The sequence below is a fragment of the Xanthobacter pollutisoli genome (assembly GCF_040044995.1).
In the GTDB taxonomy this organism is placed as follows: Bacteria; Pseudomonadota; Alphaproteobacteria; order Rhizobiales; family Xanthobacteraceae; genus Xanthobacter.
Genome location: NZ_JBDZDP010000001.1, coordinates 110038 through 167267 on the forward strand (window position 1 = coordinate 110038; position 57230 = coordinate 167267).

General features: G+C 67.5%; 49 protein-coding genes (1 of these 49 running past the window's edge). 30 read left to right on the forward strand and 19 right to left on the reverse strand.

What is annotated here, in order from left to right; all coding sequences use genetic code 11:
• Positions 1-151 precede the first annotated feature (151 nt).
• Positions 152-2197, forward strand: a complete 2046-nt coding sequence (locus tag ABLE93_RS00555) for an aq_1923 C-terminal domain (protein WP_348837129.1) — start codon at positions 152-154, stop codon at positions 2195-2197.
• A 36-nt stretch (positions 2198-2233) separates the two neighbouring features.
• Here the strand turns inward: ABLE93_RS00555 and ABLE93_RS00560 are convergent, their stop codons facing one another.
• Both ABLE93_RS00560 and aspS read right to left on the reverse strand, forming a co-directional pair.
• Positions 2234-2692 carry a DUF2059 domain-containing protein gene (locus ABLE93_RS00560; protein ID WP_348837131.1) on the reverse strand — a complete coding sequence of 153 codons (459 nt, stop codon included), beginning with the start codon at positions 2690-2692 and terminating at the stop codon, positions 2234-2236.
• Between the two features lie 116 nt (positions 2693-2808).
• On the reverse strand, positions 2809-4581 hold the full coding sequence (gene aspS, locus ABLE93_RS00565; protein ID WP_348837134.1) for an aspartate--tRNA ligase: 1773 nt from the start codon (positions 4579-4581) through the stop codon (positions 2809-2811).
• 332 nt (positions 4582-4913) lie between these two features.
• Between aspS and ABLE93_RS00570 the strand changes: the two genes are divergently transcribed.
• From ABLE93_RS00570 to rnd, 3 genes are all read left to right on the forward strand, one after another.
• Complete coding sequence (locus ABLE93_RS00570; RefSeq protein WP_348837135.1) at positions 4914-7193, forward strand: putative bifunctional diguanylate cyclase/phosphodiesterase; 2280 nt, start codon at positions 4914-4916, stop codon at positions 7191-7193.
• Between the two features lie 300 nt (positions 7194-7493).
• On the forward strand, positions 7494-9836 hold the full coding sequence (locus ABLE93_RS00575) for a putative bifunctional diguanylate cyclase/phosphodiesterase (RefSeq protein ID WP_348837137.1): 2343 nt from the start codon (positions 7494-7496) through the stop codon (positions 9834-9836).
• Between the two features lie 55 nt (positions 9837-9891).
• Positions 9892-11040, forward strand: a complete 1149-nt coding sequence (gene rnd / locus ABLE93_RS00580; RefSeq protein WP_348837138.1) for a ribonuclease D — start codon at positions 9892-9894, stop codon at positions 11038-11040.
• 45 nt (positions 11041-11085) lie between these two features.
• On the opposite strand, the gene gmk is transcribed toward rnd, so the two are convergent.
• The 5 genes from gmk to ABLE93_RS00605 all read right to left on the reverse strand — a co-directional run bounded on the left by gmk (position 11086) and on the right by ABLE93_RS00605 (position 15874).
• Positions 11086-11781, reverse strand: coding sequence for a guanylate kinase (gene gmk, locus ABLE93_RS00585; protein ID WP_510182953.1), 696 nt, complete (start codon positions 11779-11781; stop codon positions 11086-11088).
• 11 nt (positions 11782-11792) lie between these two features.
• Positions 11793-12725 carry a YicC/YloC family endoribonuclease gene (locus ABLE93_RS00590; protein ID WP_348837140.1) on the reverse strand — a complete coding sequence of 311 codons (933 nt, stop codon included), beginning with the start codon at positions 12723-12725 and terminating at the stop codon, positions 11793-11795.
• Positions 12726-12743: 18 nt separating this feature from the next.
• Positions 12744-14108, reverse strand: a complete 1365-nt coding sequence (gene mltG, locus ABLE93_RS00595) for an endolytic transglycosylase MltG (RefSeq protein ID WP_348837142.1) — start codon at positions 14106-14108, stop codon at positions 12744-12746.
• Between the two features lie 157 nt (positions 14109-14265).
• A complete protein-coding gene (fabF, locus tag ABLE93_RS00600; RefSeq protein WP_348837144.1) occupies positions 14266-15528 on the reverse strand; it encodes a beta-ketoacyl-ACP synthase II in 1263 nt (420 codons plus the stop codon).
• Positions 15529-15637: 109 nt separating this feature from the next.
• Positions 15638-15874: an acyl carrier protein gene (locus tag ABLE93_RS00605; protein WP_012115109.1), complete on the reverse strand. Its 237-nt coding sequence runs from the start codon at positions 15872-15874 to the stop codon at positions 15638-15640.
• Positions 15875-16482: 608 nt separating this feature from the next.
• Between ABLE93_RS00605 and murA the strand changes: the two genes are divergently transcribed.
• From murA to ABLE93_RS00640, 7 genes are all read left to right on the forward strand, one after another.
• Positions 16483-17772, forward strand: coding sequence for a UDP-N-acetylglucosamine 1-carboxyvinyltransferase (murA, locus tag ABLE93_RS00610; protein ID WP_348837147.1), 1290 nt, complete (start codon positions 16483-16485; stop codon positions 17770-17772).
• Between the two features lie 75 nt (positions 17773-17847).
• Positions 17848-18378, forward strand: a complete 531-nt coding sequence (locus ABLE93_RS00615; protein WP_348837148.1) for a CDP-alcohol phosphatidyltransferase family protein — start codon at positions 17848-17850, stop codon at positions 18376-18378.
• A 56-nt stretch (positions 18379-18434) separates the two neighbouring features.
• On the forward strand, positions 18435-19649 hold the full coding sequence (locus ABLE93_RS00620) for an AI-2E family transporter (RefSeq protein ID WP_348837149.1): 1215 nt from the start codon (positions 18435-18437) through the stop codon (positions 19647-19649).
• A gap of 3 nt (positions 19650-19652) precedes the next feature.
• Positions 19653-20354 carry an HdaA/DnaA family protein gene (locus ABLE93_RS00625; RefSeq protein ID WP_348837150.1) on the forward strand — a complete coding sequence of 234 codons (702 nt, stop codon included), beginning with the start codon at positions 19653-19655 and terminating at the stop codon, positions 20352-20354.
• Positions 20355-20480: 126 nt separating this feature from the next.
• Positions 20481-22655 carry an RNA degradosome polyphosphate kinase gene (locus ABLE93_RS00630; RefSeq protein WP_348838436.1) on the forward strand — a complete coding sequence of 725 codons (2175 nt, stop codon included), beginning with the start codon at positions 20481-20483 and terminating at the stop codon, positions 22653-22655.
• 13 nt (positions 22656-22668) lie between these two features.
• Positions 22669-24180 carry an exopolyphosphatase gene (gene ppx, locus ABLE93_RS00635; RefSeq protein ID WP_348838437.1) on the forward strand — a complete coding sequence of 504 codons (1512 nt, stop codon included), beginning with the start codon at positions 22669-22671 and terminating at the stop codon, positions 24178-24180.
• Positions 24181-24326: 146 nt separating this feature from the next.
• Positions 24327-24626 (forward strand): hypothetical protein, encoded by a 300-nt coding sequence (locus tag ABLE93_RS00640; RefSeq protein WP_348837151.1) that lies wholly within the window; start codon positions 24327-24329, stop codon positions 24624-24626.
• A gap of 32 nt (positions 24627-24658) precedes the next feature.
• Here the strand turns inward: ABLE93_RS00640 and ABLE93_RS00645 are convergent, their stop codons facing one another.
• From ABLE93_RS00645 to ABLE93_RS00655, 3 genes are all read right to left on the reverse strand, one after another.
• Entirely contained in the window at positions 24659-25456 is a 798-nt protein-coding gene (locus ABLE93_RS00645) for a sulfotransferase family protein (RefSeq protein ID WP_348837152.1), read from the reverse strand.
• 181 nt (positions 25457-25637) lie between these two features.
• Positions 25638-27170, reverse strand: coding sequence for an IMP dehydrogenase (gene guaB / locus ABLE93_RS00650; protein ID WP_348837153.1), 1533 nt, complete (start codon positions 27168-27170; stop codon positions 25638-25640).
• A gap of 184 nt (positions 27171-27354) precedes the next feature.
• Positions 27355-27798: a L,D-transpeptidase gene (locus tag ABLE93_RS00655; protein ID WP_348837155.1), complete on the reverse strand. Its 444-nt coding sequence runs from the start codon at positions 27796-27798 to the stop codon at positions 27355-27357.
• A 283-nt stretch (positions 27799-28081) separates the two neighbouring features.
• On the opposite strand from ABLE93_RS00655, the gene ABLE93_RS00660 reads away from it, so the two are divergent.
• The 4 genes from ABLE93_RS00660 to ABLE93_RS00675 all read left to right on the forward strand — a co-directional run bounded on the left by ABLE93_RS00660 (position 28082) and on the right by ABLE93_RS00675 (position 31660).
• The gene (locus tag ABLE93_RS00660; RefSeq protein WP_348837157.1) at positions 28082-28648 is read left to right on the forward strand and encodes an NnrU family protein; all 567 of its coding nucleotides are present in this window, start codon (positions 28082-28084) and stop codon (positions 28646-28648) included.
• 89 nt (positions 28649-28737) lie between these two features.
• Entirely contained in the window at positions 28738-29580 is an 843-nt protein-coding gene (gene panB, locus ABLE93_RS00665) for a 3-methyl-2-oxobutanoate hydroxymethyltransferase (protein ID WP_348837159.1), read from the forward strand.
• A gap of 56 nt (positions 29581-29636) precedes the next feature.
• Positions 29637-30413, forward strand: a complete 777-nt coding sequence (locus tag ABLE93_RS00670) for a penicillin-binding transpeptidase domain-containing protein (RefSeq protein ID WP_348837161.1) — start codon at positions 29637-29639, stop codon at positions 30411-30413.
• 101 nt (positions 30414-30514) lie between these two features.
• A complete protein-coding gene (locus ABLE93_RS00675) occupies positions 30515-31660 on the forward strand; it encodes a benzoate/H(+) symporter BenE family transporter (RefSeq protein WP_348837163.1) in 1146 nt (381 codons plus the stop codon).
• Positions 31661-31860: 200 nt separating this feature from the next.
• Here ABLE93_RS00675 and ABLE93_RS00680 read toward each other — a convergent pair whose 3' ends face one another.
• From ABLE93_RS00680 to ABLE93_RS00710, 7 genes are all read right to left on the reverse strand, one after another.
• Positions 31861-32850 carry a branched-chain amino acid ABC transporter permease gene (locus ABLE93_RS00680; protein ID WP_348837164.1) on the reverse strand — a complete coding sequence of 330 codons (990 nt, stop codon included), beginning with the start codon at positions 32848-32850 and terminating at the stop codon, positions 31861-31863.
• A gap of 10 nt (positions 32851-32860) precedes the next feature.
• Positions 32861-33742, reverse strand: coding sequence for a branched-chain amino acid ABC transporter permease (locus tag ABLE93_RS00685; RefSeq protein WP_348837166.1), 882 nt, complete (start codon positions 33740-33742; stop codon positions 32861-32863).
• Positions 33743-33807: 65 nt separating this feature from the next.
• Positions 33808-35013, reverse strand: coding sequence for an ABC transporter substrate-binding protein (locus tag ABLE93_RS00690; RefSeq protein WP_348837167.1), 1206 nt, complete (start codon positions 35011-35013; stop codon positions 33808-33810).
• 53 nt (positions 35014-35066) lie between these two features.
• Positions 35067-35780 carry an ABC transporter ATP-binding protein gene (locus ABLE93_RS00695; RefSeq protein ID WP_348837168.1) on the reverse strand — a complete coding sequence of 238 codons (714 nt, stop codon included), beginning with the start codon at positions 35778-35780 and terminating at the stop codon, positions 35067-35069.
• 1 nt (position 35781) lies between these two features.
• Positions 35782-36552: an ABC transporter ATP-binding protein gene (locus tag ABLE93_RS00700; RefSeq protein ID WP_348837170.1), complete on the reverse strand. Its 771-nt coding sequence runs from the start codon at positions 36550-36552 to the stop codon at positions 35782-35784.
• 255 nt (positions 36553-36807) lie between these two features.
• Entirely contained in the window at positions 36808-37182 is a 375-nt protein-coding gene (locus ABLE93_RS00705) for a hypothetical protein (RefSeq protein ID WP_348837172.1), read from the reverse strand.
• A gap of 186 nt (positions 37183-37368) precedes the next feature.
• Entirely contained in the window at positions 37369-37950 is a 582-nt protein-coding gene (locus ABLE93_RS00710) for a peroxidase-related enzyme (protein WP_510182954.1), read from the reverse strand.
• Between the two features lie 414 nt (positions 37951-38364).
• Between ABLE93_RS00710 and ABLE93_RS00715 the strand changes: the two genes are divergently transcribed.
• Positions 38365-43194 carry an NAD-glutamate dehydrogenase gene (locus ABLE93_RS00715; protein ID WP_348837173.1) on the forward strand — a complete coding sequence of 1610 codons (4830 nt, stop codon included), beginning with the start codon at positions 38365-38367 and terminating at the stop codon, positions 43192-43194.
• Between the two features lie 39 nt (positions 43195-43233).
• Here the strand turns inward: ABLE93_RS00715 and ABLE93_RS00720 are convergent, their stop codons facing one another.
• Complete coding sequence (locus tag ABLE93_RS00720) at positions 43234-45030, reverse strand: AI-2E family transporter (RefSeq protein WP_348837174.1); 1797 nt, start codon at positions 45028-45030, stop codon at positions 43234-43236.
• 142 nt (positions 45031-45172) lie between these two features.
• Here ABLE93_RS00720 and ABLE93_RS00725 point away from each other — a divergent pair, with 142 nt between their 5' ends.
• The 7 genes from ABLE93_RS00725 (at position 45173) to ABLE93_RS00755 (ending at position 50809) form a co-directional block, all read left to right on the forward strand.
• Positions 45173-45478 (forward strand): hypothetical protein, encoded by a 306-nt coding sequence (locus ABLE93_RS00725; protein ID WP_348837175.1) that lies wholly within the window; start codon positions 45173-45175, stop codon positions 45476-45478.
• 115 nt (positions 45479-45593) lie between these two features.
• Entirely contained in the window at positions 45594-46010 is a 417-nt protein-coding gene (locus ABLE93_RS00730; protein WP_348837177.1) for a winged helix-turn-helix transcriptional regulator, read from the forward strand.
• 119 nt (positions 46011-46129) lie between these two features.
• Complete coding sequence (locus ABLE93_RS00735) at positions 46130-47527, forward strand: MFS transporter (RefSeq protein WP_348837179.1); 1398 nt, start codon at positions 46130-46132, stop codon at positions 47525-47527.
• Positions 47528-47770: 243 nt separating this feature from the next.
• The gene (locus ABLE93_RS00740) at positions 47771-48007 is read left to right on the forward strand and encodes an RNA-binding protein (protein ID WP_348837181.1); all 237 of its coding nucleotides are present in this window, start codon (positions 47771-47773) and stop codon (positions 48005-48007) included.
• A 64-nt stretch (positions 48008-48071) separates the two neighbouring features.
• Complete coding sequence (locus tag ABLE93_RS00745) at positions 48072-48707, forward strand: hypothetical protein (RefSeq protein WP_348837183.1); 636 nt, start codon at positions 48072-48074, stop codon at positions 48705-48707.
• Entirely contained in the window at positions 48700-49887 is a 1188-nt protein-coding gene (locus ABLE93_RS00750) for a helix-turn-helix domain-containing protein (protein ID WP_348837185.1), read from the forward strand. The genes ABLE93_RS00745 and ABLE93_RS00750 overlap by 8 nt, the downstream gene beginning before the upstream one ends.
• Before the next feature lie 46 nt (positions 49888-49933).
• The gene (locus ABLE93_RS00755; protein WP_348838441.1) at positions 49934-50809 is read left to right on the forward strand and encodes an IS1 family transposase; all 876 of its coding nucleotides are present in this window, start codon (positions 49934-49936) and stop codon (positions 50807-50809) included.
• On the opposite strand, the gene ABLE93_RS00760 is transcribed toward ABLE93_RS00755, so the two are convergent.
• Positions 50806-51039 (reverse strand): hypothetical protein, encoded by a 234-nt coding sequence (locus ABLE93_RS00760; RefSeq protein WP_348837186.1) that lies wholly within the window; start codon positions 51037-51039, stop codon positions 50806-50808. The two genes, ABLE93_RS00755 and ABLE93_RS00760, sit on opposite strands and share 4 nt — an antisense overlap.
• On the opposite strand from ABLE93_RS00760, the gene ABLE93_RS00765 reads away from it, so the two are divergent.
• The 7 genes from ABLE93_RS00765 to ABLE93_RS00795 all read left to right on the forward strand — a co-directional run.
• A complete protein-coding gene (locus ABLE93_RS00765) occupies positions 51038-51772 on the forward strand; it encodes a hypothetical protein (protein ID WP_348837189.1) in 735 nt (244 codons plus the stop codon). The two genes, ABLE93_RS00760 and ABLE93_RS00765, sit on opposite strands and share 2 nt — an antisense overlap.
• A 77-nt stretch (positions 51773-51849) precedes the next feature.
• A complete protein-coding gene (locus ABLE93_RS00770; protein ID WP_348837190.1) occupies positions 51850-52020 on the forward strand; it encodes a hypothetical protein in 171 nt (56 codons plus the stop codon).
• 11 nt (positions 52021-52031) lie between these two features.
• Positions 52032-52199 (forward strand): cupin domain-containing protein, encoded by a 168-nt coding sequence (locus ABLE93_RS00775; protein WP_348837191.1) that lies wholly within the window; start codon positions 52032-52034, stop codon positions 52197-52199.
• Between the two features lie 74 nt (positions 52200-52273).
• Positions 52274-52507 carry a hypothetical protein gene (locus tag ABLE93_RS00780; RefSeq protein ID WP_348837192.1) on the forward strand — a complete coding sequence of 78 codons (234 nt, stop codon included), beginning with the start codon at positions 52274-52276 and terminating at the stop codon, positions 52505-52507.
• Between the two features lie 129 nt (positions 52508-52636).
• Positions 52637-55081 carry an ATP-dependent helicase gene (locus ABLE93_RS00785; RefSeq protein ID WP_348838443.1) on the forward strand — a complete coding sequence of 815 codons (2445 nt, stop codon included), beginning with the start codon at positions 52637-52639 and terminating at the stop codon, positions 55079-55081.
• A gap of 120 nt (positions 55082-55201) precedes the next feature.
• On the forward strand, positions 55202-56455 hold the full coding sequence (locus ABLE93_RS00790; protein WP_348837193.1) for a GGDEF domain-containing protein: 1254 nt from the start codon (positions 55202-55204) through the stop codon (positions 56453-56455).
• Positions 56456-56485: 30 nt separating this feature from the next.
• Positions 56486-57230: the 5' portion of a 50S ribosomal protein L11 methyltransferase gene (locus tag ABLE93_RS00795; protein WP_348837195.1), read on the forward strand. Its footprint extends 167 nt past the window's final position; 745 of the gene's 912 nt are visible here — the first part of the coding sequence; it begins with the start codon at positions 56486-56488; the stop codon falls past the right edge of the window.

Genomic DNA, 57230 nt, shown 5'->3' on the forward strand with positions numbered 1-57230 from the left:
CCCCCCTCATCAATACGGACCGCCGCGGAAAAGCGGCCGGCAACCTAGCCGCCGCGCATGCTTATGTCACGGTGGACCGCACAAATTGGGTTATGTTGCGTGCGCATGGCCGCCCTTCCGCAGGGGCGGGAATGAGACAGGGATGACAGGCATGACAGTCGGGTCAAAGACCTTGGCGCGGATCGCGGTGGCGGTAGGCCTCGTCGCGGTGCTCGCCGCGGCGGGCTGGTTCGGCTTTTCCGCATGGTCGCGGGCCAAGGTGCGCGCGGAAGTGGACCAGGCCTTCGCCAGCATGCGCGAGGCCGGCGCCAAGGCGGATTTCGCCGACGCCACGTTCGACGCAGTGGACCAGGCCGTGACCGTCACCGGCATTTCCATCACCTCCGCCGACGGCACGGCCAGCGTGAAGATCGCCCGGCTTTTGGCCCGCGGCGCCGAGGGCCCCCACGATCGGCGCGTCACCCTCGAGGCCCTCGATCTGGACGGGTTGGAGATCGCCCTCTCGGGCGATGCGGCCGCAGGCGGGACCATCACCTATTCCGTGCCCCAGGTGATGATCGACCGCTACAACGGCCCCATGACCCTGATCGCCACCGGCGAGGGGAAGGGTCCGTTCGGCGCGCTCAGGGTCGCGCTGCGGCAGCTCGGGGCGACCACCGCCGCCAAGGTGACCATTCCCGAGGCGAAGGGCCGCATCGCACCCGCCGGCGCGCCGGCCGTGGAGGTGAGCTACACCAACCTCGCCGCCGAGGGCGTGAATGCCGGCGCGGTGCGCAGCCTCATCATCGACCGCTCCACCTTCGTCACCACGACCCCGCCGCCCGAACCGACCGCCGCCCCTCCCGGCAGCCCGGCGCCGGCCCCCGCCAAGGTCACCGCCCGCCTCGACGGGCTGGTGGCGGCCCAGATCGACACCGCCCCTCTCCTCCTGATGACCCAACAGGACGGACCGACGGGCAAGGTGGCGGAGACCTATGGCCGCATCTACGGCAAGGTGGTCACCGGCCCCTATGTCGTCACGGTGGAAGGCGGCCCCACCCATGGCGCAGCCTCCCTCCTCATGGAGAATGTCGCCATCAAGCCCTCGGCCTTCGACCCGGCGCGCCTGCTGGAGATGAAGGCCCTCAGCATCAAGGGCCCGCACCTGACCTCGGCGGAGAGCCGCCGTGCCTTGGAGCTGTCCCGCGACCTCATCGGCGGCCTGTCGTTCGGCACCGTTGCCCTGATGCAGGCCTATACCAAGGACAAGGAGGAGAGCGGGCGCATCGGGACGCTGCGGCTGGAGAGCCTCGCCAACGGCGTTCTTGACGGCATGACCTTCGAGCAGGTGGAAGGCATGACCCCTGACGGGAAGGCCACCCTCGGCCGGTTCGCCGTGCGGCAGCTGGACTTCAACCAGCTCGCCCGGCTCGCCGCCGAGGCGGAAAGCCCCTCCCCCCTTTCGGCGCTCGTTCTGTTCCGCGTGATGAGCGGGCTGGAGCTGAAGGATCTGGAAGTGCCCTATGGCGAGGGCGGCGCCGGCGTGCGCAACGAGCCGGTCAAGATCGGGACTTTCGCTTTGTCGTGGGGCGGCAATTTGGGCGTGCTCCCCTCCTACCTCGACTTCGCGCTCACCGATGTATCCGGCCCCATCCGGCCGGAGGACGGAGAGCCCTTCACCTATCTGATCGCCGCCGGCATGAAGCGCGCGACGGTCTCCATGGGGCTCAAGGCGGCCTACGACATCAACGAACGGACGCTGGCCATCGCGCCGGTGACGACGGAGGTGAAGGACGCGTTCAAGGTGTCCATCGAGAGCACGCTGGACGAAGTGCCTGACAGCGCCTTCAGCGAAGCGGCGGGCTTCATGTCGGCCCTGCCCACGGTGGCGGCGGGGCCGGTGAAGGTGACCCTGACCGATCTCGGCCTCGCCAAGCTGGTATTCGCCCAGCTCGCCGCTGCCGCCGGAGTCAGCGAAGCCGACTATCGCGCCGAGGTCGTCACCCTCGCGGAGGGCATCGCCGCGGACCTGGAGGAGGCCTCGCCAGAGGCCGCGACGGTGGGTGCCGCCGCCGTGGCCTTCCTGCGCAATCCGGGCACGCTCACCGTGACGGCGACCCCCAAGGGCCGGGTGCCGCTGATGGCGCTCGCCGCCTCGGGTGATCCGAGCATTCTGCTGGAGGCCTTCACTTTCGAGGCCACTGCCACGGCGCCTTGACGGTCGCCGTCGGGCGGAGGCTGCGGCGTCGCCCGATCAGCGGGGGGCGCCGGGGCCGGAGTTGAACAGCACCACCAGCTTCATGATCTGCTGCTGGATGGCGGCGTTCACCTCGTCCGGCTTATTCTCTTCCACCTCGACCACCTTCCGGCCGATAGGGCTGGAATAGAAGGCGACGAGCTCCTTCAGCTCCGCCGCGGTGAAGGCGCCCGCATAATAGGTGGCGAACACCTTCACCAGGTCCTCGCGAATCCCGCCGGAATCCTTGACGAGCGCGGCCCGCGCCTCGGCCTGCTTATCGGCCGGCAGCTTCTCCACCACCTGGCCGATCATGCGGGTGATGCGGCCGTCGAGGCCGGGCGTGACCGACTGGTCCACAACCTGCCGCGCCAGCTTCACCTTGTCGGACGCCTCATCGGCCATGGCGAGGGTGGGCGCCGCCACGGCGGGCAGCGTCAGGGCTGCGGCAACCAGCAGCGAATAAGCGAACCGCATGAAACTCCTCCCCGGGGGCACCCGCGCATCCGTATGGGCGCGGTGCGTCCCACGCTGCACATATAGCGACTTCGCCGGCGCCGCGCGCGGCTCGGTTTGCGGCACAGCCGCGCCGCTTACTTCTGCGGCGGCACCGGTCGGATGTGGAGTTCGCGCAGCTGCTTCGGTGTCGCCTCGTTGGGGGCGCCCATGAGCAGGTCGAGGGCCTGCTGGTTCATGGGGAAGATGGAGATCTCGCGCAGGTTCGTCGTCCCGCACAGGAGCATGACGATGCGGTCCACGCCCGCCGCCATGCCGCCATGGGGCGGCGCACCGTACTGGAAGGCGCGGTACATGCCGCCGAAGCGCTCCACCACGGTCGCCTCGTCATAGCCGGCAAGCTCGAACGCCTTCACCATGGTCTCGGGGCGATGGTTGCGGATGCCGCCGGAGGCGATCTCGTAGCCGTTGCAGGCGATGTCGTACTGGAACGCCTTGATGGCGAGCGGGTCCTGGGTTGTGAGCGCCTCGAGCCCGCCCTGCGGCATGGAGAAGGGGTTATGGGAGAAGTCGACCTTCTTCTCGTCTTCCGACCATTCGTAGAACGGGAAGTCGACGATCCAGGCCAGCTCGAAGCGGTCCTTGTCGATGAGGTTCAGCTCCTCGCCCACCTTGGTGCGGGCAAGGCCGGCGAACTTGACGAACTTGTCCGGGTCACCGGCGACGAAGAAGGCGGCATCGCCGGCCTTGAGGCCGAGCTGGGCGCGGATCGCCTCGGTGCGCTCGGGGCCGATGTTGTTGGCGAGCGGGCCGGCGCCCTCGCCGCCCTCGCGCCACATGATGTAGCCGAGGCCCGGCTGGCCCTCGCCCTGCGCCCAGCTGTTCATGCGGTCGCAGAAGGCGCGGGAGCCGCCGCCGGGGGCGGGGATGGCCCACACTTCGTTCTTCTCTACCTCCAGCATGCGGGCGAACACCTTGAAGCCCGAGCCGCGGAAATGGTCGGAGACGTTCTGCATAACCAGCGGGTTGCGCAGGTCCGGCTTGTCGGTGCCGTACTTGCGCAAGGAGTCCGCATAGGGGATGCGGGGCCAGTTCTTCGTCACGGGCTTACCGGCGGCAAACTCCTCGAACACCCCGGTGATGACCGGTTCGATGGCCGCGAACACGTCCTCCTGCTCGACGAAGCTCATCTCCAGGTCGAGCTGGTAGAACTCGCCCGGCAGGCGGTCGGCGCGGGGGTCCTCGTCGCGGAAGCAGGGGGCGATCTGGAAGTAGCGGTCGAAGCCGCTCATCATGATGAGCTGCTTGTACTGCTGCGGCGCCTGCGGCAGCGCATAAAAGGTGCCCGGGTGCAGGCGCGAGGGAACGAGGAAGTCGCGCGCGCCCTCGGGCGACGAGGCGGTGAGGATGGGCGTCTGGAACTCGAAGAAGCCCTGGTCCTTCATGCGCCGGCGCATGGCGTCGATGATGGCGCCACGGGTCATGATGTTGCGATGGAGCTTCTCGCGCCGCAGGTCGAGGAAGCGGTACTTGAGCCGCGTCTCTTCCGGGTATTCCACGTCGCCAAACACCGGCAGGGGCAGTTCCGCGGCCGGGCCCAGCACTTCCAGCTCGGTGGCGTAGACCTCGATCGCGCCGGTGGCGAGGTCGGCGTTCTCGGTGCCCTCGGGGCGGGTGCGCACCTTGCCGTCGATGCGGATGACCCATTCCGAGCGCACCTTCTCGGCGTCCTTGAAGGCGGCGCTGTCGGGGTCCACCACCACCTGGGTGAGGCCGTAATGGTCGCGCAGATCGATGAACAGCACGCCGCCGTGGTCGCGGATGCGGTGGCACCAGCCGGACAGGCGCACGATCTCGCCCACCTCGGCGGTCGAAAGCGCGCCGCAAGTATGGGAGCGGTAACGGTGCATGGGTCGCCCTTTCAAGGCTGAACGGGGGAAGACGCAGGGCCAAGGGGCCGGTCCCGGGTGTCCCGCGCGCAGCCCTTGCGGCGCGCGCCGGACGCCCGAGGCTTCGATCCGTGCCGGGCGCAGCGTCACCGCGCGCCGCGGCGCGAAAGTCCGCGTCTGAGGCGGGGGGAAGGTGCATGCGCTCCGCCCCATGTCAAGCGCACAGTCCTATCCTCAAGTTTTCAAAGGATGTAGCATCTTCACTCGGCGTCGCTCGATCCAACCGTCGAACGCGCAACAGCGGGTGGGAGCGTGAGCCATCCATGATGATGCGGCAGCGCCGGGACGGGAAGGTGCCCCCACCACTGCGGCCGAGGCGGCGCAGTCCCGGATGGCTGGTCCTCGTCGGCGGCCTGCTGATCGCCGCCGTGCTGGCAGCCACCGCGACGCTCGTTGCTAGCCAGCGGAAGGATGGCATCGCCGACCGCACCCGCGAGCTTGATAATCTGGCGATCACGCTGGCGGAGCAGACCACCCGCGCCTTCAAGAGCCTGAGCCTCATTCAGGATGACTTCATCGACGAAGTTCGCGAGCAGACGATCGAAACGCGCGCGCAGCTCCTCGACGCCATGGGATCCCACCAGGTCCACAGCGTGATGCACGAGAAGATCTCGGGGCTCCCCTACGTGGATGCGCTGACGATGATCGATGAGACGGGCCAGCTCATCAACTTCTCCCGGTACTGGCCGATTCCGAAGGTGAATGTCGCAGACAGGGACTATTTCCGGGCGCTCAGTACCATGCGCGGGCCGGACACCTTCATCAGCGAGCCGGTGCCCAACCGGGGAACCGGCACCGTCACCATCTATCTCGCGCGGCGCTTCGCCAATGCGCAGGGGAGCTTCCTCGGCCTCGTGCTCGGGGCGATGCAGCAGTCCTATTTCGAGCGCTTCTACAGCAACATTCGTCTCGGCAAGGACGGGATGATCGCGCTGGTGCGGGCGGATGGGGCGCTGCTGGCGCGCCACCCCGGCTCGGCCGGGCTGCCGCCCCGGGACGAGGCGGTACGTGCCCAGACGGCTGCCACAGTCTTCCGCAATGGGACGAACATCGAGCTGCCGCCGGGCACGCTCGATGAGAAGCTGCGCCTCGCCGCCGTCCAGCCGGTCGAGAACCTGCCGGTGGCCGTTGTGGTCAGCGACAGCGCCGCCGCCATCGACGCCGTCCTGTGGCAGCGCGCGACGCCGCTCATGGTGGCTTCCGGCATGCTGTGCCTTACCATCGCCCTCGCCACCTACGGCATCGGCCGCCACCTGCGGGATGAACGCGCCTTCGCCGAGGGCCAACACGCCATGGCGCGGCTCGACATCCTCACCGGCCTGCCCAATCGCCTCGACTTTTCGGAGCGGCTGGAGGCGATGCTGGCCGAGCCGGGAGGCCGGCCCTTCGCCCTGCTTTTCGTGGACCTCGATTATTTCAAGGCCATCAACGACACCCTCGGCCACGCGGCCGGCGACACGCTGCTTGTGGAGTTGGCCGAGCGCCTGCGCCGGCTGATGGGACCCGAAGACACGGTGGCACGCCTCGGTGGCGACGAGTTCGCCGTCCTCCAGGTCGGCGCCGTCGAGGACGAGGAGGCGATGGAATTCGCCCAGCACCTCATCGACGCCATGCGCAAACCCATGTTCCTCGGGCTGCACCGGGTCATCAGCGGGGCCAGCGTCGGCATCGTGCTATCGCCGAAGGACGGCACGGAGGTCTCCCAGCTGCTGAAGAATGCCGACCTCGCGCTCTATCGGGCAAAGACCGACGGGCGCGGGATCGCTCGCGTCTTCGCCGAGGAGATGGAGCAGTCCGCCCGCGAGCGCCGCGAGATCGAGGTGGACGTGCAGACCGCGTGGCGGGAGCGCCAGTTTTTCCTGGTCTACCAGCCCATCATCGAGGCGAAGTCTGGCCGCATCGCCGGCTTCGAGGCCCTGGTGCGGTGGCGCCATCCCGTGCGGGGCATGATCGAGCCGAGCAAGTTCATCCCGGTGGCCGAGGAAACCGGCCTCATCCTACCGCTGGGGGCCTGGGTGTTGCAGGAGGCCTGCACCATGGCAACGCGGTGGCCCCCGGACGTCTTCGTTTCGGTCAATCTCTCGCCCATCCAGTTCCGAGGGGCAGAGGCCTTCCGCCAGGTGCGCAATGCCCTGGAGGTATCCGGGCTCGAGCCTTCGCGCCTCGAGGTCGAGATCACTGAATCGACCCTGCTACATGAAGGGCCCATGGTGCGGGCAACTCTGGAGCAGTTCAGCGAGGAAGGCATAACGGTCGCCCTCGACGATTTCGGAACCGGATACTCCTCACTGGGCTATCTGCGGACGCTCAGCATCGGCCGGATCAAGGTCGATCGCTCCTTCGTCGATCAGGTGGAGGAGTCGCCCCAGAGCCTCGCCATCGTCCGCGCCATCGTCGGCCTCGCCCGCACGCTCGGGCTCTCCTGCACTGCCGAGGGAATCGAGACGGAAGGCCAGCGGCGCATCCTGACGGAGGAAGGCTGCACCCACCTGCAGGGCTATCTCATTGGACGGCCCGAGACAGGCGACGAGGCCCTGAACCGCGCCCGAGGCTCAACTACGGTCGTAATATAGTACCCTTAACCGTCATTGCAGACGTCTTCCGCGGGCCCTTATGCCGATGCGCATCAAGGATCACCGCTGCATTCTGCGGCGTGCCGCCATCCAAATATGACAGATTTGCGTATTTGGATCAGCGCCTGCCTTGTTTAGAATTGGCCTAATGTTGATCGCAGGGATCCAACGCACGGAAAGCCGGTGCGGGGGCCCGGCCGAAAGCTCCTCATCGGGCCGGGGCTATGCGGCGGGGGGCGGCCACGGCCCGCGATTGTCGCGGCCGGTGCATGGAAGGGCAGAAGGACACCGGGAACAAGAATGCCCACTCTGACGCCATACGGGGAAAAGTCGCCTCCGCTGCCTCACCTGGCCGTCGAAGCGCGGGGAAAGGCCAAAGCCGCTCCTTGGTCGACCCTGGAAAAAGAGCTGCTCATCTACTGCGTGGTGTTGGTGGCCGTGGTCGTTCTTGCGACCGTCGCCCTGCTGACCTCCCTTCAGCGCAGCATGATCGACGACCGCCTCAAGGGATTGTCGAACCTCACCACGTCCATCTCCGCCGAGGCCCAACGTCTGTTGCAGGCGATCGAATATGTCGAGGAGGGGCTCGCCCAGCGGCTGGCCGATGCCAATGTGGGGAGCCAGCAGCGGCTGGAAGAATACTTCGCCACGCGCGACGCCCATCTGATGCTGCGAGGGACGATCGCCGGCCTGCCCTTCATCGACGGGCTGAGCGTGGCGGACGCCGCAGGTAACATCGTCGGCACCACCCGGTCCTGGCCCTCCCAGAAGGTCAACGTCGCCGACCGACCCTATTTTCAGACCGTCACGCGATCGAATGCGCCGGAAACCTTCATCAGCATGCCGCTCACGAGCCGCCTCACGGGCCGGCCTAGCATTCTGATTGCCCGCAGGTTGACTGCGCCCGACGGCTCCCTGCTAGGGGTCATTATCGCCACGATCGAGTTGAACGAGCTTGAGTCCGCGCTCGCCAGGATCGACCTCGGCCCGGCCGGGCTTATCGCCCTTGTCCGCGACGACGGGGCGCGGCTCGCCGGCTCCCCTGCCCGCGCGCCCCTCGACCAGACGCGTCCCACCGAATCCTTGGCCCGCGGCGCGGCGGCGCTTGCCCGCGTCCCGCCGGCGGGCGGGATCATCCCCGTCGGCACGCTGGATGAGCACGAGCGCTTCGCCGCGGTGGCCAAGATGCCGTCCTGGTCCTCCACGCTGGTGGTCAGCGAGACGCGCAAATCCGTCGTCTCGAACATCTGGCAGACGCTTTTCCCCGTCGTTCTGGCGGCGCTGCTGATCTGCCTCCTCACTCTGCTGGGCACTGCCTTCGTGATCCGCCAGCTGCGCAACCAGGGCAGGCTGGCGGCCCTGGAACACGTCCAGGCGCGGCGCGACGTGCTCACCGGCCTGCCGAACCGCCTCCAGTTCGCCGAGGACATCCAGATTCTCGGCGCGGACGGCAGCACGGCCCCCTTCGCGCTTTTGCTGATCGACCTCGACTACTTCAAGGTGGTCAACGACAGTCTCGGCCACGACGTGGGAGACGGCGTGCTGCAATCCCTCGCCCGGCGCATGTCCGGCGTGCTGGGGCCGCGCGATACCGTCGCCCGGCTCGGCGGCGACGAGTTCGCCATCGTGCGGCAGGGCGTGGTGGGCAACGAGGACGCGCTGGAGCTCGCCCGCGCCCTGACCGAGGCCGTGCGCGAGCCGTTCCACATCGAGCATCGGCAGGTGGTGATCGGCTGCACCGTGGGCATCGCCCTCTGTCCGCGCGACGGGGACAACGTGCTCAGCCTGCTCAAGAGCGCGGATCTCGCCCTCTATCACGCCAAACGCCTCGGCCACGGCTCGATTTCGGTTTTCTCGCCGTCCCTCGGGGAAGCCGCGCGCGCGCGGCACAATCTGCAGATCCGCCTCGACGAGGCCTGGCGCGAGCGCCAGTTCACCCTCGCCTACCAACCGATCTTCGAGACGAAGTCGCGCCGCCTGTCCGGATTCGAGGTGCTGCTGCGCTGGACCCACCCCGAGCTGGGCCCGGTGCGTCCGGACATTTTCGTGCCCATCGCCGAGGAGACCGGCCTCATCATCCCCATCGGCGCCTGGGTGCTGGAGGAAGCCTGCCGGGCTGCGGCCCAATGGCCCTGCGACCTCACCGTCTCGGTCAATCTCTCGCCGGTGCAGTTTCGCGGCGGCGCCGTGATGGCGCAGGTTCTGAACGCCTTGAAGCGCACAGGACTGCCGAGCCAGAGACTGGAACTGGAGATCACCGAATCGGCCCTGCTGCAGGACGGGCCAGCCGTGCGCGCAGCGCTGGAGCAGTTCCACGACGCCGGCATTGCCGTGGCGCTGGACGATTTCGGCACGGGCTATTCCTCGCTGAGCCACCTCAAGTATCTGCACATCAACCGCATCAAGGTCGACCGAAGCTTCGTGAGCAACGTCGCCGACGACCCGCGGGACCGGGCCATCATCGAATCGATGTTCGGCCTTGCGCGCTCGCTGACGCTGAAAAGTACGGCGGAGGGCATCGAGAGCGAGGCGCAGGTGGAAATCGTGCGCCGGCAAGGCTGTACCCACCTCCAGGGCTATCTCCTCGGCCGCCCTTGCTCGGCCGAGGATGCGCTGAAGCTCGCCCTCGCGCCCGTATCTTGACCCAGAAGCGCCACATTCTCTTCCACGAAGCGCACGTGATGGGTATGTTCCCGTCATGGACCCGATCACCTCGACCGAGGCGCTGGCCACAGCCTGCGAGCGTCTCGCGCGCCACCCGTTCGTTACCGTCGATACCGAGTTTCTGCGGGAGACCACGTTCTGGCCGAAGCTGTGCGTGGTCCAGGTGGCTTCGCCCGACGAGGCCATCCTCATCGACGCCCTCGCCGACGGACTGGACCTTACCCCGTTCTATCGCCTGATGGGCAATGAGCGGGTGATGAAGGTGTTTCACGCCGGCCGTCAGGACATCGAGATCATCTGGCACCAGGCGCGCCTCATTCCTCACCCGGTTTTCGACACCCAGGTGGCGGCGATGGTGCTGGGATACGGCGACAGCATTTCCTACGACCAGCTGGTCCAGCGCACCACCGGGCATGCCCTCGACAAGTCGTCCCGCTTCACCGACTGGTCGCGCCGCCCGCTCAGCCAGGCGCAGATCACCTACGCCATCGCGGACGTGACCCATCTGCGCGACATCTACATGAAGCTCACCGCCGATCTCGATGCACGCGGGCGCGGCGAATGGGTGGGCGAGGAGATGCACGTCCTCACGTCGCCCTCCACCTATGAGCAGCATCCAGAAAGTGCCTGGGAGCGGCTGAAGTCGCGGGTGCGCAAGCCGCGCGAGCTGGCCGTTCTGGCGGAGGTGGCGGCGTGGCGCGAGCGCGAGGCGCAGACCCGCGATCTGCCGCGCGGCCGCGTCATCAAGGACGAAGTGATCGGCGAGATCGCCGTTCAGCAGCCGCAGACGCCGGAGAAATTGGCGGAGCTGCGCTCCCTGCCCAAGGGCTTCGAGCGCTCGCGCTACGGCGAGGCCGTGCTGGAGGCGGTCAAGCGCGGCATTGCGCGCGACCCCAAGACCCTGCCCCGCATCGAACGCGACAAGCCCCTGCCCAACGGGGCCAATGCCACGGTGGAGCTGCTCAAGGTTCTGTTGCGCATGACCGCGGAGCAGAATGCCGTCGCCGCCAAGGTGATCGCCACCACCGAGGACCTGGAACGCATCGCGGTGAGCGACGAGGCCGACGTGCCCGCGCTGAAGGGCTGGCGGCGGGAATTGTTCGGCGAGCGGGCCCTCGCCCTCAAGGCCGGCCGGCTGGCGCTGGCGGTGGACAAGGGCCGCGTGGTGGCGGTGGAGAAGTAGCGTCCCCCCTCGCACCACAAGGAGTTCGGCTCGCCCACGACCTGCTCACAAATGGTCGCGCAGGCCCTTCACGAAGCTGGAGAGGCCGGTGAGGCGGCGGCGCTTCAGCCGCTCGGCCTGAAGGATGGCGGTGAGCTTGGCCAGGCTGTCCGGCACATCGTGGTTGATGATGATGTAATCGTACTCGGTGTAATGGCTGATCTCGTCGGACGCCTTGGCCATGCGCTGGCGGACGACCTCGTCTGCATCCTGCGCCCGCGATCGCAGCCGCTGCTCGAGATCCGCCGCGGTGGGCGGCAGGATGAAGACCTTCACGAGGTCCTGCTGGGCGGTCTCGCCCAGTTGCTGGGTGCCCTGCCAGTCGATGTCGAAGAGCACGTCCCGCCCGGCGGACAGCGCCTCCTCCACCGCCGTGCGGGGGGTGCCGTAGAGGTTGTCGAAGACCGTGGCGTGCTCCAGAAGCTGGCCCTCGTCCCGCATCCGGTGGAAGGTGTCGCGGTCGACGAAGAAATAGTCCTTGCCGTCCACCTCGCCGGGACGTGGCGCGCGGGTGGTGACGGAAACGGACATGGTGATGCGCTCGTCGCTCGCCAGAAGCAGCCGCGACAGGGTGGTCTTGCCGGCGCCGGAGGGCGAGGAAAGAACCAGCATCAGCCCTCGCCGGGCGAGCACACCGGCGCCGGGCTTCCAGCCCGGCAGCGCGAAATGCGACGACACGGAGGACGAGGCGGAATTCGGCATCGCGGCGCGCTTCACTCGAGGTTCTGGATCTGCTCGCGGAACTGGTCCACCAGCAGCTTCAGGTCAAGCCCGATCTGCGTGAGCGCCACCGAATTCGACTTGGAGCACAGGGTGTTCGCCTCGCGGTTGAACTCCTGCGCGAGGAAGTCCAGCCGCCGTCCGGCAGGTCCGCCGGCGGCGAGGAGCTCGCGCGCGGCGGCGATGTGGGCGGACAGGCGGTCCAGCTCCTCGCGCACGTCGGCCTTGGTGACGGCGAGGATCGCCTCCTGATGCAGGCGGTCAGGGTCGAGGGAGGCGGCCTCCATCAGCACCCGGACCTGATCGGTGATGCGCGCCTTCACCGCCTCCGCGCTGCGCTCGGGCAGGCGCTCGGCCCGGTGGACAAGGCCGGCGATGGAATCGAGGCGGCCGGTGAGGATGGCCTTAAGCGCATCGCCCTCCCGCGCCCGCATGGCGCCCAGCTCGGCCAGGGCCTGCTCGAAGCCGGCGAAGACGGCCGCCATCAGCTCGCGGCGCTCGTCCTCGCTGTCCTCGGGCTCGGCGATCTCCACCATCCCCTTCACCGCCAGCAGGGCATCGAGGGTGGGCTGGGGAGCGCCGAGGCGGCGGGCGCTTTCGCCGAGCACCTGATAGAGCGATTCGAGGGCGGGCTGGTTCACCCGCACCGCGCCCGCCTCGCCCTCGCGGCTGGCGGCGAGGCTGGCGGAGACGGATCCACGCGACAGCACCTGCCCGGTGCGGGTGCGAACGTCCACCTCCAGCACCTCGAAGCCGGGCGGCAGGCGCAGGCGCAGGTCCAGCCCCTTGCCGTTGACCGAGCGCACTTCCCACACGAAGCGCCAGGCCCCGTGCGAGCCGGCGACCCGGGCGAAACCGGTCATGCTGGCGACGGGCGCGGGAGCCCGGTTGACGGCCGCTCGCTTGATGATGGGGCCCGCGGCCATCCCGTCGTCTCCGTAGTGTCAGTTGGCGCTGGCGGGGGCCGGCGCGGCCGGGGCTGCGCCCTGCTCGATGGCGCGCCAGCGTGCCACATTCTTGTTGTGGTCCGTCAGCGTCTCGGCGAAGGCGTGGCCGCCGGTGCCGTCGGCGACGAAATAAAGGTCCTTGGTGCGCGGCGGGTTGGCCGCCGCCGCCAGCGCGTCGCGGCCCGGATTGCAGATGGGGCCGGGCGGCAGGCCGTCGATGGCGTAGGTGTTGTACGCGGTGGCCGTGGCGATGTCGGTGCGGCTGATGGGCCGCCCCAGCGAGCCGCGCCCGCCGACGACGCCATAGATGATGGTCGGGTCCGACTGGAGCCGCATCTTGCGATTGAGGCGGTTGACGAAGACCGCGGCGACCTTGGGCCGCTCGTCCGCCTGCCCGGTCTCCTTCTCGACGATGGACGCAAGCGTCACCAGCTCCTGCGGGCTTCTGACCGGCAGGTCAGGCGCGCGCTTGGCCCAGACGGCGGCCACCACCTTCTTCTGCGCCTCCGCCATCTCCTGCAGCAGCGCTTCGCGGGACATGCCGCGGTGGATGCGATAGGTCTCCGGCAGCAGCGTGCCCTCCTGGGGCACGGTCGGCGTGCCGGTGAGCAGCTCGTTGTCCATCAGCCGCTTGACCACCTGCTGGCTGGTGAGGCCCTCGGGTATCGTGACCTGATGGAGCACCACCTTGCCCGAGGCGATGGTGTCGATGACGCTGGCCACTGACTGGCCCGGCTTGAACACGTATTCGCCGGCCTTCAGCGAGGCGTCGGGCCGGCCGAGCTTCTGGCCCGCGACGAACACCATCCAGCTTTCCACCACGCCCTCGCGCTCGAGGATCTCGGCCATGTCGCGCACGCCGGCGCCGCGCGGGATGTTCACCACCTTCTCGGTGGTGAGGGGGCCGGGCTCGGTGAAGGCGCGCTGGCCATACCAGCCGGCAAGGCCCACAGAGACAAACAGGAACAGCAGGAAGGTGAAGATGCCGCTGCCGATGGTCACCGCCGGGTGACGCGCGCTGCGCGACGGCTTCTGCGGCTTCGCGGGCTTGCCTGACGAGCGCCCGCCACGGCCGGATGCCTTCGGCGGCGCCTTGGCCACCGGCTTCGACTGGGCATCGGCGATGCGACCGCCCGGACGCGACGGCGGCACCGGCGCGCGCGGCGGAATGGCGGGCGCCGGCCGGGACTGGCCGGGCGGCAGGAGCGGAGAGCCCTCTTCCCCCGCCGACTGCCGCGAGGCGTCGCCGGGGAGAGAGCCGGCGGACGGGGCGGCCGGCGTCGCGTCGGGCGCGGACGGCTGGTCCGCACCGGTCCGCTCCGGCGTTCCGTTGGTCGCTGATCCCTCGTTGGGCTGGGCCATCCCGGGCTCCCTTGTCGTCGGCGAAGGCTCCGACCGCTGCACGCAAGCCAGTAAGCCACCTTTGGAAGGCTTGCTAAAGGGACATTCGGGCGCAACGGCGGCATCTGACCCTGCGTCGTCAGGCCGGCTTCGCAGCCGGCCGGGCGGGGCAGGCCCGTCAGGCGTCGAAGCGGCGGAAGATCAGCGACGCGTTGGTGCCGCCGAACCCAAACGAGTTGGAGAGAACGGCGTCGATCTTGCGCGGCTTGGGGGTCAGCGGCACGAGGTCGATGGGCGTCTCCACCGAGGGATTGTCGAGGTTCAGCGTCGCGGGTGCGATCTGGTCGCGGATGGCGAGGATGGAAAAGATCGCCTCAACCGAGCCCGCGGCGCCGAGCAGATGGCCGATGGAGGACTTGGTCGACGACATGGCGGTCTTGGCCGCGGCGTTGCCCAACAGCCGCTCCACCGCCTTGAGCTCGATCTCGTCGGCCATGGTGGAGGTGCCATGGGCGTTGATGTAGTCGATGTCGTCCGCCGTTATCCCCGCGCGCTTCAGCGCCGCCGACATGCAGCGATAGGCGCCGTCGCCGTCCATGGACGGGGCGGTGATGTGAAACGCGTCGCCCGACAGGCCGTAGCCGACCAGCTCGGCATAGATCTTGGCGCCGCGGGCCTTGGCGTGCTCCAGCTCCTCCAGCACCACCACGCCAGCACCCTCGCCCATGACGAAGCCGTCGCGGTCCTTGTCATAGGGGCGCGAGGCGCGGGTGGGGTCGTCGTTGAAGGCGGTGCAGAGCGCCTTGCAGGCGGCAAAGCCCGCGATGGACAGCCGGTTGATGGGCGATTCGGTGCCGCCCGCGACCATCACGTCCGCATCGCCGAGGGCGATGAGGCGGCCGGCATCGCCGATGGCGTGGGCGCCGGTGGAGCAGGCCGTGACCACCGCATGGTTCGGCCCCTTGAGGCCATGCTGGATAGAGACGTAGCCGCCGGCGAGATTGATGAGGCGGCCGGGGATGAAGAAGGGCGAGATGCGCCGCGGCCCGCGCTCCTTGAGCAGCAGGGACGCCTCGGCGATGCCCTCGATGCCGCCGATGCCGGAGCCGATGAGCACGCCCGTGGAAATCTGGTCCTCATAGGCCGAGGGGTGCCAGCCGGCGTCGTCGAGAGCCTGGGTAGCGGCCGCCATGGCGAAGACGATGAATTCGTCGACCTTGCGCTGCTCCTTGGGCTCCATCCACTGGTCGGCATTGAAGGTGCCGTCGGACCCGTCGCCGCGCGGAATGTTCGCCGCGATCTTGCAGGCGAGGTCGGCGACCTCGAGATGGCTGATCGCCTTGACGCCGCTTTCGCCGGCGATGAGCCGCCGCCAGGTCGGCTCGACGCCGCAGGCGAGCGGCGTCACCATGCCGAGGCCGGTGACGACAACACGTCTCATGGGAAAAACTCCGGGAGGCGGGCGATCAGCGCGCCTCGCGCGCGGCCCGGTGCAACAACGGCCGCGGGCGCAAGGCGCCGCGCGACCGCCAGATGGACACGCCTTGGGATCAAGCCGCGTTCTTTTCCAGGAACTTGATCGCGTCGCCCACAGTCAGGATGGTCTCGGCGGCATCGTCCGGGATCTCGCAGTTGAAGGCCTCCTCGAAGGCCATCACGAGTTCCACGGTGTCGAGGCTGTCGGCGCCGAGATCGTCGATGAAGGAGGCGCTCTCCGTGACCTTCTCGGGTTCCACCCCCAGATGCTCCGCGACAATCTTCTTCACCCGCTCGGCGATGTCACTCATAGATCGAACCCTCGGTTGTTCGGATAATCCCGTTGCCGTTCGGCGGCTGGAGGAGGGCATAATGCCTTTTTTCCGCCGTGCCCAGTCCCCCTCGATCGCGAAGGAGACGCGAATCCGGCCCGCCCGCCCCTCGCGCCGCGCGCGGGCGATGGGGCCTTTGAATGCGCCCGCGCCCGGCCCAGCAATGCGGCTCGTTAGCACACTCCCTGCGGCAAGGCCAGCGAAGGCGCCACTCCTCGCGCGCGAGAGCTTCCCGCCTTGCACGCACCCGACCCGCACCCTTGCACGCGGGGCCCGCCAGCGCTACCCCGATGGGGAGAGATCCTATGTCGGCTGACAACGAGAAATCCGAGCGCCTCGCCGCCGCCCTGAGGGCCAATCTCGCCCGCCGGAAGGCGCAGGCGCGCGCCCGGCGCGCGCCTCCCGATACCCCCGCCGGCACCGGCGGAGCGCCTTCCGGTGGAAATCCTGCAATCGGCGGGGACGACGCCCCTCGGGGCGGGGAACCGGAGATTGTGCCGAAGGACGAGCCGGGCTAGAGCTTTTCCCTTACATCCGCTTTCGGCTGGCTCTGGGGGGAGGCCTGCCGTCGGGAGGGACAGGACGGCATGGACAAGATTCGCATCGTTGGCGGAAACGAGCTTAAGGGCACCATTCCCATCTCCGGTGCGAAGAACGCGGCCCTCCCGCTGATGATCTCCAGCCTCCTCACCGAGGAAAAGCTGATCCTCGAGAATGTCCCCCGCCTCGCCGACGTGGCGCTGCTCCAGCGCATCCTCGGCAACCACGGCGTCGACATCACCACCAACGGCAAGCGCAACGGCGACGACCCCTACGCCGGCCAGACGCTGGAGATCGACGCCCGGGTCATCGTCGACACCATCGCCCCCTACGATCTGGTGTCGAAGATGCGCGCCTCCTTCTGGGTGCTTGGCCCGCTGCTGGCCCGCATGGGCGTGGCCAAGGTGTCGCTCCCCGGCGGCTGCGCCATCGGCACCCGGCCGGTGGATTTCCACCTCGATGCGCTGCGCGCCCTCGGCGCGGACATCGAAATCGACGCCGGCTACGTCCTCGCCCGCGCCCCCAACGGCCTCACCGGCGCCCGCATCGTCTTCCCGAAGGTGTCGGTCGGCGCCACCCACACAGCGCTGATGGCCGCCAGCCTCGCCCGCGGCGAGAGCATCATCGAGAACGCCGCCTGCGAGCCGGAAATCGTCGACCTCGCCGACTGCCTCATCAAGATGGGTGCCCGCATCGAGGGCGCCGGCACACCCACAATCCAGGTGGAAGGCGTGCCGCGGCTGCGGGCCGCCCGCCACGCGGTGCTGCCCGATCGCATCGAGACCGGCACCTATGCCATGGCCACCGCGATGACCGGCGGCGACGTGATGCTCGCCGGCGCCCGGCCCGACCTGCTGGAGGATGCGCTGGAGACCCTGCGCCACGCCGGCGCGGAGATCGACTGCACCAACGAGGGCATCCGCGTGCGCCGCAACGGCGCCGGCATCCTCCCCGTGGAGGTCTCCACCGCGCCCTATCCGGGCTTCCCCACCGACCTCCAGGCCCAGCTGATGGCCCTGATGACAAAGGCCAAGGGCCGCTCGCGCATCACCGAGACCATCTTCGAGAATCGCTTCATGCACGTGCAGGAGCTGGCCCGGCTCGGCGCCCGCATCCACCTCGACGGCGACACCGCCACAGTGGAGGGCGTGGAGCGTCTCACCGGCGCCCCAGTGATGGCGACCGACCTGCGCGCCTCCGTGTCCCTCGTCATCGCTGGCCTCGCCGCCGAGGGCGAGACCATGGTGCAGCGCGTCTATCACCTCGATCGCGGTTTCGAGAAGCTTGAGGACAAGCTCTCGCGCTGCGGCGCCGAGATCGAGCGCATCAGCGGCTGACCTTGCCGGACCGGCGGGGCGAAGAGGCGCCTTGCCGTCCGATCGCTTCAGGTCCCTTGGGGTGGCGGAAGAGCCGTGAGCCTGCCGAACATCATCACCCTGCTGCGCATCTTCCTGGTGCCCGCCGTGGTGTGGTCCATCACCGCCGGAGAGCCGCTGCTGGCCTTCTGGCTGTTCCTCGCCGCCGGCGTCTCGGACGCGCTGGACGGCTTCGTCGCCAAGCGCTTCCACATGCAGACGGAGCTCGGCTCCTATCTCGATCCGGTGGCCGACAAGGCGCTCCTCGTCTCCATCTATGTGACTTTGGCGGTGGTTGAGCTGATCCCCCGCTGGGTCGCCATCGCCGTGGTGTCGCGCGACGTGATGATCGTCGGCGCCGTGGTGCTCTCGCTCACCATGGCCAAGCCGGTGGCCATCAGCCCGCTGCTGGTGTCCAAGGTGAACACCGCTGCGCAGATCTCCTTTGCCGCCTTCGTGCTCGCCAGCGCAGGATTCGGACTGGCCATGCCGGGGCTGTTCGATGTGGGGCTGGTCCTGGTGGGGCTCTTGACGTGCCTTTCCGCCGCTGCCTATCTCGCTGCATGGACACGCCACATGGCAGGCTGAGGGGCAGCTGACTGGCGATCGGCCCCATCGGGCCTCCGGCTGAAGGGTGAACGGCGATGGACGGCGACCGTACCCCCCTCTCCGAACTGCGGAGCGAGGGACCGCCCCAGCCCCGGCGCAACACGGCGTTCGGGCGCCTTCCGCGCATGCCCGTGCCACTGCATTCCGAAAGCGAGGGCGCGACCGTGCGCATTCAGGCGCGCTTCTGGGTGGGCGCGCTGCTGCTGACAGCGGTCGTGCTCTGGCTGCTGGGCGGCATCCTTCTGCCCTTCGTCGCCGGCATCGTGCTCGCCTACTTCCTCAATCCGGTGGTCGCGCGGCTCGAGCGCCTGGGCGTCGCCCGCACCCTGTCGGCGCTGGTGGTGGTCGGCATCATGCTTTTGCTGGTGATGCTGTTCTTCCTGCTCGCCTTGCCGATCCTGTCGTCCCAGCTGTTCGAGTTCATCCAGCGCCTGCCGTCCTACGTCACCCGCCTGCAGGGCCTCCTCACGGAGGAAAACCGGGAATGGCTGAGCGGGATCGTCGGCGATCGACTGCCGGACATGCAGCGCTCCATTTCGGACCTCATGACCCAGGGCGTCAGCCACGTCCTCGGCCTCCTGTCGTCGGTCTGGTCCGGCGGGCAGGCGCTGATCTCTCTGTTCGCCCTGCTGGTCGTGACGCCGGTGGTGGTCTTCTACATCCTGTGCGACTGGAACAGCATGGTCGCCTTCGTGGACAGTCTGGTGCCGGTGCCGCACCGGCCGGTGGTGCGCGGCCTTGCCCGGGCGATGGACGCCGCCGTCGCCGGCTTCGTGCGCGGCCAGGCCATGGTGTGCCTGCTGCTGGGCACCTTTTATGCCGTGGCGCTCACCATGGCGGGGCTTAATTTCGGCCTGCTTATCGGCATCGTCTCCGGGGTCATCACCTTCATCCCCTACGTGGGCTCGCTGACCGGCTTCGTGCTGGCCATGGGCGTCGCCATCGTTCAGTTCTTCCCGGACTGGGGCATGATCGGAACGGTCCTCGCCATCTTCGTCGCCGGCCAGACCATCGAGGGCTACGTGCTGTCGCCCAAGCTGGTGGGCGACAGCATCGGCGTCCATCCGGTGTGGCTGATGTTCGCCCTGTTCGCTTTCGGCTATCTGTTCGGCTTCGTCGGTCTGCTGCTGGCTGTGCCGCTGACGGCGGTCGCGGGCGTGCTGGTGCGGTTCGCCATTGCCCGCTATCTCCAGTCCTCGCTCTACCAGGGGCCGCCGGACGACACAGTGTCACCGCCGGAGAGCCGCTGACCCATGGCCGCTCCCCCGCGCCAGCTGCCGCTCGATCTGCCGAACCAGCCGGCGCTGCGCCGCGAGGACTTCCTCGCAGCCCCCGGCAACGCCGCCGCCCTCGCCCTCATCGACGCCTTCCCTGACTGGCCGGCCCGGGTGGTCTGCCTCGTCGGCCCCGAGGGCGCGGGCAAGAGCCACCTCGCCGCCATTTTCGCCGAGCGCTCCGGTGCCCGCACCCTCCCTGCCCGCGCGCTGGAGCGCGAGGGGGTGCCGGAGGCGCTCTCCACCGGCGCGCTGGTGCTGGAGGACCTTGCGGCCGGCACCTTCAGCGAGGCCGCCCTCTTCCACCTGCTGAACCTCGCCCGCGAACAGCAGGCCTATCTGCTGATGACTGCACGCACCGCCCCCTCCGGCTTCGCCCTCGCCACCGCGGACCTCGCGTCCCGCCTGCGGGCGGTCCCGGTGTTCGAGATCGACCCGGCTGGGGATGCCTTGCTTGCGGCCGTGCTGGTGAAGCTGTTCGCCGACCGGCAGCTCGCCGTGGACGAGCCAACGGTGCAATATCTGCTTCTGCGCATGCAGCGCTCGGTGGCCGGTGCCAAGCGCGTGGTCGACGCCCTCGACCAGGCGGCCTTGGCGGCAAGGCGACCGGTGACGCGGTCGCTGGCGGCGCAGGTGCTCAAGGAACAGCCGGCTCTGGCAAGCCAGGACGAGGAAGATTGAGCGTCCGGACAATGCCCGCTGCGCTGAAAAACAACGCCCGCCTGCGTCCCAGACGTGCGTCATAGAGTAGTCATCTAACGCGGCCATGGTCCGGCCGAAAAGCGCGGGGGACCGAGCATCATGGGTATGAATGAGGCTGCAGCTCTGGCCGAGGACGACAGCGTCGCCGGGGTGGCGGAGGCTCTGGCGCAGTCGCCGCAGCGCTTCATCAATCGCGAGATTTCCTGGCTGCACTTCAACCGGCGCGTGCTGGAAGAGGCGGAGAACCGCAACCACCCGCTGCTGGAGCAACTGCGCTTCCTCTCCATCTCGGCCAACAACCTCGACGAATTCTTCATGGTCCGAGTCGCCGGCCTGAAAGAGCAGATCCGCGAGGGCGTGCAGACGCCGAGCCCCGACGGACTGACCCCCAGCGAACAGCTTGCCACCATCCTTACCACCGCGGCCCAGCTCATTTCCGACCAGCAGGCCCGGTGGCTGGAGCTGAGGCGCGACCTTGCCGGCGTGGGCATCGTCCTGGTGGACGGGGCGGACGCCTCCGGCGACGACCTGGCGCTGCTGGAGCGGCACTTCCTCAACTACGTCTTCCCGGTCCTGACCCCGCTCGCCATCGACCCGGCGCACCCCTTCCCCTTCATCCCCAACCTGGGCTTCTCCCTCGCGCTCCAGCTGGTGCGCCAGTCGGACGGCCGAGGGATGAACGCGCTCATCCGCATCCCAGCCAAGGTGGAACGCTTCATCCGCCTGCCCGACCTCGGCACGGGCGCCCTGCGGTTCATCACGCTCGAGCAGATGATCGGCCTGTTCATCTCCCGCCTCTTCCCCGGCTATGCGGTGAAGGGCCAAGGCGTGTTCCGGGTGATCCGCGACAGCGATCTGGAAATCGAGGAGGAGGCGGAAGACCTCGTCCGCCTGTTCGAGACCGCGCTGAAGCAGCGCCGCTATGGGGAGGTGATCCGCATGGAGGCGGACGCCGCCATGCCGGACGAACTGCGCAACTTCGTCGCCCGCGAGCTGGGCGTGAACGACGACGAGATCTTCGTGGTCGGCGGCGTGCTGGCCCTCAACGAATTCTCGCAGCTGGTCTCGGTGGACCGGCCGGACCTCAAGTTTCAGTCCTACAACGCGCGATTTCCCGAACGCATCCGCGACCACGGCGGAGACTGCTTTCTCGCTATTCGCGAGAAGGACATACTGGTTCACCACCCTTATGAATCCTTTGACGTGGTGGTTCAGTTTCTGCGCCAGGCCGCCCGCGATCCCAACGTCGTCGCCATCAAGCAGACCCTCTACCGCACCTCCTCCGACAGCCCCATCGTGAAGGCGCTGGCCGAGGCCGCGGAGGCCGGCAAGTCGGTCACCGCGCTGGTGGAGCTCAAGGCCCGCTTCGACGAGGAGGCCAACATCCGCTGGGCACGCGACCTGGAACGCGCCGGCGTGCAGGTGGTGTTCGGCTTCATCGAGCTGAAGACCCACGGCAAATTGTCCATGGCGGTGCGGCGGGAGGGGACCTCGCTCGCCACCTACGTCCATGTGGGCACCGGCAACTACCATCCCATCACCGCGCGCATCTACACCGACCTCAGCTTCTTCACCGCCGATCCGGTGATCGCCCAGGACGTGGCCCGCATCTTCAACTTCATCACCGGCTATGCGACCCCCGGCGAGCTCGACGCCATGGCGGTGTCGCCCACCGGCCTCAAGCCGCGTCTCCTCGGCCACATCGCCGACGAGATCGAGTTCGCCCGTTCCGGCCGGCCCGCCGCCATCTGGCTGAAGTGCAACTCGCTGGTGGACCCCGAGATCATCGACGCGCTCTACGAGGCCAGCAACGCCGGCGTGCAGGTGGATTGCGTCATCCGCGGCATCTGCTGCCTGCGGCCCGGCATCCCCGGCCTTTCGGAGAACATCCGGGTCAAGTCCATCGTCGGGCGCTTCCTGGAGCACTCGCGTATCTACTGCTTCGGTGGCGGGCACGGCCTGCCGAGCCCGAGCGCCATCGTCTACATCTCGTCCGCCGATTTGATGCCGCGCAACCTCGACCGCCGCGTCGAAACCCTGTGCCCCATCACCAACCCCACGGTGCACGAGCAGGTGCTCGACCAGATCATGGTTGCGAACCTCATCGACAACCAGCAGAGCTGGCGCGTGTTGCCGGATGGCTCCTCGGAACGCATAGTCCCGGCCCCGGGCGAGGAGCCGTTCAACGCCCATCAATATTTCATGACCAATCCGAGCTTGTCCGGCCGTGGAAAGTCTCTCAAAGATTCTTCGCCGCGCAGCCTCTTCGTCCGCCGTTGAGACGGGCGAGGAGCTGCATCGCGCGCCCGGCCGGCTGATTCACGGCGCACCGGTCGCAGTCATCGACATCGGGTCCAACTCGGTCCGCCTCGTGGTCTATGAGGGCCTGAGCCGCGCGCTCACCCCCATCTTCAACGAGAAGGCACTGTGCGGGCTCGGCCGCGAGGTTCTGTCCACCGGTCGGCTGGCGCAGGACGCGGTGGACCGCGCCTTCACCGCGCTGCGCCGCTTCCGCGCCCTGTGCGACGCCATGGAGGTGGGCGAGGTGCACGCCCTCGCCACCGCCGCAGCGCGCGACGCGGAGAACGGCCCGGCCTTCATCGCCGAGTGCGAGGCCATCTGCGGAACCTCCATCGAGCTGCTCACCGGCAAGCGCGAGGCGGAGCTTGCCGCCGCCGGCATCGTAGCCGGCGTGCACGCGCCGGACGGCATCGTCGGCGACCTCGGCGGCGGCTCCCTCGAACTGGTGGACGTGAAGGGCGCCAGCGTCGGGACCGGTGTCACCCTGCCCCTCGGCGGCCTTGCCCTGCAGGACCGCTCCTCGCGCTCCACCCGCAAGGCGGAGAAGATCGTCCGCGACACCATTCCCGAAGCCTCGGTGCTGGACGGGCTCGCCGGGCGCACCTTCTACGCGGTGGGCGGCACCTGGCGGGCGCTGGCGCGGCTGCACATGTTCACCAAGGGCTACCCGCTGCACGTGATGCACGGCTACGTCATTCCGGCCCGCGAAGCGCTCGACTTCACCCGCATCGTGCACCGCGCCGACACGGAGGCGCTCGCCCATATCGACGTAATCTCCGACGCCCGACGGCCGCTCCTCGCCTATGGCGCGCTGGTGCTCGAGAACATCGTGCGGCAAGGCCGTCCGTCCGAGGTGGTGATCTCGGCCCTCGGCGTGCGCGAGGGGCTGCTCTACTCGCTTCTGCCCGAGGCCGAAAAGAGCGGTGACCCGCTCCTGCTGGCCGCGGCCGAGCTGAACGTCCTGCGCTCGCGCGCGCCCCGCCACGGCGAGGAACTGGTGGCCTGGACCGACGGCTTCTTCGCCTCCGCCCCGGTGCTGGAAGAGGCCGAGGACGAACGGCGCCTGCGCCGGGCGGCGTGCCTGTTGGCCGATGTGGGCTGGCGTGCCCACCCGGACTATCGGGGCGAGCAGAGCCTCAACATGATCGCCCATGCGGCGTTCGCCGGCATCGACCACCCCGGCCGCGCCTATGTCGCCCTGTCGGTCTATTTCCGGCACGCCGGACTCGGCGCCGACGAGAGCGACACGCGCATCCTGGAGCTCGTGACCACGGGCATGCTGGACCGTGCGCGCATTCTCGGGGCGGCCATGCGGGTCGCCTACATCCTGTCCGCCGGCATGCCGTCGATCCTGCCGCGCATGCCCCTAACGGTGCGCGGCGACCAGCTCGTGCTCGCGGTGCCGCGGGCGCTGGTGGCGCTCGCCAACGAGCGGGTGCAGAACCGCCTGCGCCAGCTCGCCCGCCTGGTCGGTCGCGAGCCGGCGATGGAGCACTATGACTGAGCCTGGGCGCGTCCGCCGAGGCCTGTGATGGAGATCAGCTTTAGGCGTCGGTCGAGCGGCCCACAGCAGGCGCTGATTGACCTGCGGGGGTGGTCGTCGCAAGTCCGCCTGAATTTGCCGTCACTCTTTCAGCCATGAAACAGCTCGTGAACCTTTTTGGCGGCCTCGCCGGCCTCGTGGTGGCGGGTCTCGTGGGCCTTGCGCTCTTCACCCTTGTCGGCGGCCTGATTCTGGTGGCCGGCATCGTCATCACCGCTTTGGTCATCGGCGGCGGGGTCTATGCCCTCGTTACCGGCAAGGCGCCCGGCATGCGCAACAGCCCGTTCTCGGTTCGGGTTTTCGACCTGCGCACCGGCCGGCCGACCGGTGGCGCGCCTTATGGCGGCGTGCCTGATGAAACCGGCATGATTGACGTGACCCCGCCCAAGGAGCACCGCCGCAGCTGAGGCCGCGGCGTCTTCTCGTTCCGATGGCGCGATCAATTCGCCAGTGCGGCGGCGGTGTTGCCGGCGGAGGCTATGGCTCCGGCCGCCGTCCAGCACGAGGCGTCGAGCCGGCTGTGCCGGGTGAAGGTTGCGAGGTCCTCGGCGTAGGTTTCGGCGAGGTAGATCGCATCGGCATCGCTCACGGGTGCCGCGGGCTTGCCTTCGAAAATGCGGCCCGGCTGTACCGGCACGCGCTCCACACCGAGGAAATCGAAAACCCGACCGAGGGTGGCGTGGTGCGCGTTGGCGAGATCGTCCTGGCGCAGCATCAGAACCTGCTCGCGCGGAAAAATGCCGAGCAGCCGCTCAACCTGCGCGCCATAGAAGCCGCGCTCCACGTAGGAAAAGTACCGCCGGCGGGCATCCATCGCCGCAATCCCGTCAAGGCGGCGACGGCCGGCGCGGATGGCGGTGGAGAAATCCAGGTCGTCATTGCCCAAGGCGCGACTCATGCGCCAGTGCGCATGGGCGCGCTCGACCGGGTCCCGAAAAACGGCGATCACCTTGACGTCGGGATTGTAGGCGTGGAGTCGCTCCAGCGCCTGCGGCCACCAGATGTACGAGGGCGTCGCCTCGCCGAGGATGCGGCCGCGATGCTTGGGAAAGCGGCGCAGATAATCCCGATAGTCGGGCCGGCGCCAGCACCGGCTTTCATCGTCGAAGAAGTGCAGTTCCTTCACATCAGGAACGGCGATCTTCGGGTGCTGGGAGAGGAAATGAAAAAGCGCTGTCGTGCCTGCCTTCTGCACTCCGACGACGGCGAAGTGGACACGGGGCGTGATTGCGAACATGGCAGCGGCGGCTCCAAGGCACGGCAATGGGGCAGCGCTCAGCGCGCCTGACCTTTACCATTGTGCCGCCCTCGAAGACGAAGCTACTTAACGGTATTTCCTTGGGGAAGTCCCGTTTTGTTACCGATTGTTAACAAGCCGTGCGCGCTGCGATTCCAGCGCGCACGGTCGTCGGAAACCGTCAGACGCTGGTGGGGTAATTGGGGCTCTCGCGGGTGATGACCACGTCGTGCACGTGGCTCTCCCGCAGGCCCGCGGACGAGATGCGCACGAAGCGCGCCCGCTCGCGGAACTCCTCCAGCGTGCGCCCGCCCACATAGCCCATGGCGGCGCGCAGGCCGCCGGCGAGCTGGTGGAGCACGGCGCCGACCGGTCCCTTGTAGGCCACCTGCCCCTCGATGCCTTCCGGCACGAGCTTCAGCGTGTCGCGCACCTCGGCCTGGAAATAGCGGTCGGCGGAGCCGCGCGCCATGGCGCCCACCGAGCCCATGCCGCGGTACGACTTGTAGGACCGGCCCTGGTAGAGGAAGACCTCGCCCGGGCTCTCGTCCGTTCCGGCGAGCAGGGAGCCCACCATGGCGGCGGACGCGCCCGCAGCCAGCGCCTTGGCGAGGTCGCCGGAATATTTGATGCCGCCGTCGGCCACCACCGGGGTTCCCGTGGAGTAGGCCGCCTCCACCGCATCCATCACGGCGGTCAGCTGCGGCACGCCCACACCGGCGACGATGCGGGTGGTGCAGATTGAGCCGGGGCCGATGCCGACCTTCACCGCATCGGCGCCCGCATCGATGAGGGCGCGAGTGCCCTCGGCGGTGGCGACGTTGCCGGCGAGGATCTGGGTCTTGTTGGACAGGCGCTTGATGCGGCTGACCTGGTCCAGCACCTTCTTGGAATGGCCGTGGGCGGTGTCCACCACCACAAGGTCCACTCCCGCGTCGATGAGGCGCTCGGTGCGCTCGAAGCCGTCCTCGCCCACGGTCGTCGCGGCGGCGACCCTGAGGCGCCCCTGCTCATCCTTCGCCGCGTGGGGATAGGCGACCGCCTTCTCGATGTCCTTGACGGTGATGAGGCCGACGCAGCGCTCGTTCTCGTCCACCACCAGCAGCTTCTCGATGCGGTACTGATGCAGGAGGCGCTTGGCTTCCTCCTGGTTCACCTGGCCCTCGCGCACGGTGATGAGCCGATCCTTGGTCATCAGCTCGGCGACACGCTGACCGGGGTTGCGGGCGAAGCGAACATCACGGTTGGTGAGGATGCCCACGAGGCGGCCGGCGATGCCGCCGGTGCCCCGCTCCACCACCGGGATGCCGGAGATGGAATAGCGCTTCATCAGCGTCAGCGCGTCGGCCAGGGTCTCGTCGGGATGGATGGTGACAGGATTCACCACCATCCCCGATTCGAACTTCTTCACCTGCCGCACGTGCTCCGCCTGCATCTCCGGCGAGAGGTTGCGGTGGATCACGCCGATGCCGCCCGCCTGCGCCATGGCGATGGCGAGACGCGATTCGGTGACGGTGTCCATGGCCGCGGAGAGGATGGGCAGGTTGAGGGAGATCGTCTTGGTGAGCCGGGTGGCCACCTCGACATCTCCGGGCATCACCTCCGAGGCGCCGGGCTGAAGCAGCACGTCGTCGAAGGTCAGCGCCTCGCGGAAGGGCGAGCGGCCGGCGGCGGCATCGGCGGTCTGGGGCGCGGTCCCATTGGGGGTCGTCATGGCCAACTCCTTGTGGCGGCGCGGAAGGCAGACCGCTGGATCGGGGCCGGAACGGGGTGAGGCGCCGGAACGGCTTGGCACCCCGCTACGAGTTGGCAGTGGCCGATACCATGAGTGAACGACGAATAGAAGACCTGTTGCGAAGCATTCGCTGCATGGGTGCCCTGCGTCGCCGGGCGGCGGCTCAGCGGGTGATGACGATCAGCGTGTTGCCGGACCCATAGGCCTGCACCAGGGAATACAACGCCGCCGCATTGGAAGGATGGAGACGGATGCACCCGTGGGAGGCCGGCGAGCCCAGCTGGCGCACCGCGTAGCTGCCGTGGATGGCATAACCGCCCCGGAAGAAGATGGAATATGGCATGGGGGAGTTGTCGTACTTGCGCGAATAATAGGTGCGGTACATGCGCTGGGGCCGATAGGTCCCCGTCGGGGTGACGTAGCCGCGCCGGGCGGTGGAGATCGGCCAGGAATAGTGCGGCATGCCGTTGACCGACACGGTCATGTTCTGCGCCGACAAGTCGATCCGCGCCACCACCGCCGCAGCTTCCGCCTCGCCGGCACCGAAAAGCGCGGCTGCACCGACGACGACCAGGGCTCGCAGGGCCGCGAGAGCGCGGATGCGCATTACGCCTCGGCCGCCACCCTCGGGACGCGAAGACGCGGATACGGACCCCGGCCTGGCCGGCACCGCCGGCCGCGCGATCGACGCCTGTGGCATGGCGTTCATCCTTGTTTCCCCACCGGAAATCATACTGCCACGGTGCCGCTCGCACGCAAGCGCCGCCCCATCCGCACCTGGACCCGTTCCAATCCGCCTTCCGCCCCACTAATGTCCCGCCGGCGGCGCCCCTGTTGGGACCGCGGGCCTTGGGGCTCGCGGACGGCTCGCCCCTAGCGGAGATCAATCCATGGTGATGATGCTGTTCGGCCTTGTGGTCTTCCTCGGCATCCATGTGGTGACGAGCTTGCGGGGCCTGCGGGCGTCACTCATCGCCCAATTGGGGGAAGGCCCCTACAAGGGCTTCTATTCCCTGCTGGCCGCCAGCGGTCTGCTGCTTACCGCCTATGGCTTCGCCCTGTGGCGGGCGTCGGGCCCCACCGTGGTCTGGGATCCGCCGGTGGCGCTGCGCCATTTCACCCTGCTGCTGATGCTGTTTGCCTGCATCGCCATCGTCGCCGCCTACGTGCCGAGCCATATCAAGGCCTGGCTCAAGCATCCCATGCTGGTGGGTGTGAAGACCTGGGCGGTGGCGCACCTGCTCGCCAACGGCGACATAGCCTCCATCGTGCTCTTCGGCGCCGTGCTCGCATGGGCGGTCTACGACCGCATATCGGTGAAGCGGCGCGCCGTCCCCTTGCCGGTGGCACCCGCCAACTGGGCCGGCGACGCGCTCGCGGTGGGCGGGGGACTGGTGCTCTATGCTGCGCTCGCCTACCTATTCCATCCCTACGTCGTCGGCGTGCCGGTGATGTGAGCGCCCTCGGGAGGGTGCTGGCGAATTGAGATCGACAACGGGCACCGTCGCTTCGGCGGCGGATCGCCCCGGCAGAGTGAGGAAACGCCATGTCCATTCAGGCCGAGGCCCGCCGCGTGACGGCGCCGGAAATCCAGGCGCGCAAGGGGGGCGATCCCATCGTGTCGCTTACCTCCTACCATGCCCACACCGCGCGCCTGCTCGACCGCCACGTGGACGTGATCCTCGTGGGCGACAGCCTCGGCATGGTGATGCACGGGCTGGAGACCACCGTTCCCGTGACGGTGGAGATGATGATCGTGCACGGCCGTGCCGTGGTGCGCGGCACGAAGCGGGCGCTCATCGTGGTGGACCTGCCCTTCGGCAGCTACGAGGCGAGCCCCACCGAGGCCTTCCACACCGCCGCCCGGATCCTGAAGGAGACCGGCGCCGGCGCGGTCAAGCTCGAGGGCGGCCGCCGCATGGCCGAGACCGTGCGCTTCCTGGTGGATCGCGGCGTGCCGGTGATGGGGCATGTCGGCCTCACCCCGCAGGCGATCAATACCCTGGGCTCCTTCAAGGCCCGCGGCCGCGACGATGCCGAGGCCTCCATCATCCTCGACGACGCCCGCGCGGTGGCGGAGGCCGGTGCCTTCTCCATCGTGCTGGAAGCCATTGCCGAGCCCCTCGCCCGGCGCATCACCGAAGAGGTGTCCTGCCCCACCATCGGCATCGGCGGCTCGCCGGCCTGCGACGGCCAGATCCTGGTGCTGGAAGACATGCTGGGTCTCGGCGACCGGGTGCCGAAGTTCGTCAAGAAGTACGCCAATCTCGGTCCTGACATCGAGAAGGCCGTGGCGACCTATGCCGAGGAGGTGCGGGCCCGCACCTTCCCCGCGAAGGAGCACACCTACGCGCCGCGCCTTGTGGACAAGCCGGCCAAGGCCTCCTGATGGGGATGTCCGCGCGGCTGCGGTCCGCATGCGTCGTCGCTTTGGCTGGGTTGGCCGTGGCTGGGCTCGCCGCGACCCCCACGCGGGCGGCGGAGGACTGCCTCGTCGTCACCGACCTCGACAGCGGCCGGGTGCTCGCCAAGCAGGGGCTGTGCGCGGCACGCCATCCGCCGAACTCCACCTTCAAGGTGGTGCTCGCCCTGATGGGATACGATGCCGGCCTCCTGAAAAGCGAAAGCCAGCCGGTGCTCAACCCGCCGGATGGCGCGGACCTGGAGCGGCCCGAGACGCGCGGCCCGCAGACCCCGCGCTCCTGGATGCAGAATTCCGTCGTGTGGTATTCGGAGCTTCTCGCCCGCGACCTCGGCCGCGAACGGATGGCGCGCTACCTGAAGGGCTTCGCCTACGGCAACGAGAACATGGGCGGGGTGAAAGGCGAGAGCGAGCCGGGGGCGCGCTTCTGGCTCTCCTCCTCGCTCGTGATCTCGCCGCGCGAGCAGATCGACTTCCTGCGGCGCATGCTGAAGGGCGAGTTGCCGGTCTCGGCCGAAGCCGTGCACGAGACCATGAAGATCATGGCTATTGATGCCCAGCCCGCCGGCTGGCTGGTGTTCGGCAAGACCGGCTCCGGCTTCACCCGCCTCGCCGACGGCGTCCTGGACCGCTCCCGGCCGTTCGGCTGGTTCGTCGGGTTCGCCAAGAAGGACGGGCGGACGGCGGTGTTCGTGCGCTTCACCGCCCTCGACGTGGCGTCGCCCGAGCCCCTCGGCCTCGTGGCGCGGCGGCAGGCTTTGGCCGCCCTTGCCCCGGTCCTGGCCGCCCAATCCCCCTGATCTGACGCGATCCGGTCGAACCGGAGTGGCCGGCGCGCGTCCCCATGGGCGCCGCCATGGTGCGGTGACGAGCACGCCTCGACGGCGTGAAGGAGCAAGCGGTGCCGGTGTCCGTCGTAATCTCGGCCGTCATGGCATCGCTGATCGGCTTTGGTGGAACGCTGGCCGTGGTGCTGGCCGCCGCCACGGCGGTGGGCGCGAGCCCGGCGGAGGCCTCGTCCTGGGTTGCCGCCAGTTGCCTCGCGGTGGCTGCGACCAGCGCCTTCCTGTCGATCCGCCACCGCATGCCCATCGTCACCGCATGGTCCACGTCCGGGGCGGCACTGATCGCGGGTTTCGGCGCCGGCATCGGCATGGACCGGGCGGTCGGCGCCTTCATCGTCGCCGGCCTGCTCGTCGTGGCCTGTGCGGCGGTGAAACCGCTCGGGGCGCTGGTGGCGCGCATTCCCGTCGCGGTGGCGGCGGCGATGCTGGCGGGCGTGCTGTTCCACTTCGTGACGGCGCTGGCGGAGCACGCGGTGGCGAGCCCCGCGGTGGCGCTGCCGGTGATCGTCGCCTATTTCGCCATGCGCCTGCTGGCGCCAAAATGGGCGGTTCCCGCCGCCCTCGCCGCGGGCACCATCGACGCTCTTGCCCTCGGGCGGGTTGGCGCCATGCCGGCGCCGGAGCTGTCGGCGCTGGCCTTCGTCATGCCGAGCTTCGATACCCAGGTCATGCTGGGGCTCGGCGTGCCGCTTTTCCTCGTCACCATGGCGTCGCAGAACCTGCCCGGCATCGCCGTGCTGCGGGCGTCGGGCTATGCGCCGCCGGTGCGCTCTATCCTCGCCGCCACCGGTATCGCATCCGTGGTGAGCGCCCCCTTCTGCACCCACACCACCAACGCCGCCGCCATCACCGCCGCCTTGTGCACGGGCCCCGACACCCATCCGGACCCCGCCGAGCGCTGGAAGACCGGTATGCCCTATGCGGTGATGTACCTGCTGCTGGCGGCGGCCGGCACCTCCCTGGTGGCGGTCTTCGCCGCCTTGCCGCCGGCGCTGATCGCCTCCGTCGCCGGGCTGGCGTTGATCTCTCCCCTGGCGGGGGCGCTGACGGCGGCGGTGGCGCAGGACCGCGATCGGGTGGCCGCCGTGGTCGCCTTCGCCACCACCGCGTCGGGCATCAGCGCGCTGGGCCTTGGGGCGCCGCTCTGGGGACTGGCGGCGGGGCTGACCGTGATCGGCCTAGACGCAATCCGCCAGCGCTAAGGGACGCTGCGCGCCCGGACCCGGCGATCGAGAACGCGGACATCGATGGCCTTGCACCCAGCCGCTCTGGCCTCAGCCGTCTTGCCCCAGCGGCCTTGCCCCATGAAAAACCCCGCGGCCGACCAGCGCCCGCGGGGTGGGAGGATCTCAGGCCCGTCAGGCCATTCGGCTGACGGGAAAACGCAGGCCGCAAGCGCGGCTCAGCTGTTGGCCTTCTTCGCCTTCATCTGCTGGACGATGGCGATGATCTCGCCGACGAAGCCGCGGCGGAAGAGGGAGACGGCGAGCACGAAGATCACGCCCTGGATCACCAGCACCCACTCGCCGAGGCCGGCCAGATAGTTCTGCATGGTGACGATCACCGCCGCGCCGACCACCGGGCCGAGGATCGTGCCCATGCCACCCACCAGCGTCATCAGCACCACCTCGCCCGACATCTGCCAGGCCACGTCGGTGAGAGACGCCAGCTGGAACACCAGCACCTTGGTGGAGCCGGCAAGGCCAGCGAGCGCAGCCGAGAGCACGAAGGCCAGCAGCTTGTATTGGTTGACCCGGTAGCCCAGCGAGATGGCGCGCGGCTCGTTCTCGCGGATCGCCTTCAGCACCTGCCCGAAGGGCGAATAGATGGTGCGGTAGATGACGAGGAAGCCGAACACGAAGATCGCCAGCACCAGATAATACAGGTGGATGTCCTGGCTGATGTCGATGACGCCGAACAGCGGGCGCCGGGGCACCGCCTGCAGACCGTCCTCGCCGCCGGTGAACTTCGCCTGGAGGCAGAAGAAGAAGAACATCTGCGCCAGCGCCAGCGTCACCATGGCGAAGTAGATGCCCTGCCGCTTGATCGCCAGCAGGCCGGAGAGGAGGCCGAGCAGCGCGGCGAAGACCACGCCGGCGAGGATGCCCACCTCGGGCGTGAAGCCCAGTACCTTGATGGTGTGGGCGCAGATATAGGCCGAGCCGCCGAAGAACATGGCGTGGCCGAAGGACAAAAGGCCGGTGTAGCCGAGCAGCAGATTGAAGGCGCACGCGAACAGCGCGAAGCACATCACCTTCATCAGGAACACGGGATAGACGCCGAACGGCGCCACCAGCAGCACCGCCAAGGCGACGACGCCGAAGATCATGACGCTGGCGGTGCCGGCTCCGGCTGCGGCGGGCGCGGCGGCGGGATGGGTCGTGGTGCTCATCGCTGCGGCCTCACTTCGCGGTGCCGAACAGGCCGGCGGGCTTCACCATGAGCACCAGGGCCATGATGACGAAAATGACGGTGGACGAGGCCTCGGGATAGAACACCTTGGTGAGGCCCTCGATGACGCCGAGGCCGAAGCCGGTGAGGATCGCCCCCATGATGGAGCCCATGCCGCCGATCACCACCACCGCGAACACCACGATGATGAGGTTGGAGCCCATGGTGGGGCTGACCTGATAGGCCGGGGCAGCCAGCACGCCGGCGAGCGCGGCAAGGCCGACACCGAAGCCGTAGGTGAGCGTGATCATGCGTGGCACGTCGATGCCGAAGGCCTGCACCAGGTCCGGCCGCTCGGTGGCGGCGCGCAGATAGGAGCCGAGCTTGGTGCGCTCGATGACGAACCAGGTGGCGAGGCAGACCACGAGGGAGGCGACCACCACGAAGGCGCGGTAGTTGGGCAGGAACATGAAGCCGAGGTTGGTGCCGCCCGGCAGGGGATTGTTGTAGGGCAGGCCCGAGGAGCCGTACTGCCGGCGGAACAGCCCTTCGATGATGAGGGCAAGACCGAATGTGAGCAGCAGGCCGTACAGATGGTCGAGATGGTACAATCGTTTGAGCAGCGTCCTCTCGATCGCCATGCCGATGATGGCGACGATGATGGGCGACAGCACCAGCGCGCCCCAGAAGGGGATGCCGGCGTAGTTCAGCAGCATCCACGCCCCAAAGGCGCCCATCATGTACTGGGCGCCGTGGGTGAAGTTGATGACGTTCAGAAGGCCGAAGATCACCGCGAGCCCGAGGCTCAGCATGGCGTAGAAAGCGCCGTTGATCAGGCCCAGAAGCAACTGCCCGAACAGGGCCTGCGGTGGAATGCCGAGAAGCTCGAACATCGAAGATCCGTCTCGTCAGGAGGAAGCGGGCCGGCCCTGAAGACCGACCCGCCCGCAATGAAGGATCAGCCCTTCTTCACGAGGGGGCAGTCCCCCTCGCCGATGGGGCGGAACGCCTCGTTGGCCGGGATGGTGGCCTTGAGGGTGTAGTAGTCGTAGGGGCCCTTGGACTCCGACGGCTTCTTCACCTCGAACAGGTACATGGGGTGGATGTGGCGGCCGTCGGCCCGCACCTCGCCCTTGCCGAACAGCGGGTCGTCGGTGGGGATTTCCTTCATCTTGGCCACCACGGCGGCGCCGTCCTTGGCCGACTTCAGGGCTTCCACCGCCTTCAGATAATGGGTGACGCCGGAATAGACGCCGGCCTGCACCATGGTCGGGCGCTTGCCGCCGTTGGCCGCCGCGAAGGCGTCGGCGAACTTGCGGTTGGCGTCGGTCTGGTCCCAGTACCAGGCGGAGGTCAGGTTCAGGCCCTGCGACACCTTCAGGCCGAGCGAGTGGATGTCGGTGAGGAAGATCAGCAGGCCGGCAAGCTTCTGGCCGCCGTCCACGATGCCGTATTCCGACGCCTGCTTGATGGAGTTGATCGTGTCGCCGCCGGCGTTGGCAAGGCCGATGATCTTGGCCTTGGAGGACTGCGCCTGCAGCAGGAAGGAAGAGAAGTCGGCGTTGTTGAGCGGCACGCGGACCTGGCCCACCACCTTGCCGCCGTTGGTCTTCACCACCTCGGAGGTGTCGCGCTCGAGCGCATGGCCGAAGGCGTAGTCGGCGGTCAGGAAGAACCAGGTATCGCCGCCGGTCTTCACGATGGCCTTGCCGGTGCCGTTGGCGAGCGCCCAGGTGTCGTAGGTCCAGTGGACGGTGTTCGGCGTGCAGGCTTTGCCGGTGAGGTCGGAGGTGGCCGCGCCGGAATTGATGAAGACCTTGTTCTTTTCCTTGGTCACGGTGTTCACCGCGAGGGCGACGCCGGAATTGGGGGTGTCGACGATCACGTCCACGCCGTCCACGTCATACCACTGGCGGGCAACCGAGGTGCCCACGTCGGCCTTGTTCTGGTGGTCGGCGAAGATCACGTCCACCTTCAGGCCCTTGGCGGCGGCGCCGAAATCCTCGACCGCCTTCTTGGCGGCCCACACGGAGCCCTGGCCGCCGAGATCGGCATACAGGCTCGACTGGTCATTGAGCACGCCGATCTTGACCGGCACCTGGGCGTGAGCGGCGCCGGCGCCGATGAGGCTGCTGGCGGCCAGGAAAATGGCTGCAAGACGCATGATATGTCCTCCCTCCGGCTGATCCGCCGGCATTCTCTGTCAGGAACCCGGCCTCAGACGCCGAGGAACGCTTCGAGACGAGCCGCGTTTTCCGCGATCTTGTCATTTTCCACCATGTCCACCACGCGGCCGTGCTCCACCACGTAGTGGCGGTCGGCGACGGTGGAGGCGAAGTGGAAATTCTGCTCCACCAGGAGAACCGTAAACCCCTTCTTCTTGAGGTTCCGGATGATCTCGCCGATGTGCTGGACGATCACCGGCGCAAGGCCTTCGGACGGTTCGTCCAGCAGCAGCAGCTTGGCACCGGTGCGCAGGATGCGGGCGATGGCCAGCATCTGCTGCTCGCCGCCCGAGAGCTTGGTGCCCTGGCTGTTGCGACGCTCCTCCAAGCGCGGGAACAGCTCGTGCACCTCGTCCACGGTCAGCCCGCCCGGCAGAACCACCGGCGGAAGCAGGAGGTTTTCGCGAACGGAGAGCGAGGCGAAGATACCGCGCTCCTCGGGGCAGATGGCGATGCCGAGGCGGGCGATCTTGTTTGGCGCCAGACCGACCGTCTCGGTGCCCTGATAGGTGATGGAGCCGGTGCGCTTGCGCAGCAGGCCCATGATGGCGCGCATGGTGGTGGTCTTGCCGGCGCCGTTGCGGCCGAGCAGCGTCACCACCTCGCCGGGGTGCACGTCGAAGGTCATGCCGTGCAGCACATGGCTCTCGCCATAGTGGCCGTGCAGGTCCTTCACCGAAAGCAGCGGCGTTCCGTTCGCGGCCATCTCAATGCGCTCCACCGGTGCCCATATATGCCTCGATCACCTGCGGGTTCTTCGAGACTTCCGCATAGGGCCCCTCGGTGAGGATCTCGCCGCGCGCCAGCACGGTGATCCGGTCGGAGAGGTTGGCCACCACGGAAAGATTGTGTTCCACCATCAGGATGGTGCGGTTCGCCGACACGCGCCGGATGAGATCGGCGGTGCGGGCGATGTCCTCGCGGCCCATGCCGGAGGTCGGCTCGTCCAGCAGCAGCATTTCCGGCTCGAGGGCGAGGGTGGTGGCGATCTCCAGCGCGCGCTTGCGGCCGTAGGGCAGCTCCACCGCCAGATTGCCGGCGTACTGGGTGAGGTCCACGTCGGCGATCAGCTCCATGGCGCGGTCGTTGAGCGCGTCGAGGCTCTTCTCCGACTGCCAGAAATGGAAGGAATTGCCGATCGGGCGCTGCAGCGCGATGCGCACGTTCTCCAGCACCGTCAGGTGGGGGAAGGTCGCCGAGATCTGGAACGAGCGCACCATGCCGAGCCGCGCCACGTCGGCGGGCGGCGTGCGCGTGATATCGCGCCCGTTGAGGCGGATAGTGCCGCGCGTGGGCTCGAGAAACTTGGTGATGAGATTGAAGCAGGTGGTCTTTCCCGCACCATTCGGCCCGATCAGAGCATGAATGGTGTGCCGCCGGATCTTGAGGTCAACGTTCTTGACCGCAGCGAATCCTTTGAATTCCTTGGTAAGACCCGATGCTTCAACGATGTAGGGCACGTCTGAGACAGTGTCCATGATCGTATGGCGCCCTCGCTGTTCCCGGCCGCACGACGCCTGAATGGCGCTTCAGCCGATGTCCTCAGGATAGGCACCTTTGGCGGTGCGCTTGATCTTGCGGCGCAAGCTAGCATGCCGCGCCGTGGCCGCGTCAATAGACCGTGTCACCGACAGATGTCTAGCTCGATCTTACCGTTCTTCTGTGCCGTCCACACGGGTTCCGTGCGGCATTTCCATCATGTTCGTCGGGAGGTTGAGACGGCGCCGGCCGGCTCAACGCGCGACGCGCTCGATAACAAGGGCGAGGCGATCGCGTGAGGCGTGGGAGATTTCCAGCACGACCCCGCCCGCCGGAAGGCGGAACCTCAGACTCTTGCGCACGCCAGGACAGGCGCAAACGCCGGAGAAAGCGAGCGGCGCAAGGGCATTCCCCACCACGAACACATCGATCCAGGCGGGTGCCGCGACCGTGATCTGCCACACGCCTTGGGGCTCCGGCACCACAAGGCGCAGGAACGCCGCCTGCGCCGCCCCACCGGGGCGGGTGGGAGGATGGGGCAGGTCCACGGCGTCTCCCGCTGTGAGGCGGAGCGCCACGGCGGTGGTGAGCGGAAGGGCAAGGGTGGCATCCCCGTCCACCGGCGCCACGTCCGGCGCCGTCAGGCGGGCGCGTGCTTCTTCCAGCGACCATGCCGCCCGTTCGCAATCCGCACGCGCTGCCCTCCCCCGTCCCGACGCCCAACTCGACGCAGTGCTCCACCCAGCATCGGCTCGTCCTTGCCAAAAGATATATCCACTGAGATATATCTTGGACCGGCCTGAGGCGAACCCGGTTCAGGTCTTCGGGGTTCGCGCCTGGGCGTGATAAGCCTCGTTAGGCCGCATGTCGGTGGCCGAGGCGATGCGGTTCGACATGTTGAAGAACCCCACCACCGCGCCGATGTCCCACACGTCGCGCGGCGAGAAGCCGACGGCGGCGAGGGCGGCACGGTCCTCCTCCTCGATCTCGTTCGGCCGTTCCGTGAGCTTGGCGGCGAAGTCGAGCATGGCGCGGCGACGCGGGTCGAGGCGGGCGGCGCGATAGTTCATCACCATCTGCTCGCCAAGAATCGGATCGCCCGAAAGCTGGCGCACCGCCGCGCCATGGGCCGTGAGGCAGTAATAGCAGCGGTTGATGCTGGAGACGACGACGGCGATCATCTCCCGTTCCAGCTTGGAGAGGCCCGAGGGCGCCAGCATCAGATCGTTGTACATGGCGGCGAAGGCGGTGAGCTTCGCCATGTCGAAACTGTAGGCCTGCAGCACGTTGGGCACGAAGCCGATCTTCTCCAGGCACTTGTCGAAATAGGCGCGGTTCGCCGGATCGAGTTCCGCCGGCTGCAGGTCCAGCGCGATGGCGGGGAGATCGTCCCGCACCCGCTCCGCGGCGACCGGGACCGCGGCGGCGCCTGCTCCATTCGCCTGCGCTTGGTTGGCCTTGCCCGTCGTCTTGCGGCTCGCGGGCGCTGTGGGCTTCGCGGCGGCCTTCGCGGATGTCGTCGGCGCCGCCTTGGCGGGCCGGGTGTCGGCCTTGGAGGTGGTCCTGGCGCGCCGGGCAGACGGCTTATCCGCGGGGGTGACCGCGACAGCCGGCGGCGCCTCAGTTTCGGGCCTGCCTCTATTTGCGCCAATCGCGCTTTTGCCCTTTTCCGCGCCCAACGGTGCCTTCACTTTCGATGCCATGGGGTCGCCTCGTCATTCTCGCGTCGCCGCCCGGGGCCAAACCTTCCGAAGCCCGCCTCCGGCGATGCTCCCTGCCGGACCCGACGCCCGCACCACAGAGGAAAGGCCATGAACGTCATGGGATTTCAAGCCGGCGCCGAACGCCCCGACGACGCATCTCGCCGCGACCGCCTCCGGGACCTGCTTGCAGGCGACGTGCCTCCTCTGCCTGCGGGCTTCGCCGACACCTTCCTCGCCGCCGTGGCGCCGGAGGATCTGGCGCCCCTCACCCCGGCCTGCCTCGCCGTGCTGCTGCGCGCCGCCTGGACCCATGTGGCGAGCCGCGTGGCCGGCGAGCCGAGCGTGCGGGTGTTCAATCCCGAGCTGAGCGGACCGCCCGTCACCGTCATCGAGGCGGTGAACGACGACATGGCCTTCCTGTTCGATTCCATCGCCGGGGAGTTGTCCGACCGTGGTCTGGAGCTGAAGCTCGCCGCCCATCCCATCCTGCACGTGGAGCGCGACGCCGGGCGGGTGGTTGGCCTCGAGGCGCCCGGCCGCGGTGGCGCGCTCTCGGCGGAGAACCGCGAGAGCCTTATCCACATCCACGTGGCCGCCATCGATCCGGCGGAGGGCGCCAAGCTCAAGGCCGCGCTGGAGCGGACCCTCGCCGATGTGCGGGCGGCCAATGAAGACTTCTCCGCCATGCGCAAGCAGGTGCGCAGCCTCTCCAAGGGCTATCGGCGGGAGAAGCGCCCCTACGATCCCGCAGCGCAGGAGGAGGCTGCCGACGTTCTCGAATGGCTGGGCGAGGACAATTTCATCTTCATCGGCCTCAGACATTACGAGCTGACCGAGGACGGGCTGAAGGCGGAGGCCAACAGCGGCCTCGGGATCCTGCGCGATCCCGGCGTGCACGAGCTCAGGCTCGGCGATACGCCGGTGGTGACCACGCCGGAAATCCGCGCCTTCCTGGACGGCCCGGCCCCGCTGCTGTTCACCAAGGCCAGCCTGCGCTCGCGGGTGCACCGGCGCGACGTGATGGATTACGTGGGCATCAAGGTGCACGACGAGAAAGGCCGTCTCACCGGCGAGGTGCGCCTCATCGGCCTGTTCGCCTCCACCGCCTACACCCATTCCCTGCGCGAGATTCCCTATCTGCGCCTGAAGGCCGCCTCGGTGGTGGCCGGGGCGGGGGTCGAGCCGCAGAGCCATTCGGCCCGGGCGCTGGAGACGGTGCTCGAGACCTACCCGCGCGACGACCTCTTCCAGATCGACGACGGCGTGCTGCTGGCCCACGCTCGCGAAATCCTGTCCCTCTACGACCGTCCCCGCCTGAAGGTGCTCACCCGCCCGGACCGGTTCGACCGCTTCGTCGCGGTGCTGGCCTTCCTGCCGCGCGAGCGCTTCGACGCGCAGGTGCGCGACCGCATCGGCGAGATTCTCGCCCAGGCCTATGACGGGCGGGTCTCCGCCATGGAGCAGGCCTTCGTCGCCGGTCTGCCGCTGACGCGGGTGCATTACATCATCGGCCGCACCGAAGGCCGCATCCCGGCGGTGGATCGCCCGTCGCTGGAGCGTACGGTGGCCGACGCCATCCTCACCTGGGGCGATCGCCTCACGGCCGCCGTCGGCACGATCCCCGGCATCCACACCGCCGATGCGGCGCGCCTTGTCGCGCGATACGGCGGCGCCTTCGACCCGGCCTACATGGCGGCCTACGACGTGCCCACCGCGCTTGCCGATATCGAGCGGATGGAGCGCCTCTCGCCCGAGCGGCCGGTGGCCCTCGACTTCTACCGCCGGGCCGGCGACGATGCGAAGCGCATCGCGCTCAAGCTCATCTCCTACGGCGCGCCCCTGCCCCTCTCCACCCGCGTGCCCATGCTGGAAAACATGGGCCTGAAGGCCATCAACGAGCGCACCTACCGCGTCGCCCCCGAAGGCTCCGTCGAGCGCTGCTGGGTGCACGACATGACGCTGGAGCGCGCCGACGGGGGCACCATCTCGGTGGAGGGCTCGGCGGTGCGGCTGGAGGACTGCCTGAACGCCGTCCTGCGCGGCGCGGCGGAAAACGACGGCTACAATGCCTTGGTGCTCGACGCCGGCCTCACTTTCCGTGAGGCGGCTCTGGTGCGGGCGCTGGGCCGCTACCTGCGCCAGGCCGGAATCCCCTTCTCGCAGGACTACATCTGGCAGACGCTCAACGCCCACCACGCCCTCGCCTGCGGCGTGGTGCGCCTGTTCCACGCCCGCTTCGACCCCGCCCTCGATCACGCGGCAGAGGCCCGGGCCGCCCGCGAGGCGCCGCTGCGCTCGGATATCGACGCCGCGCTGGCCGCCGTCTCCAGCCTCGACGAGGACCGCATCCTGCGCCGCTTCGTGAACCTCGTGGACGCAGCGCTGCGCACCACCTTCTACCAGTCCGGCCCCTACGGCCGAGACAAGGAGGCCATCGCCATCAAGTTCGAGAGCGCGAAGGTGGAGGGCCTGCCTCTGCCCCGCCCGCTCTATGAGGTGTTCGTCTATTCGCCCCGCGTGGAGGGCGTGCACCTGCGATTCGGCAAGGTCGCCCGCGGCGGGCTGCGCTGGTCCGACCGGCCGCAGGATTTCCGCACCGAGGTGCTGGGCCTGGTGAAGGCGCAGCAGGTCAAGAATGCTGTGATCGTGCCGGTGGGCGCCAAGGGCGGCTTCGTGCCCAAGCATCTGCCCGCCGGCGGCAGCCGTGAGGCGGTGATGGCGGAGGGCACCGCGGCCTACGAGATCTTCGTCTCCGCTTTGCTCGATCTCACCGACAATCTGAAGGGCGGCGCCCTGGTGCCCCCGGCCGACACGGTGCGCCTCGACGGGGACGATCCCTATCTGGTGGTCGCGGCCGACAAGGGCACGGCCACCTTCTCCGACACCGCCAACGCCATCTCCGCCCGCCATGGCTTCTGGCTCGACGACGCCTTCGCCTCCGGCGGCTCCGTGGGCTACGACCACAAGGCCATGGGCATCACCGCCCGCGGCGCCTGGGAGGCGGTGAAGCGGCATTTCCGCGAGATGAACGTCGACATCCAGGTCACGCCCGTGACGGTGGCGGGTGTCGGCGACATGTCGGGCGACGTGTTCGGCAACGGCATGCTGCTGTCGCCGGCCCTGAAGCTGGTGGCGGCGTTCGACCACCGCCACGTCTTCCTCGATCCCGATCCCGATCCCGCCTCCTCCTTCGCCGAGCGCCGCCGGCTGTTCGACCTCCCCCGCTCGTCGTGGGCCGACTACGACCCGTCGCTGATCTCCAAGGGCGGCGGCGTCTTCCCGCGCAGCGCCAAGAGCATCGACCTCTCGGAGGAGGTGCGCGCCCTGTTGCGGTTCCCGAAGGCCAGCGCCACCCCGGCCGAGCTCATCAACGCCGTACTCAAGGCCCCGGTGGACCTGCTGTTCTTCGGCGGCATCGGCACTTATGTGCGGGCCTCCACCGAGACCGACGCCCAGGCCGGCGATCGCGCCAACGATGCGGTGCGCATCGCTGCGGCTGATTTGAACGCCAAGGTGATCGGCGAGGGCGCCAACCTCGGCATGACCCAGCGCGGGCGCATCGAGGCGGCGCGGCGCGGCGTCAAGCTCAACACGGACGCCATCGACAATTCCGCCGGCGTGAACACCTCCGACGTGGAGGTGAACATCAAGATCGCGCTCGCCAAGCCACTGGAGAGCGGTGACCTCACCGCGGCCGACCGGGTGAGCCTGCTGCGCCAGATGACCGACGAGGTGGGCCGGCTCGTCCTCACCAACAACTATGCCCAGACCCTCGCCCTCTCCCTTGCCGAGATGAAGGGTGCTGACGACCTCGCCTTCCAGCAGCGGCTCATGCAGATGCTGGAGACCCGCGGCGAGCTGGACCGGCAAGTGGAGTTCCTGCCCTCCGACGCCGAGATCGCCGACCGCCGCTCCCGCGGGGAGCACCTCACCCGGCCGGAACTGGCGGTGCTGCTGGCCTATGCCAAGCTCGCCCTCAACGCCGACCTCGTCGCCTCATCCGTGCCCGACGACGCGTATCTCTCCGGCGAGCTGGTGAACTATTTCCCGCGCGAGATCCAGGCGCGCTATCCGCACGCCATCGAGACCCACCGCCTCAGCCGGGAGATCATCGCCACCGGGCTCGCCAACGCCATCGTCAACCAGGGCGGCCCCTCGGCCATGGCGCGCATCTCCGACCAGACCGGCGCGGATGCAGCCTCCATCGCCCGCGCCTTCGCCGCGGTGCGCGACAGCTACCACCTGCCCGCGCTGAACGCCGCCATCGACGCGCTGGACAACAAGATGGACGGCAAGGTCCAGCTTCAGCTCTATGCGGCGGTGCAGGAGCTCGTGGTGGGACGCACCATCTGGTTCCTCGGCAACGTCTCCTTCGCCGACGGCATCGCTGGCGTGGTGGAGCGCTATCGAAGCGGCATCGCCGCCGTGGCAGCTGTGCTGGAGGAAAGCCTGCCGGAGGTATGGCGCCGCGACCGTGCGGGCCGGGTGGCCGACCTTGTCGCCCAGAAGGTGCCGGAGGAGCTCGCCCGTGCCATCGCCTCAATGCCGGCGCTGGCCGCGGCCTCGGACATCGCGCTGCTCGCCGAGACCACCGGGCGGGCCATTCCCAGCGCGGCGAGCACCTTCTTCGCCGCCGGACGCTATTTCGCCATCGACGATCTGGTGGCGCAGGCACGCAGCATCGTCGCGCCGGACTATTACGACCGCCTCGCCCTCGACCGCTCGCTGGCGCAGCTGGAAACCTTCCTGCGCCGGATCACCGAGCTGATGCTGGCCGACGGCGCCAACGGGGAGGCGGCGGTGGACGCCTTCGTCGCCGGCCGGCGCGAGGAGGTGGAGCGCATGCGGCGAACCGTGCGCGACATCGCCGCCTCGGGCCTCAGCCTCTCCAAGCTCACCCTGGCGGCGAGCCTTTTGGGCGATCTCGTCCGGGCGTGAGCAGACCGGAGCGCGGCGGCCTCGTGCCGCCGCTTCGCGTCAGGCCGCGCCGAGACGGCGTGGCTCGGGGGTCGCCGGCACCGGGACCGGGGCGCAGATGCTCTCCACCGCAGCCGCCACCGAGGACACCGCGGCGGACTCTCCCTGCAGCTGGGTGGCGGTGCCTTCCGCCATCCAGTCGGCAACGATGACCCGATGCTGCCCGGCGTTGCGGTTCAGGCGGCGGATGGTGTAGCGCCGGTGGGCCGGGGTCGCTGGCGAGAGATAGGACAGCACCACCACCTCCGCCGATTCCTCCAGCGGTGCGAACATGCCCGCGGCGGGGCGGGTGTCCGCCGGAATGCCGCCCTCGCGCAGGCGATGGGCCAGCACCAGCGCCGCCGCCTCGTCCAGCGCCGAGCGGGCGGAGAGCACGACGATGGGCGGCGCCTCCGATTGCGGCATCTCCTCCTCGCCCTCGGGCAGATGCTCCAGCAGCGCGGCGATGGTTTCCTTCACCTTGCCCTGTCGTTCCGAATCCAGGGCGCCGCGCGCCGCGTCCCGCTGGGCAAGACGGAGCGCCGGCAGCACCACCTCGTCGCAATAGGCATCGATGTCGTGCTGCCGCAGGTATTCCTCCGCGGTGGCAGCCGCCTCCAGCGGATCGGCGGCAAGGAGGCGCTGGTAGAGCAGCTCGCTGTCGGAGAGGGGCGGCCGGTCGCCCAGCGCCACGTCGAGGAAGCCGAGGCTTTCCACGTGCCGGCCGAGCACCACGAGGCACAGGGTGAGCGGGGTCGACAGCAGCAGCCCGATGGGTCCCCACAGCCACGTCCAGAAGGTGGCGGCGGCGATCACCGCCACCGGCGAGAGGCCAGTGGAGCGACCGTAGATGAGGGGCTCGATGACGTGACCCACCAGCGGCTCGATCACCAGGAACAGGGCCGCCGTGGCGGCCACCATGCTCCAGCCCGGATCGACGGCCAGCACGAAAGCGAACGGCAGGGCCGCAGCCACGGCAGCACCCACATAAGGCACGAAGCGCAGCACCGCGGCGGCAAGGCCCCACAGCAACGGGCTCGGCACGCCGATGATCCACAGGCCGAGGCCGATCACCGTGCCGAAGCTGGCGTTGAGCGCCACCTGCGCGAGGAAGAAGCGCGACAGCCGGCTCGCCGCATCATCCAGCGCCGCCGTCGTGCGCTGCATGTCGTGGGCGCCGGCAAGGCGGACGAAGCGGTTCCTGAGGTCTTCCCGCTGCAGCAGGATGAACAGCACGAAGATGAAGACGATGCCGAAGGTCGCAAGCGGATGGAGCAGCGGCGACATGACGGCGGACAGGGTGCCGAGGGTGCCCGGCGGCGGCTCACGGATCTCCACCGGGACAGGCTTGCCATCCGTGTTGGCCTCGCCCAGCCCCTGTCCGGCCTGCGGCGCCTCGATCTCGCGGCCGAGATCCTGGAGCATGTCCATCGTCCGCTCGAAGGTCCCGGAGCCTCCCGTCGCTTCCTTGATGGAGCGGATCTTCTCGGTGAGGTTGAGGCGGTACTTGGGCAGCTCGGACACGAGGTCCGTCACCTGCAGCGCCAGAACGCCACCGAGCGCCAGGAGCCCGACGAAGGTGATGATCACCACCGCCACCACGGCGGGCGTGCGCGGCACGCGGATGCGGCGGAGCACCAAGATGACGGGAGCCAGCACGAAGGAGAGGAGGATCGCCACCGCGATGGGTACGAAGACCTCGCGCCCGACATAGAGCACGGTGACGATGGCGATGGCGGCGAAGAAGGTCAGGAATTGGTCGCGACCCGGAAGAACGGGGCCGTGAATCGATGGTTCACCCGGTTGCAACATCGACATGTCCTTTGGTCCCTCGCCGCGCCGATCCCGCCGGTGGGAGGAGGCTCGGTGCACAACGCTTCAGCGCGGCGTTGCGATCCATCGGAACGCCGGGCAAGTGCGTGCGTTTTCAACCCACGCGGCAAGCCGAAAGGAAAGCGCCATGTACATCTACGCTGTGACCTTGCGCGACGAGGTGGCGGACGGTGTGCCGCTGCATGTGCGCGACAAGCGCGCGCCCCGGGCGATCGCGCGCGATCTGGTCAAGGACGGCTTCCTCGTCACCGAGGCCGTCTCCATCCGCGCCGCGACCTCCGCCTTCGACGATGCGGACGGCAACACGGTAAAGCAGGATTTCTTCTCGGCCGAGCCGGCGGGCACTGCGGTCTTGCTGGCCTCGGCGGTGGCGATGCTGGTGGAGCGCGTTGTGCCTGACGACGCAGAGCCGATGCCTGACTTGCCGGAATGAAGACGCGTTGAAGAAATAAATATGACCTAAATCAAGGTATCTGGGTGGCGATTCTCTCGGTATATGGTCGCGCTAAAGCTCCGCATGGGGGCTGGGCGAGGCCGCGAGGAAGCCGATGCTGTCACCGCCTGTGCGCCGTAGCATAGTGATGAGTGCCGATGGGGCCGAAGGTGCTGTCGCCGAGTCTCCTTCCGAGATCTGGAAGATCAAAGCCATCCTCGCGCTGACCCACGCGCCGCTCACATTCCGCGAAGTGCAGCGAAGCTTTGGCCGATTCGTCCCGCCGGGCCGGCTCCTCGGCACCCTGCTGGAGCTGGAGCGCGGTTACATGGTGCGCCGAGAACGTCTCTCCGGGGGTGCCGCGCACCTTGCCTATGCACTCACCGAGTTGGGCCGGGACATGGCCGGGCTCATCCTTGTGGCCCAGCGTGCGCTGGACGAGGCCGAGCGCATGGATGATCGCCATCGCCTCCCCTTCCCCGAGAACGAGGAGGCCTCGCTCGCTGCCCTCGCCTTCAAGGGATGGCGCTAGACCGCGTACGCGCGCAGGGAACTCCGCGTAGCGCTAAGCCCGACGGTTTCTTAGAGCCGCCGGGACTGCCATGCTGGGCGAGCGAATCGCACCCGAACCCAGTCCCACGGACGACCGCCTTGCCGCACCCCTTGGTCCCGCGCCGGGCCGTCATCGGCTGGATCCTGTTCGATCCGGCCTGCCAGCCCTATTTCACCCTCATCACCACCTTCATCTTCGCCCCCTACTTCGCCTCCGCCGTCGCGCCCACGCCGGCCGAAGGGCAGGCCCTGTGGGGCTTCGCCACCGGCGCGGCCGGCCTCGTCATCGCCCTGTGCTCGCCACTGCTCGGCGCGGTGGCGGATGCGGCGGGCCGGCGCAAGCCGTGGATCGCGGTGTTCGGACTTATGCTGATGACGGGCTCGGCCCTGCTGTGGCTGGCGGTGCCGGGCGAGACCGCGCGGATCCCGCTGGTTCTCGCCGCCTTCGCCCTCGGCACCATCGGCGTCGAGTTCGCCACCGTCTTCAACAACGCCATCATGCCTCACCTCGTGCCACCGGAGCGGCTCGGCCGGCTTTCGGGCGCCGGGTGGGCGGCGGGTTATTTCGGCGGCCTCGTCTCCCTCGCCCTTATGCTCGCCTTCTTCTCCACCAGCCCGGAGACCGGCCTCACCCTCCTCGGCCTGCCCCCGGCGCTCGGGCTGGACGCGGCGACGCGGGAGGGGGATCGCATCAGCGGGCCGTTCACCGCCCTGTGGTTCGCGGTGCTTGTCCTGCCCATGTTCCTGTTCGTGCCGGACGCGCCGCAGGCCATGCCCATGGGCGAAGCCTTGCGTGCCGGGCTCGGCGAGATGCGCGCCCTGCTGCCGCGTCTGAAGGCGAGGCCGGTGCTGGCGCGGTTTCTCCTCGCCAACATGGTGTATGCCGACGGGCTCGTCGCCCTGTTCGCCTTCGGCGGCATCTATGCCGCGGGCACGTTCGGCTGGGGCGCCATCGAGATCGGCATCTTCGGCATTCTACTCACCCTCGCGGGAACGGCAGGAGCGCTTGCCGGCGGCTGGCTCGACGACGCGCTCGGGCCGCGCACGGTGATCCTCGGCGCGCTCCTCGCCCTGCTCGTCGCCTGCGCCGGCCTGCTTTCGGTCAGCCGGGACTCGATCCTCTTCGGCCTCGTGCCCACGGCGCCGGGGGACGGTCTCTACGGGACGCTGCCGGAAAAGGTCTATGTCGGCCTCGGCCTGCTGATCGGCGCCGTGGCAGGCCCACTCCAGGCCGCCTCGCGCACCCTGCTCGTGCGTCTCGCGCCAGCGGAAAATCTCACCGAGTGCTTCGGCCTGTTCGCCCTCTCCGGCAAGATCACCTCCTTCTTCGCCCCCACGTCCGTCGCCATCGTCACGGCCGCGACGGCGAGCCAGAAGGCGGGCGTCGCCGTGCTCCTCGCTTTCTTCGCTGCCGGGGCGGTTCTGGTGGCCGGGGTGCGGGCGCCGGCACACGCCCCCTTGCCGGTAGTGTCTCAGTTTGAAATCCGACGCCATTGACCACCGCCATCGTATGGCCGAATCCCGTGCTATGCTAACCGGCAAGCATAGGAGCGAATATGCCAATCGAAGACCACCCACTCTATCAAGAGTGGTCTGATGCGTTGGACCACCTAAGGGAGGCCAATGAACGGTATCGTGCCGCGTCCATCCGGAATGATCGCGCCATTGAGACCTATCGGTTGGACCTGCTGACGGCCAAAAGAAAATATGACGAAGTGTCGACCAAACTGGGGGATTTCGATGCCCAAGGGTCCTAAAGGCGAGAAGCGCCCCGCCGACGTGATCGGCAACGCCGTCCACGTCATGCGCATAGCCACTGGCGAGATTGAAGAGGGCACGCCCGTAGATGACGGGAAGGACCCGGCGGCCAAGGCGCTGGGCGCCAAAGGCGGGAAGGCGCGCGCGGCTGGGATGACGCCGGAGCGCCGCGCCGAGATAGCGAGGAAGGCCGCGGCAAAGCGGTGGAGTGGCGGTTGACAAAACCGCCACTTTTTCGTATCTGGTTGCGGGGCCATCAAGGAAACCGATCCGGAGCAAGACATTGGAGCACGCCGAAGCTTTCCTGCTTGACCAGATCCCCCAGCAGTACCGCGCACTGATCCCGGCGACGCTTAAGTCCGCCTATGACGCGGCAGCGCTCGCAACGAAGGATGAGCCAATTTTCAACGTCCCCAGCGCCATCGACAACCGAGGGCGCGTCATTCAGTGGAGCGTCGACCTTGCTTTCGAAAGGCTGGTGAAGGCGGGGAAATGGCCCTACGACATTCGCTGGCAACAGTATGAGAAGCCGACGGGGCGCTATTTAGAGATTCGGCCCTCGCACTGCGTTCTGACCATCAGCCAAGTTGCCAACCCCAGGAAACAGCCTCGCGACGTCCGATTTCGTGAAAATATGAGGTTGAGCGCGCAAGGTTGGCTGGCAGGTATGGCGCCAGAGAGCGACTCTTCGGGCGGCCTGCCCCACGTACTGTTGATGCACGGGCATCAGACGTTGAACTTCGCTCACCTCGCTATCCCGAAGGGGGACCACGCGTCCGGCTTCCATTTCCGCACGCGCAATCTGATGACAATGCCTCACGTTGTCTCAGAGCCGGAAGTCGCCATCGAAGACACAGACGTGGAAGCCGTGCTGGTCTTGAAGGAAGAGATTGATAAGTGGCGGAAAGATCATGGGTGATAAAGTAGTTCGCTTTCCCGGAGCCGCCCGCGTTTCGAGCGTCGGGCGGCTTTTGATTCCGAGCCGTCTCAAGGACGCGCGCAAAGCCGCGCGCCTCACGCAAGGCGAGTTGGGAGAGAAGATCGGTGTTACGCGTCAAGCTGTTTCCGCATATGAACGCGGGGACAAGGTACCAGAGCCCATGGTCTTTCAGAGGATCGTCGAGGCGCTAAAGCAACCCACGACCTTTTTCACGGGAGAAGGTCCATCTGTATTTGGCCAGTTCAGTACCCGCTTTTTCCGGAAGGTTGGGCCTGACACTGTCAGGCGCAACGAGGCTTGCGACGTACTTGGACAATGGTTTGTGCAAACAGCGTTCTATCTGAACGAGTTTGTATCTTTTCCTGATGTGGTGTTGCCGGAGGCAGAACCCGACCATCCGGACGGAACTTATTCGATAGATGCAATTGATGAGATTGCCATTAACCTGAGGCGGCAGTGGGGGCTAGGGGCTGGCCCTATCTCTAATGTTCTCGCGCTAGTAGAATCAAAGGGCATCATTGTCTGCAAATATGAGATGACTGACGAAAATGTTGAGGCGTTTTCCTTTTGGAATGGGAACAGAGCCTTTATTTTTATGGCGTCGGAAAAGACTGCAGGGGTTAGGCTTAGGTACGATCTTGCCCATGAACTGGGCCATCTCATACTGCATCGTTGGGTTGAGCAATCGGAAATTTCAGATCCAACAAGACTAAAGGTTATAGAGAGCGAGGCTAACCGGTTTGCTGGCGCGTTTTTGTTGCCAAAAACCTCTTTCCCGAACGAGGTCTACACGCTAAAACTTGACGCATTTATTCCACTAAAGGAGAGGTGGAAGGTTTCCATACAGTCAATGATTTATAGATGTAAAGATCTTGAAATCATTGACTCTGATCAGTTTATGAATTTGTACAAGCAAATTTCATTTAGAAAATGGAGAAAGAGTGAGCCATTGGATGACCCAGGAAGAATACAGATCGAGCAACCAAAAATGCTTCGGCGTGCCATGGAAATGGTGGTTAACAATAGAAAGAGCTGCGATGAAATCGTAAATGATCTTAGATTTAGTGGGGGATGGATCGAGATATTTTGCAACCTACCGCCTGGCAGTTTCGCCGCAGACCAGGACGCAGAGCCCGATCCGCCGCTAAATTTAAGGTGAAACTCAATGCTTGACGCTAAGCATGAAAGTTCATATCATGCACGGCATGAACAAGCTGCCTCTCGCCAAGCGCGTCCAAATCCTCTCCATGCTCTGCGAGGGATCGTCCATGCGGTCGATCTCCCGCGTGGCGGATGTGAGCATCAACACGGTGTCCAAGCTGCTGGTTGATGCGGGCAGGGCTTGCGCGGTTTTCCATGACGAGCAGGTGCGCGGCGTGAAAGCGCGGCGGGTGCAGGTCGATGAGATTTGGTCGTTCACCTACGCCAAGCAGAAGAACGTCGCGACGGCCAAGGCGGCTCCGGAAGAGGCTGGCGATACGTGGACGTGGACCGCCATCGATGCCGAGTCCAAGTTGATCGTGTCCTGGCTGGTGGGCGGTCGCGACAGCGAATATGCGATGGCCTTCATGGACGATCTGGCGGGCCGTCTAGCGAACCGGGTGCAGCTCACCTCAGACGGTCACAAGGCGTACCTTGAGGCGGTGGAGGGCGCGTTCGGTGGGGACGTGGACTACGCGATGCTTGTGAAGCTGTACGGCACCGCCCCGGAAAGCGCCCGTGGCCGCTACAGCCCTGCGGAGTGCATCGGCGCCCGCAAGGAGCGCATTGAAGGCTCTCCGGACCCGAAGCACGTCAGCACGTCCTATGCCGAACGTCAGAACCTCACCATGCGGATGCAGATGCGCCGGTTCACCCGCCTGACGAACGGCTTCTCGAAGAAGTTCGAGAACCACATGCACATGGTGGCGATCTATACCGTTTGGTACAATTTCGTGAAGCTGCACCGGGCGCACAAGGTGACGCCTGCGATGGCGGCCGGTGTCTCTGATCGGCTCATGAGCATGGAAGACATGGCGGTCATGATAGATGAGGCCGCGCCCAAGCCCGGCAAGCGTGGGCCCTACAAACAGCGCGCCTAGCCCCCGCGCTGCCCAGCCACCAGCATCCCAAAGAGCGTGCGCGCGGCATCCAGGCTTGCCGCCTTGGCGAGCACTTCAAAGCTCGCCCCCTTCTGGCGGCTGATAAAATACCCCGTTGGCCCGCCAAGGTTGTCTTTCTCAACGTGCTCAACGTAGGTCTGGCCGTGTACCGGAGAGACATATACTGTTTCGCCTGACTCCAGCTTCGCCATAAGGGTAATGTCGTCCATGGCCGCGACTCCCAACTATCGGTTCAACGCGAACCCGGTGTTCACGGTGAATCACATTTCTGAATATCTTGCGACCGAAAATGCACCGCAGCGGACGCGGATCATTCGCGCAGCGAAATTCCCAAAGAAGGTTGAGGTTGCGGCCTACGGCCAGATTCGGGCGCCGCTGCAATCAGCGCTCTTGAAGCCTGATTTTGACCGGGGCGATCTTGAATTTCTCGCAGACAAGCTTGCCACGAAAGCGACACGAGAAATCGGGTATGCGCGTGATGAAGCCCTGCGGTGTGAAAAGGCCGTCCGGGCATTCATTGATCTGATGCGGCCGAAATCCTTTTCTAAGGTTCAAATAAGCGCAGCCCCAAGCAGCCTATCCATAATCCAAAGCGGTGTTCGGCTAAAGATTACCATGGATGCATCCGTCTCGGCTGAGACAGATGGCGTGATGAACTCTGGGGGCATCGTACTTCTCTACGCCTTCGCTGCGGATAGAGGCCCTATGAAAGACAGGCTTGGCGCTATGACAAGCTTGTTACTTTGGGCTCTCGAAGGCGCCCAAATGGAGCCGCTTCCACGCCTCTGCATCGGCGTGGACCTAGCTGGTGGCGAAATCGTAAAGGCCAGCGCATCTTACACCCGGTTTCGTCAGCATGTGGCCGACTCGTGCCACGAGATCGCGGCGCGATGGGATGGCATAGAGCCCCCCGACGACTACGACGGGCCTGACTGGCGATAAATTTCAAACTGAGACACTACCCCCTTGCCCGATGACGCGCCGGGGGCGAAGGATGAAGCGACGCCAGGGAGGCCCCGATGACCATCCGTTCCATCCGCTTCGATCCGAAGCCCGCCATCGACCCCGGCGCCGCGACCACCGTCCACGAATGGTACCAGGACCGCACCGGCGCCTTCTCGGCCGGCTTCTGGGCCTCCGAACCCTCCGAGATCGAGGTCAAATACGACGAGGACGAGTTCTGCACCTGATCGAGGGGACGGTGGAGCTCACCGACGCCTCCGGCCATACGGAGACCTTTGTGGCCGGCCAGTCCTTCGTCATCCCCTCGGGCTTCACCGGCGTATGGCGGAGCGTGACCGCGGTGCGCAAGTTCTACGTGGTCCACCTGCCGCAATCCGCGCAGGCGCCGAACCTCGCCGGGACCTGAGCCCCGGGAATGGAACATCCGGCGCGGTGGCAGGTTGCCTTTTCCGAGACATGCATCCGGAAAGGGAGGTTTCCATGTCGGTCCGGTTCCCGCTCGCAGCCATGCTGTTCATGATGATCCAGGCGGTGACGTTCTTCGCCGGCGTCCTTCTGGTGCTCCTTTCGCCGCTGTCCCGCGAGGCCATGAGCCTCATGCCTTGGGTGGTGGTGCTTTCCGTTGCGGTCTCGGCGCCGCTCTCCTGGTGGCTCGCGCCACGCCTGCGCGCCCGCACCTGGCGCCGCGAGGGCGAGATGGAGCTGCTGAAGTAAGCGCAGATCGAACGACGCCAACGCTTTCCGGGGCGCCCCTCGCAATCGCCGTGATTGAGTGCCATTTTGTTCTCGAATGAGAATCAGGCCTTCCGCTGAGGCCGTGCGAGAGAGCGCCCCGTGACCCAATTGCCCCATCCGCGCCGGAACCCGGCCGAGCCGGCGCCTGACCCGGTTCCGCGCCCGGGCGGCATCGCCGCGCGGGCGAGCGCGGGCCTTGCATCGGCCTCGTCGGCCGCCACCTATCTCTCCGGTCTCAACCCCGAGCAGCGTGAGGCGGTGGAAACGCTGGAGGGCCCTCTGCTCGTGCTCGCCGGCGCCGGCACCGGAAAGACCCGGGTGCTCACCGCCCGCGTCGCCCACATCCTCGCCACCGGTCGGGTCTTCCCGTCCCAGATCCTGGTCGTGACCTTTACCAACAAGGCCGCGCGGGAGATGAAGGACCGCATCCACGCCATGGTGGGCGACCAGATCGAGGGCATGCCCTGGCTCGGCACCTTCCATTCCATCGGCGTGCGGATCCTGCGGCGGCACCACGAATTGGTGGGACTGAAATCCGGCTTCACCATCCTCGACACCGACGACCAGATCCGCCTGCTGAAGCAGTTGCTCGCCGCCGAGAACATCGACGAGAAGCGCTGGCCGGCGCGCCTCCTCGCCTCCACCATCGACAGCTGGAAGAACCGCGGCCTTTCGCCTAAGGACGTCCCTCCCGGCGAGGGTGCGGTCTTCGCCAACGGCAAGGGCGGCGCCCTCTATGCCGCCTACCAGGCGCGGCTGAAGGCTCTGAATGCCGTGGACTTCGGCGACCTGCTGCTGGAAGGCATCCGCCTCTTCCGCGAAAACCCCGACGTGCTGGCGGAATACCACCGCCGCTTCAAATATCTGTTGGTGGACGAGTATCAGGACACCAACGTCGCCCAATATCTCTGGCTCCGCCTGCTGGCGCAGGGCTCCAAGAACGTCTGCTGCGTCGGCGACGACGACCAGTCCATCTATGGCTGGCGCGGCGCCGAGGTGGACAACATTCTCCGGTTCGAGAGCGACTTTCCCGGTGCCAAGGTGATCCGGCTGGAACGCAACTACCGCTCCACCGGCCACATCCTCGCCTCCGCCTCCCACCTTATCGCCCACAACGAGGGGCGGCTCGGCAAGACGCTGTTCTCGGAAGGCGACGAGGGCGAGCACGTCACCGTCACCGGAGCATGGGATTCCGGCGAGGAGGCCCGCGCCATCGGCGATGAGATCGAGGCGCTGCAACGGGCCGGGCATCGGCTGTCGGAGATCGCCATCCTCGTGCGCGCCTCCTTCCAGATGCGCGAGTTCGAGGACCGCTTCGTCACCCTGGGCCTGCCCTACCGCGTCATCGGCGGCCCGCGCTTCTATGAGCGGGCGGAAATCCGCGATGCGCTGGCCTATCTGCGCTGCGTGAACTCGCCGGCCGACGACCTCGCCTTCGAGCGCATCGTCAACGTGCCCAAGCGCGGCATCGGCGATGCGACGGTCAAGCAGATCCACGATGTGGCCCGTGCCGCCGGGGTGCCGCTGCAGGACGCCGCCCGCGTGCTGACCGAGAGCGAGGAGCTCAAACCCAAGGTGCGCGGCACCCTGCGCGGCCTCGTGCAGGCGTTCGAGCGCTGGCGCGAGCAGGCCCGCGTCATGTCGCACACCGAGATCGCCGAGATCGTGCTGGACGAGAGCGGCTACACCGAGATGTGGCAGAAGGACCGCTCCGCCGAGGCCGCCGGCCGGCTGGAGAACCTCAAGGAGCTGGTGCGCTCCATGGAGGCATTCGAGAATCTCTCCGGCTTCCTCGAGCACATCTCCCTGGTGATGGACACCGACAACGGCGCCGGCGAGGACGCCGTGCAGGTGATGACCCTGCATTCCGCCAAGGGGCTGGAATTCGACACCGTCTTCCTGCCCGGCTGGGAGGAAGGCCTGTTCCCCCACCAGCGCGCGCTGGACGACCAGGGCAAGGCAGGCCTGGAGGAGGAACGCCGCCTCGCCTATGTGGGCATCACCCGTGCCCGCGCCTCCGCGCGCATCTGGTTCGCCTCCAACCGGCGCATCCACGGCATGTGGAATTCCACCGTGCCCTCGCGCTTCCTCGACGAGCTGCCCGACGCCCACGTGCGGGTGGAGGAAAGCCGCGGCGGCATGGGATGGGGCGGCTCCTCCTATGGCGGCGGCAGCTATGGGCAGAGCCGGTTCGACCGCGCCGAGCCGTTCGCCGCCTCCTCCTATTCCACCCCCGGCTGGCAGCGGGCGCAGTCCCAGCGCGGGCGGTCCGAGACCGGCGGGGGACGCGGCGGCGGATTTTCTGGCGGCTTCGCGGAACGCGGAGGCCGATACGATGCCGCCGGATCAGGCCGGCGCGGGCCCATGGTCATCGAGGGTACGCTGGTCGCCACCTCCGCCGGCGCCCCCTCCGCCTTCAAGACCGGCGAGCGGGTGTTCCACATCAAGTTCGGCTACGGCGAGATCACCGGCATCGATGGCAACAAGCTGACCGTTCAGTTTGACAAGGCCGGCGAAAAGCGGGTGCTGGAAGCCTTTGTCGAGAAGGTGTGAGAAATGCGCCGCCGCGCGCCGCGCCCTGCGAATAACGCTTGCCTTCACGCCCCCGGGGCGCATCACTGACGCCATCCATTTGTCGCCCGCGGGTCCAATCCCGGGCAATGCCGAATCACCATGGGCGTGTTGAACATTCTTCTTCTCGGCGTCGAAATGCTGGTCTTCTTCGCGGCCATGCTGGCGCTGTTTCGCCTGCGTAGCACGCTGGGGATCGGAGTATTCTTCTGCGCGCTCGGCAGTCTCCATTTCATGGAGACGTATCTTGCGGCGAGCTATTACGTCCAGCTGCCGTTCGGGATCTCGCTTTCACCCGGTTCCGCCGTGCTTTTCGCCGGCAAGCTCGCGCTTCTTCTCCTGGTCTACATCCGGGAAGATGCGCTGGTCGCGCGCCAGCCCATCTACGGGCTGATGCTGGGCAACCTGGTTCTGCTCGTCCTCGTCTTCTTCCTGCGTCACCATTATGTTGTGCCCGCCCCCGGGACGCCCGCCGACCTCGGTTTCATGGACCAGCTCGGCATCCTCATGGTGTGGGGCACGATCCTGCTCTTCATCGACTGCATCGCCATGATCCTGCTCTATGAGCATCTGGCGCGGCGCATGAAGCGCCATCCGGTGGTGGTGATCTGGCTGACGCTGGCTCTGGTGCTGAGCTTCGACCAAATCGCCTTCTTCGGCGTGCTGAACCTTGCCATGGGCGTCCCGCTCTCGGCCGGCCTGGGCGGCTGGGCGGGCAAGCTGGTGGCATCCGGCGTCTACGCCGCCATGCTCGCGGCCTATCTCGCCCGCTTCGAGCTGGCGGACGCGGCGTCGCGCCCCCGCATCGCCGACGTCTTCGATGCCCTCACCTACCGCCAGCGCTACGAGCACCTGGAAATTACATCCAAGCGCGATCCGCTGACCCGCGTCCTGCATCGCGGCCAGTTGGAGCCGCTCGGCCGCGACCTCGCGGCGGTGGCGCGCACCACCGGACGGCCCATGAGCCTGCTTTTGGTGGACGTGGACGATTTCAAGCAGGTGAACGACACCCACGGCCACCAGGTGGGCGACACCGTATTACGGCTCCTCGCGGAGACGCTTTCGGACGGGCTTCGGCAGGCGGATCATGTGGTGCGCTATGGCGGCGACGAGTTTGCGGTGTTCGCGCCCGGGGTCCCGCACGCCTCGGCGCTGCATGTGGGCGCCATGCTTGCGCGACGGGTAGAGAACACGCATCTGCCCGAAGGGGTGCAGCGCCAGACCCTGTCCATTGGCGTCGCGACGCTGCCCAACGACGGGGAGACCTTGACGGACCTGCTGAATGCGGCCGACAAGCGCCTCTATGCGGCCAAAGCCGCCGGCCGCAACCGCGTGGTGGGCGCCGGCGCCGACTGACGCCGCCCGACAACGGATGATCGCGCCCCCATGCTCGAAGGCCTGCCCCCCAACGACGCCACCCACGTGATGCGGGTCGCGGCCCCGCGGAAGGCCGCCCAGCGCATCGCCGACCTCATTTCGGAGACCTTCGACCCGGCCGAGGTGGCGGTGGCCAATTTCGAGCGCACCGACGACGACTGGGTGGTGGAAGTGTATGCCGGCTCTGCCTTCGATGCCGAGCGGCTTGCCGAACTGGTGGAGATCGCGGCCGGACCGGACATCGCCGCGGGCGTCACCTTCGGCGATGTGGAGCAGAAGGACTGGGTGGCCGCGAGCCTGGAAGGACTTGCGCCCGTGGCCGTCGGGGCCTTTGTCGTCCATGGGGCGCATGATCGCGGCCGGGTCGGCCCCAACCGCATCGGCATCGAGATCGAGGCGGCGCTCGCCTTCGGCACGGGTCACCATGGAACCACGCAGGGCTGCCTGCACGCCATCGCCGACGCCGCCAAGCGCGGGCGGCCGCGCCGGATCCTCGACGTGGGAACGGGCACCGGGGTTCTGGCCATCGCGGCCGAACGCCAGTTTCACAGCCATGTGGTGGGGAGCGATATCGACATCATCGCCGTGCGCACGGCGCGAACCAATGCGGTGGCCAACAAGGCGCCTGGCGTGCGGATGCTGCATGCGGCCGGAGCCGATGCCCGCGTCATCGCCGGTGAGGGGCCCTATGACCTGATCCTGGCCAACATCCTGCTGCCGCCTCTGAAGCGGCTGGCACGGCCGCTTTCCGCGC

Excerpts from the sequence above, each read along its gene's own strand:
- rnd (WP_348837138.1), top strand. The coding sequence starts at position 9,892 with ATGGACCCGATCACCTCGACCGAGGCGCTGGCCACAGCCTGCGAGCGT.
- ABLE93_RS00680 (WP_348837164.1), bottom strand. The coding sequence starts at position 32,850 with ATGAGCACCACGACCCATCCCGCCGCCGCGCCCGCCGCAGCCGGAGCC.
- ABLE93_RS00625 (WP_348837150.1), top strand. The coding sequence starts at position 19,653 with ATGGCCGCTCCCCCGCGCCAGCTGCCGCTCGATCTGCCGAACCAGCCG.
- ABLE93_RS00755 (WP_348838441.1), top strand. The coding sequence starts at position 49,934 with ATGAACAAGCTGCCTCTCGCCAAGCGCGTCCAAATCCTCTCCATGCTC.
- ABLE93_RS00560 (WP_348837131.1), bottom strand. The coding sequence starts at position 2,692 with ATGCGGTTCGCTTATTCGCTGCTGGTTGCCGCAGCCCTGACGCTGCCC.
- ABLE93_RS00660 (WP_348837157.1), top strand. The coding sequence starts at position 28,082 with ATGGTGATGATGCTGTTCGGCCTTGTGGTCTTCCTCGGCATCCATGTG.
- murA (WP_348837147.1), top strand. The coding sequence starts at position 16,483 with ATGGACAAGATTCGCATCGTTGGCGGAAACGAGCTTAAGGGCACCATT.
- ABLE93_RS00695 (WP_348837168.1), bottom strand. The coding sequence starts at position 35,780 with ATGGCCGCGAACGGAACGCCGCTGCTTTCGGTGAAGGACCTGCACGGC.
- ABLE93_RS00645 (WP_348837152.1), bottom strand. The coding sequence starts at position 25,456 with ATGTTCGCAATCACGCCCCGTGTCCACTTCGCCGTCGTCGGAGTGCAG.
- ABLE93_RS00590 (WP_348837140.1), bottom strand. The coding sequence starts at position 12,725 with ATGGCCGCGGGCCCCATCATCAAGCGAGCGGCCGTCAACCGGGCTCCC.
- ABLE93_RS00700 (WP_348837170.1), bottom strand. The coding sequence starts at position 36,552 with ATGGACACTGTCTCAGACGTGCCCTACATCGTTGAAGCATCGGGTCTT.
- ABLE93_RS00605 (WP_012115109.1), bottom strand. The coding sequence starts at position 15,874 with ATGAGTGACATCGCCGAGCGGGTGAAGAAGATTGTCGCGGAGCATCTG.
- ABLE93_RS00715 (WP_348837173.1), top strand. The coding sequence starts at position 38,365 with ATGAACGTCATGGGATTTCAAGCCGGCGCCGAACGCCCCGACGACGCA.
- ABLE93_RS00655 (WP_348837155.1), bottom strand. The coding sequence starts at position 27,798 with ATGCGCATCCGCGCTCTCGCGGCCCTGCGAGCCCTGGTCGTCGTCGGT.
- gmk (WP_510182953.1), bottom strand. The coding sequence starts at position 11,781 with ATGCCGAATTCCGCCTCGTCCTCCGTGTCGTCGCATTTCGCGCTGCCG.
- ABLE93_RS00620 (WP_348837149.1), top strand. The coding sequence starts at position 18,435 with ATGGACGGCGACCGTACCCCCCTCTCCGAACTGCGGAGCGAGGGACCG.
- ABLE93_RS00685 (WP_348837166.1), bottom strand. The coding sequence starts at position 33,742 with ATGTTCGAGCTTCTCGGCATTCCACCGCAGGCCCTGTTCGGGCAGTTG.
- ABLE93_RS00690 (WP_348837167.1), bottom strand. The coding sequence starts at position 35,013 with ATGCGTCTTGCAGCCATTTTCCTGGCCGCCAGCAGCCTCATCGGCGCC.
- mltG (WP_348837142.1), bottom strand. The coding sequence starts at position 14,108 with ATGGCCCAGCCCAACGAGGGATCAGCGACCAACGGAACGCCGGAGCGG.
- ABLE93_RS00575 (WP_348837137.1), top strand. The coding sequence starts at position 7,494 with ATGCCCACTCTGACGCCATACGGGGAAAAGTCGCCTCCGCTGCCTCAC.
- panB (WP_348837159.1), top strand. The coding sequence starts at position 28,738 with ATGTCCATTCAGGCCGAGGCCCGCCGCGTGACGGCGCCGGAAATCCAG.
- aspS (WP_348837134.1), bottom strand. The coding sequence starts at position 4,581 with ATGCACCGTTACCGCTCCCATACTTGCGGCGCGCTTTCGACCGCCGAG.
- guaB (WP_348837153.1), bottom strand. The coding sequence starts at position 27,170 with ATGACGACCCCCAATGGGACCGCGCCCCAGACCGCCGATGCCGCCGCC.
- ABLE93_RS00770 (WP_348837190.1), top strand. The coding sequence starts at position 51,850 with ATGACCATCCGTTCCATCCGCTTCGATCCGAAGCCCGCCATCGACCCC.
- ABLE93_RS00765 (WP_348837189.1), top strand. The coding sequence starts at position 51,038 with ATGGCCGCGACTCCCAACTATCGGTTCAACGCGAACCCGGTGTTCACG.
- ABLE93_RS00740 (WP_348837181.1), top strand. The coding sequence starts at position 47,771 with ATGCCCAAGGGTCCTAAAGGCGAGAAGCGCCCCGCCGACGTGATCGGC.
- ABLE93_RS00725 (WP_348837175.1), top strand. The coding sequence starts at position 45,173 with ATGTACATCTACGCTGTGACCTTGCGCGACGAGGTGGCGGACGGTGTG.
- ABLE93_RS00720 (WP_348837174.1), bottom strand. The coding sequence starts at position 45,030 with ATGTCGATGTTGCAACCGGGTGAACCATCGATTCACGGCCCCGTTCTT.
- fabF (WP_348837144.1), bottom strand. The coding sequence starts at position 15,528 with ATGAGACGTGTTGTCGTCACCGGCCTCGGCATGGTGACGCCGCTCGCC.
- ABLE93_RS00730 (WP_348837177.1), top strand. The coding sequence starts at position 45,594 with ATGCTGTCACCGCCTGTGCGCCGTAGCATAGTGATGAGTGCCGATGGG.
- ABLE93_RS00780 (WP_348837192.1), top strand. The coding sequence starts at position 52,274 with ATGTCGGTCCGGTTCCCGCTCGCAGCCATGCTGTTCATGATGATCCAG.
- ABLE93_RS00790 (WP_348837193.1), top strand. The coding sequence starts at position 55,202 with ATGGGCGTGTTGAACATTCTTCTTCTCGGCGTCGAAATGCTGGTCTTC.
- ABLE93_RS00760 (WP_348837186.1), bottom strand. The coding sequence starts at position 51,039 with ATGGACGACATTACCCTTATGGCGAAGCTGGAGTCAGGCGAAACAGTA.
- ABLE93_RS00750 (WP_348837185.1), top strand. The coding sequence starts at position 48,700 with ATGGGTGATAAAGTAGTTCGCTTTCCCGGAGCCGCCCGCGTTTCGAGC.
- ABLE93_RS00555 (WP_348837129.1), top strand. The coding sequence starts at position 152 with ATGACAGTCGGGTCAAAGACCTTGGCGCGGATCGCGGTGGCGGTAGGC.
- ABLE93_RS00630 (WP_348838436.1), top strand. The coding sequence starts at position 20,481 with ATGAATGAGGCTGCAGCTCTGGCCGAGGACGACAGCGTCGCCGGGGTG.